52 protein-coding genes and 4 tRNA genes (2 of these 56 running past the window's edge) are annotated in these 57,277 nt (G+C 69.5%); 20 read left to right on the forward strand and 36 right to left on the reverse strand.

The genetic code is table 11. The features are described 5' to 3' along the window. The 13 genes from tuf to ACFY8O_RS04960 all read right to left on the reverse strand — a co-directional run. Window positions 1–949: the 5' portion of an elongation factor Tu gene (tuf, locus tag ACFY8O_RS04900; protein ID WP_145804064.1), read on the reverse strand. 245 nt of this gene lie to the left of the window's left edge; the window shows 949 of its 1,194 coding nt (coding positions 1–949); the start codon lies at window positions 947–949; its stop codon lies beyond the left edge, outside the window. 158 nt (window positions 950–1,107) lie between these two features. After that, window positions 1,108–3,237 (reverse strand): elongation factor G, encoded by a 2,130-nt coding sequence (gene fusA, locus ACFY8O_RS04905; protein ID WP_145804066.1) that lies wholly within the window; start codon window positions 3,235–3,237, stop codon window positions 1,108–1,110. 38 nt (window positions 3,238–3,275) lie between these two features. After that, window positions 3,276–3,746, reverse strand: coding sequence for a 30S ribosomal protein S7 (gene rpsG / locus ACFY8O_RS04910; protein ID WP_018101248.1), 471 nt, complete (start codon window positions 3,744–3,746; stop codon window positions 3,276–3,278). A 2-nt stretch (window positions 3,747–3,748) separates the two neighbouring features. Further along, the gene (gene rpsL / locus ACFY8O_RS04915; protein WP_003948652.1) at window positions 3,749–4,120 is read right to left on the reverse strand and encodes a 30S ribosomal protein S12; all 372 of its coding nucleotides are present in this window, start codon (window positions 4,118–4,120) and stop codon (window positions 3,749–3,751) included. A 489-nt stretch (window positions 4,121–4,609) separates the two neighbouring features. Beyond that, a complete protein-coding gene (locus ACFY8O_RS04920) occupies window positions 4,610–8,509 on the reverse strand; it encodes a DNA-directed RNA polymerase subunit beta' (protein WP_145804068.1) in 3,900 nt (1,299 codons plus the stop codon). Window positions 8,510–8,638: 129 nt separating this feature from the next. Then, window positions 8,639–12,124 (reverse strand): DNA-directed RNA polymerase subunit beta, encoded by a 3,486-nt coding sequence (rpoB, locus tag ACFY8O_RS04925; protein ID WP_145804069.1) that lies wholly within the window; start codon window positions 12,122–12,124, stop codon window positions 8,639–8,641. A 612-nt stretch (window positions 12,125–12,736) separates the two neighbouring features. Continuing rightward, window positions 12,737–13,120, reverse strand: a complete 384-nt coding sequence (gene rplL / locus ACFY8O_RS04930) for a 50S ribosomal protein L7/L12 (protein WP_145804071.1) — start codon at window positions 13,118–13,120, stop codon at window positions 12,737–12,739. Window positions 13,121–13,205: 85 nt separating this feature from the next. Next, window positions 13,206–13,769 carry a 50S ribosomal protein L10 gene (gene rplJ / locus ACFY8O_RS04935; protein ID WP_145804073.1) on the reverse strand — a complete coding sequence of 188 codons (564 nt, stop codon included), beginning with the start codon at window positions 13,767–13,769 and terminating at the stop codon, window positions 13,206–13,208. Between the two features lie 413 nt (window positions 13,770–14,182). Then, window positions 14,183–14,905, reverse strand: a complete 723-nt coding sequence (gene rplA / locus ACFY8O_RS04940; RefSeq protein WP_145804075.1) for a 50S ribosomal protein L1 — start codon at window positions 14,903–14,905, stop codon at window positions 14,183–14,185. Between the two features lie 82 nt (window positions 14,906–14,987). Beyond that, a complete protein-coding gene (rplK, locus tag ACFY8O_RS04945; RefSeq protein ID WP_010058817.1) occupies window positions 14,988–15,422 on the reverse strand; it encodes a 50S ribosomal protein L11 in 435 nt (144 codons plus the stop codon). 178 nt (window positions 15,423–15,600) lie between these two features. Further along, window positions 15,601–16,491 (reverse strand): transcription termination/antitermination protein NusG, encoded by an 891-nt coding sequence (gene nusG, locus ACFY8O_RS04950; protein WP_387898865.1) that lies wholly within the window; start codon window positions 16,489–16,491, stop codon window positions 15,601–15,603. Between the two features lie 74 nt (window positions 16,492–16,565). Beyond that, window positions 16,566–16,853, reverse strand: a complete 288-nt coding sequence (secE, locus tag ACFY8O_RS04955) for a preprotein translocase subunit SecE (protein WP_031096325.1) — start codon at window positions 16,851–16,853, stop codon at window positions 16,566–16,568. A gap of 106 nt (window positions 16,854–16,959) precedes the next feature. Beyond that, window positions 16,960–17,032: transfer RNA gene (locus ACFY8O_RS04960), tRNA-Trp, on the reverse strand. Window positions 17,033–17,245: 213 nt separating this feature from the next. Here ACFY8O_RS04960 and ACFY8O_RS04965 point away from each other — a divergent pair. After that, a complete protein-coding gene (locus tag ACFY8O_RS04965; RefSeq protein WP_145804079.1) occupies window positions 17,246–18,472 on the forward strand; it encodes a pyridoxal phosphate-dependent aminotransferase in 1,227 nt (408 codons plus the stop codon). A 119-nt stretch (window positions 18,473–18,591) separates the two neighbouring features. Continuing rightward, window positions 18,592–19,605: an adenosine deaminase gene (locus tag ACFY8O_RS04970; protein WP_145804081.1), complete on the forward strand. Its 1,014-nt coding sequence runs from the start codon at window positions 18,592–18,594 to the stop codon at window positions 19,603–19,605. Here the strand turns inward: ACFY8O_RS04970 and ACFY8O_RS04975 are convergent. Then, on the reverse strand, window positions 19,598–20,179 hold the full coding sequence (locus ACFY8O_RS04975) for a TetR/AcrR family transcriptional regulator (RefSeq protein ID WP_145804083.1): 582 nt from the start codon (window positions 20,177–20,179) through the stop codon (window positions 19,598–19,600). The two genes, ACFY8O_RS04970 and ACFY8O_RS04975, sit on opposite strands and share 8 nt — an antisense overlap. Window positions 20,180–20,269: 90 nt before the next feature. On the opposite strand from ACFY8O_RS04975, the gene ACFY8O_RS04980 reads away from it, so the two are divergent. Beyond that, window positions 20,270–20,905 carry an NAD(P)-dependent oxidoreductase gene (locus ACFY8O_RS04980; RefSeq protein WP_387898871.1) on the forward strand — a complete coding sequence of 212 codons (636 nt, stop codon included), beginning with the start codon at window positions 20,270–20,272 and terminating at the stop codon, window positions 20,903–20,905. 175 nt (window positions 20,906–21,080) lie between these two features. On the opposite strand, the gene ACFY8O_RS04985 is transcribed toward ACFY8O_RS04980, so the two are convergent. The 6 genes from ACFY8O_RS04985 to ACFY8O_RS05010 all read right to left on the reverse strand — a co-directional run bounded on the left by ACFY8O_RS04985 (window position 21,081) and on the right by ACFY8O_RS05010 (window position 23,723). Further along, window positions 21,081–22,136, reverse strand: a complete 1,056-nt coding sequence (locus ACFY8O_RS04985; protein ID WP_387898874.1) for a UDP-N-acetylmuramate dehydrogenase — start codon at window positions 22,134–22,136, stop codon at window positions 21,081–21,083. Window positions 22,137–22,286: 150 nt separating this feature from the next. Next, window positions 22,287–22,715, reverse strand: a complete 429-nt coding sequence (locus ACFY8O_RS04990; protein WP_387898877.1) for a MaoC family dehydratase — start codon at window positions 22,713–22,715, stop codon at window positions 22,287–22,289. Continuing rightward, window positions 22,715–23,167: an FAS1-like dehydratase domain-containing protein gene (locus tag ACFY8O_RS04995; protein WP_387898880.1), complete on the reverse strand. Its 453-nt coding sequence runs from the start codon at window positions 23,165–23,167 to the stop codon at window positions 22,715–22,717. The genes ACFY8O_RS04990 and ACFY8O_RS04995 overlap by 1 nt, the downstream gene beginning before the upstream one ends. 111 nt (window positions 23,168–23,278) lie before the next feature. Next, on the reverse strand, window positions 23,279–23,443 hold the full coding sequence (rpmG, locus tag ACFY8O_RS05000; protein WP_003956487.1) for a 50S ribosomal protein L33: 165 nt from the start codon (window positions 23,441–23,443) through the stop codon (window positions 23,279–23,281). An 89-nt stretch (window positions 23,444–23,532) separates the two neighbouring features. Next, a tRNA-Met gene (locus ACFY8O_RS05005) sits at window positions 23,533–23,605 on the reverse strand. Window positions 23,606–23,650: 45 nt separating this feature from the next. After that, window positions 23,651–23,723, reverse strand: a tRNA-Thr gene (locus tag ACFY8O_RS05010). 298 nt (window positions 23,724–24,021) lie between these two features. On the opposite strand from ACFY8O_RS05010, the gene ACFY8O_RS05015 reads away from it, so the two are divergent. The 6 genes from ACFY8O_RS05015 to ACFY8O_RS05040 all read left to right on the forward strand — a co-directional run bounded on the left by ACFY8O_RS05015 (window position 24,022) and on the right by ACFY8O_RS05040 (window position 30,450). Continuing rightward, the gene (locus ACFY8O_RS05015) at window positions 24,022–25,242 is read left to right on the forward strand and encodes an amidohydrolase family protein (RefSeq protein WP_387898883.1); all 1,221 of its coding nucleotides are present in this window, start codon (window positions 24,022–24,024) and stop codon (window positions 25,240–25,242) included. A gap of 34 nt (window positions 25,243–25,276) precedes the next feature. Then, the gene (locus tag ACFY8O_RS05020; RefSeq protein WP_145804095.1) at window positions 25,277–25,933 is read left to right on the forward strand and encodes an SDR family oxidoreductase; all 657 of its coding nucleotides are present in this window, start codon (window positions 25,277–25,279) and stop codon (window positions 25,931–25,933) included. 188 nt (window positions 25,934–26,121) lie between these two features. Next, entirely contained in the window at window positions 26,122–26,784 is a 663-nt protein-coding gene (locus tag ACFY8O_RS05025) for a DedA family protein (protein ID WP_145804099.1), read from the forward strand. A gap of 141 nt (window positions 26,785–26,925) precedes the next feature. Further along, the gene (locus ACFY8O_RS05030; protein WP_387898886.1) at window positions 26,926–28,122 is read left to right on the forward strand and encodes an MFS transporter; all 1,197 of its coding nucleotides are present in this window, start codon (window positions 26,926–26,928) and stop codon (window positions 28,120–28,122) included. Between the two features lie 928 nt (window positions 28,123–29,050). Then, window positions 29,051–29,740 (forward strand): hypothetical protein, encoded by a 690-nt coding sequence (locus tag ACFY8O_RS05035; RefSeq protein ID WP_145804103.1) that lies wholly within the window; start codon window positions 29,051–29,053, stop codon window positions 29,738–29,740. Between the two features lie 215 nt (window positions 29,741–29,955). Beyond that, the gene (locus ACFY8O_RS05040; protein ID WP_387898889.1) at window positions 29,956–30,450 is read left to right on the forward strand and encodes a hypothetical protein; all 495 of its coding nucleotides are present in this window, start codon (window positions 29,956–29,958) and stop codon (window positions 30,448–30,450) included. Between the two features lie 591 nt (window positions 30,451–31,041). Here the strand turns inward: ACFY8O_RS05040 and ACFY8O_RS05045 are convergent. Next, window positions 31,042–31,123, reverse strand: a tRNA-Tyr gene (locus ACFY8O_RS05045). Between the two features lie 164 nt (window positions 31,124–31,287). On the opposite strand from ACFY8O_RS05045, the gene ACFY8O_RS05050 reads away from it, so the two are divergent. Next, a complete protein-coding gene (locus ACFY8O_RS05050; protein WP_073744205.1) occupies window positions 31,288–31,776 on the forward strand; it encodes a YajQ family cyclic di-GMP-binding protein in 489 nt (162 codons plus the stop codon). Between the two features lie 99 nt (window positions 31,777–31,875). Here the strand turns inward: ACFY8O_RS05050 and ACFY8O_RS05055 are convergent, their stop codons facing one another. The 14 genes from ACFY8O_RS05055 to ACFY8O_RS05120 all read right to left on the reverse strand — a co-directional run bounded on the left by ACFY8O_RS05055 (window position 31,876) and on the right by ACFY8O_RS05120 (window position 44,931). Beyond that, window positions 31,876–32,148, reverse strand: a complete 273-nt coding sequence (locus ACFY8O_RS05055) for a GlsB/YeaQ/YmgE family stress response membrane protein (RefSeq protein WP_145804105.1) — start codon at window positions 32,146–32,148, stop codon at window positions 31,876–31,878. An 80-nt stretch (window positions 32,149–32,228) separates the two neighbouring features. Continuing rightward, a complete protein-coding gene (locus ACFY8O_RS05060) occupies window positions 32,229–32,621 on the reverse strand; it encodes a YccF domain-containing protein (RefSeq protein WP_387898894.1) in 393 nt (130 codons plus the stop codon). Next, window positions 32,618–33,481: a zinc metalloprotease HtpX gene (gene htpX / locus ACFY8O_RS05065; protein ID WP_145804109.1), complete on the reverse strand. Its 864-nt coding sequence runs from the start codon at window positions 33,479–33,481 to the stop codon at window positions 32,618–32,620. The genes ACFY8O_RS05060 and htpX overlap by 4 nt, the downstream gene beginning before the upstream one ends. Window positions 33,482–33,691: 210 nt before the next feature. Beyond that, complete coding sequence (mscL, locus tag ACFY8O_RS05070; protein WP_145804111.1) at window positions 33,692–34,156, reverse strand: large conductance mechanosensitive channel protein MscL; 465 nt, start codon at window positions 34,154–34,156, stop codon at window positions 33,692–33,694. A 238-nt stretch (window positions 34,157–34,394) separates the two neighbouring features. Then, window positions 34,395–35,930, reverse strand: coding sequence for an NADH-quinone oxidoreductase subunit N (locus ACFY8O_RS05075; RefSeq protein ID WP_387898898.1), 1,536 nt, complete (start codon window positions 35,928–35,930; stop codon window positions 34,395–34,397). Next, window positions 35,927–37,477, reverse strand: a complete 1,551-nt coding sequence (locus ACFY8O_RS05080; RefSeq protein ID WP_387899586.1) for a complex I subunit 4 family protein — start codon at window positions 37,475–37,477, stop codon at window positions 35,927–35,929. The genes ACFY8O_RS05075 and ACFY8O_RS05080 overlap by 4 nt, the downstream gene beginning before the upstream one ends. Window positions 37,478–37,504: 27 nt before the next feature. Then, window positions 37,505–39,505, reverse strand: a complete 2,001-nt coding sequence (locus ACFY8O_RS05085) for an NADH-quinone oxidoreductase subunit 5 family protein (protein WP_387898901.1) — start codon at window positions 39,503–39,505, stop codon at window positions 37,505–37,507. Next, a complete protein-coding gene (gene nuoK, locus ACFY8O_RS05090) occupies window positions 39,502–39,915 on the reverse strand; it encodes an NADH-quinone oxidoreductase subunit NuoK (RefSeq protein WP_387898904.1) in 414 nt (137 codons plus the stop codon). The genes ACFY8O_RS05085 and nuoK overlap by 4 nt, the downstream gene beginning before the upstream one ends. Next, on the reverse strand, window positions 39,915–40,607 hold the full coding sequence (locus ACFY8O_RS05095) for an NADH-quinone oxidoreductase subunit J family protein (RefSeq protein WP_387898907.1): 693 nt from the start codon (window positions 40,605–40,607) through the stop codon (window positions 39,915–39,917). The genes nuoK and ACFY8O_RS05095 overlap by 1 nt, the downstream gene beginning before the upstream one ends. Next, window positions 40,604–41,245, reverse strand: coding sequence for a NuoI/complex I 23 kDa subunit family protein (locus tag ACFY8O_RS05100; protein ID WP_387898910.1), 642 nt, complete (start codon window positions 41,243–41,245; stop codon window positions 40,604–40,606). Before ACFY8O_RS05100 ends, ACFY8O_RS05095 begins: the two co-directional genes overlap by 4 nt. Next, the gene (locus ACFY8O_RS05105; protein WP_387898913.1) at window positions 41,245–42,213 is read right to left on the reverse strand and encodes a complex I subunit 1/NuoH family protein; all 969 of its coding nucleotides are present in this window, start codon (window positions 42,211–42,213) and stop codon (window positions 41,245–41,247) included. The genes ACFY8O_RS05100 and ACFY8O_RS05105 overlap by 1 nt, the downstream gene beginning before the upstream one ends. After that, window positions 42,210–43,907, reverse strand: a complete 1,698-nt coding sequence (locus ACFY8O_RS05110; RefSeq protein WP_387898916.1) for an NADH-quinone oxidoreductase subunit C — start codon at window positions 43,905–43,907, stop codon at window positions 42,210–42,212. Before ACFY8O_RS05110 ends, ACFY8O_RS05105 begins: the two co-directional genes overlap by 4 nt. After that, window positions 43,904–44,539: an NADH-quinone oxidoreductase subunit B gene (locus ACFY8O_RS05115; protein WP_145804128.1), complete on the reverse strand. Its 636-nt coding sequence runs from the start codon at window positions 44,537–44,539 to the stop codon at window positions 43,904–43,906. Before ACFY8O_RS05115 ends, ACFY8O_RS05110 begins: the two co-directional genes overlap by 4 nt. Beyond that, window positions 44,530–44,931, reverse strand: coding sequence for an NADH-quinone oxidoreductase subunit A (locus tag ACFY8O_RS05120; RefSeq protein ID WP_033297557.1), 402 nt, complete (start codon window positions 44,929–44,931; stop codon window positions 44,530–44,532). The genes ACFY8O_RS05115 and ACFY8O_RS05120 overlap by 10 nt, the downstream gene beginning before the upstream one ends. Window positions 44,932–45,133: 202 nt before the next feature. Here ACFY8O_RS05120 and ACFY8O_RS05125 point away from each other — a divergent pair, with 202 nt between their 5' ends. The 5 genes from ACFY8O_RS05125 to ACFY8O_RS05145 all read left to right on the forward strand — a co-directional run bounded on the left by ACFY8O_RS05125 (window position 45,134) and on the right by ACFY8O_RS05145 (window position 52,310). Beyond that, on the forward strand, window positions 45,134–46,333 hold the full coding sequence (locus ACFY8O_RS05125) for a sensor histidine kinase (RefSeq protein WP_145804130.1): 1,200 nt from the start codon (window positions 45,134–45,136) through the stop codon (window positions 46,331–46,333). 394 nt (window positions 46,334–46,727) lie between these two features. Next, a complete protein-coding gene (locus ACFY8O_RS05130) occupies window positions 46,728–48,083 on the forward strand; it encodes a sensor histidine kinase (RefSeq protein ID WP_145804132.1) in 1,356 nt (451 codons plus the stop codon). Window positions 48,084–48,362: 279 nt separating this feature from the next. Next, window positions 48,363–49,022, forward strand: coding sequence for a response regulator (locus ACFY8O_RS05135; protein ID WP_145804833.1), 660 nt, complete (start codon window positions 48,363–48,365; stop codon window positions 49,020–49,022). Between the two features lie 275 nt (window positions 49,023–49,297). Next, on the forward strand, window positions 49,298–51,253 hold the full coding sequence (locus ACFY8O_RS05140; RefSeq protein WP_387898920.1) for a 2-oxoacid:acceptor oxidoreductase subunit alpha: 1,956 nt from the start codon (window positions 49,298–49,300) through the stop codon (window positions 51,251–51,253). A 55-nt stretch (window positions 51,254–51,308) separates the two neighbouring features. After that, a complete protein-coding gene (locus ACFY8O_RS05145; protein WP_387899590.1) occupies window positions 51,309–52,310 on the forward strand; it encodes a 2-oxoacid:ferredoxin oxidoreductase subunit beta in 1,002 nt (333 codons plus the stop codon). Window positions 52,311–52,317: 7 nt separating this feature from the next. Here ACFY8O_RS05145 and ACFY8O_RS05150 read toward each other — a convergent pair whose 3' ends face one another. Further along, window positions 52,318–52,713 (reverse strand): winged helix-turn-helix transcriptional regulator, encoded by a 396-nt coding sequence (locus ACFY8O_RS05150; protein ID WP_387899593.1) that lies wholly within the window; start codon window positions 52,711–52,713, stop codon window positions 52,318–52,320. A 117-nt stretch (window positions 52,714–52,830) separates the two neighbouring features. On the opposite strand from ACFY8O_RS05150, the gene ACFY8O_RS05155 reads away from it, so the two are divergent. From ACFY8O_RS05155 to ACFY8O_RS05175, 5 genes are all read left to right on the forward strand, one after another. Continuing rightward, a complete protein-coding gene (locus tag ACFY8O_RS05155) occupies window positions 52,831–53,691 on the forward strand; it encodes an SDR family oxidoreductase (protein ID WP_387898923.1) in 861 nt (286 codons plus the stop codon). A 115-nt stretch (window positions 53,692–53,806) separates the two neighbouring features. Continuing rightward, window positions 53,807–54,796: an EamA family transporter RarD gene (gene rarD, locus ACFY8O_RS05160; RefSeq protein ID WP_387898926.1), complete on the forward strand. Its 990-nt coding sequence runs from the start codon at window positions 53,807–53,809 to the stop codon at window positions 54,794–54,796. Window positions 54,797–54,867: 71 nt separating this feature from the next. Further along, window positions 54,868–56,445, forward strand: a complete 1,578-nt coding sequence (locus tag ACFY8O_RS05165; RefSeq protein ID WP_387898929.1) for an FAD-dependent monooxygenase — start codon at window positions 54,868–54,870, stop codon at window positions 56,443–56,445. Window positions 56,446–56,495: 50 nt separating this feature from the next. Then, entirely contained in the window at window positions 56,496–56,939 is a 444-nt protein-coding gene (locus ACFY8O_RS05170; protein WP_387898932.1) for a hypothetical protein, read from the forward strand. Window positions 56,940–57,017: 78 nt separating this feature from the next. Next, on the forward strand, window positions 57,018–57,277 hold the 5' portion of the coding sequence (locus ACFY8O_RS05175; protein WP_145804148.1) for a VOC family protein. Its footprint extends 190 nt past the window's final position; 260 of the gene's 450 nt are visible here — the first part of the coding sequence; the start codon lies at window positions 57,018–57,020; the stop codon falls past the right edge of the window.

Consider the following 57,277-nt stretch of genomic DNA (forward strand, 5'->3'; position numbering starts at 1 on the left):
TCGACAGGATGTAGGCCTGGGCCTGGAACTCGGTGTGCGGCGTGACCGAACCCGGCTTGATGATGACCTGGCCGCGCTCGACGTCCTCGCGCTTGATGCCACGGAGGAGCAGACCGACGTTCTCACCGGCCTGGCCCTCGTCGAGCAGCTTGCGGAACATCTCGATGCCGGTGACCGTGGTGGTGGTCTTCTCGGTCTTGATACCGACGATGTCGACGGTCTCGTTGACCTTCAGGACACCACGCTCGATGCGGCCGGTGACGACCGTACCGCGACCGGTGATCGTGAAGACGTCCTCGATGGGCATGAGGAACGGCTTCTCGACGTCACGCTCGGGCTGCGGGATGGCCTCGTCGACGGCGGCCATCAGGTTCAGGACCGACTGGCCCCACTCCTTGTCGCCCTCGAGAGCCTTGAGCGCCGAGACCTTGACGACGGGAACGTCGTCGCCCGGGAACTCGTACTCGGAGAGGAGCTCACGAACCTCGAGCTCGACGAGCTCCAGGATCTCCTCGTCGTCCACCATGTCGGCCTTGTTCAGCGCGACAACGATGTACGGCACGCCTACCTGGCGGGCCAGGAGCACGTGCTCCTTGGTCTGCGGCATCGGGCCGTCGGTGGCCGCGACCACGAGGATGGCGCCGTCCATCTGCGCCGCACCCGTGATCATGTTCTTGATGTAGTCGGCGTGACCCGGGCAGTCGACGTGCGCGTAGTGACGCGACTCCGTCTGGTACTCGACGTGCGCGATCGAGATCGTGATACCGCGCTGGCGCTCCTCAGGAGCCTTGTCGATCTGGTCGAAGGCCGAGGCCTCGTTCAGGTCCGGGTACGCGTCGTGCAGCACCTTGGTAATGGCGGCCGTGAGGGTCGTCTTACCGTGGTCGATGTGACCGATGGTGCCGATGTTGACGTGCGGCTTAGTCCGCTCGAACTTTGCCTTCGCCACTGGGGTCCTCCTGAGTGGTTCTGTACGCCTTGCTTCATCGGCGCCAGGTGATCTTTGCTGGAATGCCGGTGCCGGGGGCATTCGCCACGCTGCTTACGCGCTGCGACGAATGCCCGACCGGGCTCCGGTGACAAGCCTAAAGCGTGAGCTCGGAAGAGTTACTCGCCCTTGGCCTTCGCGATGATCTCCTCGGCGACGTTCCGCGGAACCTCGGCGTAGGAGTCGAACTGCATCGAGTAGCTTGCGCGACCCGAGGTCTTGCTGCGGAGGTCTCCGACGTAGCCGAACATCTCCGAGAGAGGCACGAGGCCCTTCACGACGCGAGCGCCGCTGCGCTCCTCCATGGCCTGGATCTGGCCACGGCGGGAGTTGAGGTCGCCGATGACATCGCCCATGTAGTCCTCGGGCGTGGTGACCTCGACGGCCATCATCGGCTCGAGGAGCACGGGGGACGCCTTGCGGGCACCCTCCTTGAACGCCTGCGAACCGGCGATCTTGAAGGCGAGCTCCGAGGAGTCGACCTCGTGGTAACCACCGTCGAGAAGGGTGACGCGGACGCCGACCATCTCGTAACCGGCCAGGATGCCGAACTGCATGGCTTCCTGAGCACCCGCGTCCACCGAGGGAATGTACTCACGGGGGATGCGGCCACCGGTGACCTTGTTGACGAACTCGTAGGAGGCGTCGCCACCCTCGATGGGCTCGAGGGCGATCTGCACCTTCGCGAACTGGCCGGTACCACCAGTCTGCTTCTTGTGCGTGTAGTCGATGCGCTCGACGGTCTTGCGGATCGTCTCGCGGTAAGCGACCTGGGGCTTGCCGACGTTCGCCTCGACGCGGAATTCGCGCTTCATGCGGTCGACGAGCACCTCGAGGTGAAGCTCGCCCATACCACCGATGATGGTCTGGCCGGTCTCCTCGTCCGAGTGCACCTGGAAGGAGGGGTCCTCCTCCGAGAGGCGCTGGATGGCGACACCCAGCTTCTCCTGGTCACCCTTGGACTTGGGCTCGATGGCGACCTGAATGACCGGCGCCGGGAAGTCCATGGACTCCAGGATCACCGGGTTCTTGTCGTCGGACAGCGTCTCACCCGTGGTGGTCTGCTTCAGGCCCATGACGGCGACGATGTCACCGGCGCCCACCGACGCGATCTCCTCACGCTTGTTCGCGTGCATGCGGTAGATCTTGCCGATGCGCTCCTTCTTGCCCTTGACCGAGTTCAGCACCGCGGTGCCGGCCTCGAGGCGACCGGAGTAGATCCGGACGAAGGTGAGCTTGCCGAGGTGCGGGTCACTCGCGATCTTGAACGCGAGGCCGGAGAACGGCTCGTCGTCCGAAGGCTTGCGCTTGATGACCAGCTCCGGGTCCTTGACGTCGTGGCCCTCGATGGCCTCGACGTCCAGGGGGGAAGGCAGGTAGCGGACGACCGCGTCGAGCAGGGGCTGGACGCCCTTGTTCTTGAACGCGGTGCCACAGAAGACGGGGGTCACGGTGACGGAGTCGGCCGAGCCCTTCGACGCGAGGGTGATCCGGCGGATCGCCTCGTGCAGCTGCTCCTCGGTGGGCTCGTTGCCCTCGAGGTACAGCTCCATCATCTCCTCGTCGTTCTCGGCCACGGCCTCAAGGAGCTTGCCGCGCCATTCCTCGGCGGCCTCCTTGTGCGTGTCCGGGATCTCGACGGTGTTGTACATCTCGCCCTTGGCAGCCTCTTCGGGCCACACGAAGGCCTTCATCGACACGAGGTCGACGACGCCCTTGAAGTCGGCTTCGGCACCGATGGGGAGCTGCATGACGAGCGGAACCGCACCGAGGCGGTCGACGATCATGTCGACACAACGGTGGAACTCGGCGCCCGTACGGTCGAGCTTGTTGACGAAGCAGATGCGCGGAACGCCGTAGCGGTCCGCCTGACGCCACACGGTCTCGGACTGGGGCTCGACGCCGGCCACACCGTCGAACACGGTGACGGCGCCGTCGAGGACGCGGAGCGAACGCTCCACCTCGACGGTGAAGTCCACGTGGCCCGGGGTGTCGATGATGTTGATGGTGTGGTCAACATCATTGAGCGGCCAGTGACAGGTCGTCGCGGCGGACGTGATCGTGATGCCGCGCTCCTGCTCCTGCTCCATCCAGTCCATCGTGGCAGCGCCGTCGTGGACTTCACCGATCTTGTACGAAACGCCGGTGTAGAAGAGGATCCGCTCGGTGGTGGTCGTCTTGCCCGCGTCGATGTGGGCCATGATCCCGATGTTGCGGACCTTGGCCAGGTCAAGCGAAGTGGTGGCCATAAGGCTCAATCTTCTCTCGGTCTCGATGGGGTGAGCGACTACCAGCGGTAGTGCGCGAAGGCCTTGTTGGACTCGGCCATCTTGTGGGTGTCCTCGCGCTTCTTGACGGCAGCGCCAAGACCGTTGGAGGCGTCGAGCAGCTCGTTCATGAGGCGCTCGGTCATGGTCTTCTCGCGGCGGGCGCGGGAGTAACCGACGACCCAGCGCAGAGCGAGGGTGGCGGCGCGACCGGGCTTGACCTCGATCGGCACCTGGTAGGTGGCGCCACCGACACGGCGGGACTTGACCTCGAGCGAGGGCTTGACGTTCTCAAGCGCGCGCTTCAGCGTGATGACCGGGTCAGCGCCGGTCTTCTCGCGGAGGCCTTCCATGGCGCCGTACACGATCCGCTCGGCGGTGGAACGCTTGCCGTCGAGCAGGATCTTGTTGATCAGCGAGGTGACAAGAGGAGAGCTGTAGACCGGGTCGATGATGACCGGGCGCTTCGGGGCGGGGCCCTTACGAGGCATTCTTACTTCTCCTTCTTGGCGCCGTAGCGGCTGCGGGCCTGCTTGCGGTTCTTGACACCCTGGGTGTCGAGCGAGCCGCGGATGATCTTGTAACGAACACCCGGCAGGTCCTTCACACGGCCACCACGCACGAGCACGATGGAGTGCTCCTGCAGGTTGTGCCCCTCACCCGGGATGTAGGCCGTGACCTCGATACCGGAGGTCAGACGCACACGCGCGACCTTACGGAGCGCCGAGTTCGGCTTCTTCGGGGTGGTCGTGAACACACGCGTGCAGACACCACGACGCTGGGGCGAACCCTCGAGCGCGGGCGTCTTGTTCTTCTCGACCTTGTCCTGCCGGCCCTTCCGGACCAGCTGCTGGATCGTAGGCACTACTTCTCCGGTTTCTGTGTGCCGTTCGTGAAACTAACCTGGAACACTCTCCGACCCACGCGGTCGGGTGTGTCGAATACTGCACGCCCCTGCGATGAGGCAGGAAGAACACAGATTGCGGTGGCCACTTACGGACTCGCCGTGCGGCAGAGGACACGCACGCGAGCCCAGGCACACCCCAGGCACAAGGCTTGAGCGTACCTACCTCACGGAGCTGGGTCAAAACAAATGCCGTCCACCCCGGGCCCGTACCACCCGTCGCCCCGCGCGACCGGACGCGACACACCCGGGCCACGCCGCCTCCGGAACCGGCACTGTGCCTCCCACCAGCATAAACGACCCGGCGGTGGCCGGGCGGGCGGCCGCGCCCCGGAAGCGGCCGGCCCGGGACCGGTCACCCCGGGTGACCGACCTCACGAACCGGCCCCCGGGCACGCAGAAGGGCGCCCACCCCGTTGCACACGGGGTGGGCGCCCTTCTCACGCGCTTCTACTGGTTGTACGGACCGTAGTCGTAGTCCTCCAGCGGAACGGCCTGGCCGGAGCCCGTGCCGAACGGCGAGTAGTCGATGTCGTCGTAGCCGACGGCCGAGTACATCGCGGCCTTGGCCTCCTCGGTCGGCTCGACCCGGATGTTGCGGTAGCGGGACAGACCCGTACCGGCCGGGATGAGCTTACCGATGATGACGTTCTCCTTGAGGCCGATCAGGGAGTCCGACTTGGCGTTGATCGCCGCGTCGGTCAGGACCCTGGTCGTCTCCTGGAAGGACGCCGCCGACAGCCACGACTCGGTGGCGAGCGAGGCCTTGGTGATACCCATCAGCTGCGGACGGCCGGAGGCGGGGTGACCGCCCTCGGTGACCACACGACGGTTCTCGGTCTCGAACTTCGAGCGCTCGACGAGCTCGCCCGGCAGCAGTTCCGCGTCGCCGGACTCGATGATCGTCACACGGCGCAGCATCTGCCGGATGATGATCTCGATGTGCTTGTCGTGGATCGACACACCCTGCGAGTTGTAGACCTTCTGGACCTCGCCGACCAGGTGGACCTGGACCGCGCGCTGACCGAGGATCCGCAGCACGTCGTGCGGGTTCGTGGCACCGACGGTGAGCTTCTGGCCCACCTCGACCGCGTCGCCCTCGCCGACCAGGAGACGGGCACGCTTGGAGATCGGGAACGCCGTCTCCTCGCTGCCGTCGTCCGGGGTGACGACGAGCTTCTTGGTCTTCTCGGTCTCCTCGATGCGGACCCGGCCCTTGGCCTCCGAGATCGGGGCGACACCCTTGGGGGTACGCGCCTCGAAGAGCTCGACGACACGGGGCAGACCCTGCGTGATGTCGTCACCGGCCACACCACCGGTGTGGAAGGTACGCATCGTCAGCTGGGTACCGGGCTCACCGATGGACTGGGCGGCGATGATGCCGACCGCCTCACCGATGTCGACCAGCTTGCCGGTGGCGAGCGAGCGTCCGTAGCAGAAGGCACAGGTGCCGACCGCGGACTCACAGGTCAGGACCGAGCGGGTCTTGACCTCCTCGACGCCGGCGCCCACCAGGGCGTCGATCAGGACGTCACCGAGGTCGACGTTGGCCGGCGCGATGACCTTGCCGTCGACGACGACGTCCTCGGCGAGCATGCGGGCGTAGACCGAGGTCTCGACGTCGTCCGTCTTGCGCAGGACACCGTCCGCACCCTTGACGGCGATCTTCAGCTTGAGGCCGCGGTCGGTGCCACAGTCCTCCTCGCGGATGATCACGTCCTGCGAGACGTCCACCAGACGACGGGTCAGGTAACCCGAGTCGGCGGTACGCAGGGCGGTGTCCGCCAGACCCTTACGGGCACCGTGCGTGGAGATGAAGTACTCCAGAACGGTGAGGCCCTCGCGGAAGGACGCCTTGATGGGACGAGGGATCGTCTCGTTCTTGGCGTTCGACACCAGACCACGCATACCCGCGATCTGACGCATCTGCATCATGTTTCCTCGGGCACCCGAGTCGACCATCATGAAGATGGGGTTCGTCTTCGGGAAGTTCGCGTTCATCGCCTCGGCAACCTCGTTGGTCGCCTTGGTCCAGATCGCGATGAGCTCCTGCGTGCGCTCGTCCTTGGTGATGAGACCGCGCTCGTACTGCTTCTGGACCTTCTCGTCCTGCTCCTCGTAGCCCTTGACGATGGCCTTCTTGGCCTCGGGCACGACGACGTCGGAGATGGCCACGGTCACACCGGAGCGGGTCGCCCAGTGGAAACCGGCCGCCTTCAGGTTGTCGAGCGTCGCCGCCACGATGACCTTGGGGTAGCGCTCGGCCAGGTCGTTGACGATCTCGGAGAGCTGCTTCTTGCCCACCGAGTAGTCGACGAACGGGTAGTCCTCGGGCAGCAGCTCGTTGAAGAGCGCGCGGCCCAGGCTCGTACGCAGACGGAAGGTGTCACCCGGCTGGTACTCGGGCTCGCCCTCCTCGGCAACCGGCGGCACCCAGCCACGCGGGGGCATGGTGCCCACCGGGAAGCGGATGTCGACCTTCGCCTGGAGCGACAGCTCGCGGGCGTCGAAGGCCATGGTGGCCTCGGCCGTGGAGCCGAACGCGCGGTCCGTGCCCTTGACGTTGCGGCCCTCTTCGTCCGTGGTGAGGAAGAAGAGGCCCAGCACCATGTCCTGGGTCGGCATGGTGACGGGACGACCGTCGGCCGGCTTCAGGATGTTGTTCGAGGACAGCATCAGGATGCGGGCCTCGGCCTGCGCCTCCGCGGAGAGCGGCAGGTGCACGGCCATCTGGTCACCGTCGAAGTCCGCGTTGAACGCGGTGCAGACGAGCGGGTGGATCTGGATGGCCTTGCCCTCGACCAGCTGCGGCTCGAAGGCCTGGATGCCGAGGCGGTGCAGGGTGGGCGCACGGTTCAGCAGCACCGGGTGCTCGGCGATGACCTCTTCGAGGACGTCGTACACGACGGTGCGGCCACGCTCGACCATGCGCTTGGCCGACTTGATGTTCTGCGCGTGGTTCAGGTCCACCAGGCGCTTCATCACGAACGGCTTGAAGAGCTCCAGTGCCATCGCCTTCGGCAGACCGCACTGGTGCAGCTTGAGCTGCGGACCGACGACGATCACGGAACGCGCCGAGTAGTCCACGCGCTTGCCGAGGAGGTTCTGACGGAAACGACCCTGCTTGCCCTTCAGCATGTCGCTGAGGGACTTCAGGGGCCGGTTACCGGGACCGGTGACCGGGCGACCACGACGACCGTTGTCGAAGAGGGCGTCCACGGCCTCCTGGAGCATGCGCTTCTCGTTGTTCACGATGATCTCGGGCGCGCCGAGGTCGAGAAGCCGCTTCAGGCGGTTGTTGCGGTTGATCACGCGGCGGTACAGGTCGTTCAGGTCGGAGGTCGCGAAGCGGCCACCGTCCAGCTGCACCATCGGACGCAGGTCCGGCGGGATGACCGGCACGCAGTCGAGCACCATGCCCTTGGGCTTGTTGCTGGTCTGCAGGAACGCGGAGACGACCTTGAGGCGCTTGAGCGCACGGGTCTTCTTCTGGCCCTTGCCGGTGCGGATGATCTCGCGGAGGCGCTCGGCCTCCTCGTCGAGGTCGAAGGACTCCAGGCGCTTCTGCAGCGCGGCGGCGCCCATGCAGCCGTCGAAGTACGTGCCGAAGCGGTCACGCAGCTCGCGGTAGAGCAGCTCGTCGCCCTCGAGGTCCTGGACCTTGAGGTTCTTGAAGCGGCTCCACACCTCGTCGAGACGGTCGATCTCGCGCTGCGCACGGTCGCGCAGCTGCTTCATCTCACGCTCGGCACCTTCGCGCACCTTGCGGCGCACGTCGGCCTTGGCACCCTCGGCCTCGAGCTCGGCCAGGTCGGTCTCGAGCTTCTTGGCGCGGTTCTCGAGGTCCGAGTCGCGGCGGTTCTCGATCTGCTGGCGCTCGACGGAGACGTGCGCCTCCAGCGACGGGAGGTCGCGGGTACGGCGCTCCTCGTCGACGAACGTGATCATGTACGCGGCGAAGTAGATGACCTTCTCGAGGTCCTTCGGCGCGAGGTCCAGCAGGTATCCGAGGCGCGACGGGACGCCCTTGAAGTACCAGATGTGGGTGACGGGAGCGGCAAGCTCGATGTGTCCCATGCGCTCACGGCGCACCTTGGCGCGCGTGACCTCGACGCCACAGCGCTCACAGATGATGCCCTTGAAGCGGACACGCTTGTACTTGCCGCAGTAGCACTCCCAGTCCCGGGTCGGACCGAAGATCTTCTCGCAGAAGAGTCCGTCCTTTTCGGGCTTGAGCGTGCGGTAGTTGATGGTCTCCGGCTTCTTCACTTCGCCGTGGGACCAGGTCCGGATGTCGTCCGCGGTGGCAAGGCCGATCCGCAGCTCGTCGAAGAAGTTGACGTCGAGCACTTGTCGTCAATCCCTCTTTCGGGGGTTCGAGCCCCCTCGCTTCACGCGAGAAATCGGGGCACTTCAGCAATGGTCTGAACGGGTCCGGGGAGAGCCGGCCGGATCACGGGGATCCGGCCGGGCAACCCGTCAGACCTCTTCGACGCTGCTCGGCTCGCGCCGGGACAGGTCGATACCGAGCTCCTCCGCCGCGCGGAAGACGTCCTCGTCCGTGTCGCGCATCTCGATGGACATGCCGTCCGAGGACAGCACCTCCACGTTGAGGCAGAGCGACTGCATTTCCTTGATGAGCACCTTGAAGGACTCGGGAATGCCCGGCTCGGGGATGTTCTCGCCCTTGACGATCGCCTCGTAGACCTTCACGCGGCCGGTGACGTCGTCGGACTTGATCGTCAGCAGTTCCTGGAGGGCGTATGCGGCGCCGTAAGCCTCAAGGGCCCACACCTCCATCTCACCGAATCGCTGCCCACCGAACTGCGCCTTACCACCCAGCGGCTGCTGCGTGATCATGGAGTACGGGCCGGTCGAGCGCGCGTGGAGCTTGTCGTCGACCAGGTGGTGCAGCTTGAGGATGTACATGAACCCGACCGAGACCGGGTCCGGGAACGGCTCGCCGGAGCGGCCGTCGAACAGCTGGGCCTTGCCGGAGGGCTGGACCAGCCGGTCGCCGTCGCGGTTCGGGATCGTGGCTCCGAAGAGACCGGAGATCTCGTCCTCGCGCGCACCGTCGAAGACGGGGGTGGCGACGTTGGTGCCGGGCGCGACCTGGTCTGCGCCGATGGCCTGCAGGCGCTGGGCCCACTCGTCACCGAGGCCGGAGACGTCCCATCCGCGGCTGGCGAGCCAGCCGAGGTGGATCTCCAGGACCTGTCCCGGGTTCATTCGGGACGGGACACCCAGCGGGTTGAGGATGATGTCGACCGGGGTGCCGTCCTCCAGGAACGGCATGTCCTCGATCGGGAGGATCTTCGAGATGACGCCCTTGTTGCCGTGACGGCCGGCGAGCTTGTCACCATCGGTGATCTTGCGCTTCTGCGCGACGTAGACGCGGACCAGCTGGTTCACGCCCGGCGGCAGCTCGTCGCCCTCTTCGCGGTCGAAGACGCGGACGCCGATGACCTTGCCGATCTCGCCGTGCGGGACCTTCAGCGAGGTGTCACGCACCTCGCGCGCCTTCTCACCGAAGATCGCGCGGAGCAGGCGCTCCTCCGGGGTCAGCTCGGTCTCACCCTTGGGCGTGACCTTGCCGACGAGGATGTCGCCGGCGACGACCTCGGCACCGATGCGGATGATGCCGCGCTCGTCGAGGTCGGCGAGGACCTCTTCGGAGACGTTCGGGATGTCCCGGGTGATCTCCTCCGGGCCGAGCTTGGTGTCACGGGCGTCGACCTCGTGCTCCTCGATGTGGATCGAGGAGAGGACGTCGTCCTGCACGAGGCGCTGCGACAGGATGATCGCGTCCTCGTAGTTGTGACCCTCCCACGGCATGAACGCCACGAGCAGGTTCTTGCCGAGCGCCATCTCACCGTTCTCGGTGGCCGGCCCGTCGGCGAGGACCTGGCCCTCGATGACCCGGTCGCCCTCGGAGACGACGACCTTCTGGTTGACCGAGGTGCCCTGGTTGGAGCGCGAGAACTTGGCGATGCGGTACGTGGTGTACGTGCCGTCGTCGTTGGTGACGGTGACGTAGTCCGCGGAGACCTCCTGGACCACACCGTCCTTCTCGGCCTTCAGGACGTCACCGGCGTCGGTGGCGCAGCGGTACTCCATGCCGGTGCCGACGAGCGGCGCCTCGCTCTTGATGAGCGGGACGGCCTGGCGCATCATGTTCGCGCCCATGAGGGCACGGTTGGCGTCGTCGTGCTCCAGGAACGGGATCATCGCGGTGGCGACGGACACCATCTGGCGCGGCGAGACGTCCATGTAGTCGACGTCGTCACCGGGGATGTAGTCGACCTCTCCGCCACGACGGCGGACCAGGACGCGCGGCTCCGTGAAGCGCATGTCCTCGGAGAGCGTCGCGTTCGCCTGGGCGATCACGAAGCGGTCTTCCTCGTCGGCGGTGATGTAGTCGACCTCGTCGGTGACCTGGCCGTCGACGACCTTGCGGTACGGCGTCTCGATGAAGCCGAACGCGTTGACGCGGCCGTACGAGGCGAGCGAACCGATCAGACCGATGTTCGGGCCTTCAGGGGTCTCGATCGGGCACATGCGTCCGTAGTGGGACGGGTGCACGTCACGGACCTCGAAGCCGGCGCGCTCACGGGACAGACCACCCGGGCCCAGCGCCGACAGACGGCGCTTGTGGGTCAGACCCGACAGCGGGTTGTTCTGGTCCATGAACTGCGACAGCTGGCTGGTGCCGAAGAACTCCTTGATGGAGGCGACGACCGGCCGGATGTTGATCAGGGTCTGCGGCGTGATCGCCTCGACGTCCTGGGTGGTCATGCGCTCACGCACGACACGCTCCATACGGGCGAGACCCGTACGGACCTGGTTCTGGATGAGCTCGCCGACGTTACGCAGGCGACGGTTGCCGAAGTGGTCGATGTCGTCGGTCTCGACGACGATCGTCCGGCCGGACTCACCGACGGTCTCGAGCTCACCGGCGTGCAGCTTCACCAGGTACTTGATGGTCGCGATGATGTCGTCGCTGGTGAGGACACCGGCGTCGAGCGGCTCGTCGGCGCCGAGCTTCTTGTTCACCTTGTAGCGGCCGACCTTCGCGAGGTCGTAGCGCTTCGGGTTGAAGTAGAGGTTCTCGAGCAGCGTCTGAGCGGCCTCGCGCGTGGGCGGCTCGCCCGGGCGCAGCTTGCGGTAGATGTCGAGCAGCGCGTCGTCCTGGCCCTGGGTGTGGTCCTTCTCCAGGGTGGCGCGCATGGACTCGTACTCGCCGAACTCCTCGAGGATCTGCTCGGTGGTCCAGCCGAGAGCCTTCAGGAGGACGGTGACGGACTGCTTGCGCTTGCGGTCGATACGGACACCGACCATGTCGCGCTTGTCGATCTCCATCTCCAGCCAGGCACCCCGGGACGGGATGATCTTGGCGGAGAAGATGTCCTTGTCGGACGTCTTGTCGATGGAGGAGTCGAAGTAGACGCCCGGCGAGCGGACGAGCTGCGACACGACGACACGCTCGGTGCCGTTGATGACGAAGGTGCCCTTGTTGGTCATGAGCGGGAAGTCGCCCATGAAGACCGTCTGGGACTTGATCTCGCCGGTCTCGTTGTTGGTGAACTCGGCCGTGACGAAGAGCGGCGCGGCGAACGTGAAGTCGCGCTCCTTGCACTCGTCGATCGAGTTCTTCGGGGGCTCGAAGCGGTGGTCGCGGAACGTCAGCGACATCGACCCGGAGAAGTCCTCGATCGGCGAGATCTCCTCGAAGATCTCCTCCAGGCCGGACTTGGTGGGAACGTCTTGTCCACTGTCCAGAGCAGCCTCGACGCGAGCCTTCCAGGCGGCATTGCCGAGGAGCCAGTCAAAGCTCTCGGTCTGCAGCGCGAGGAGGTTCGGAACCTCGAGGGGCTCCTTGATCTTTGCAAAAGAGATGCGCAGCGGGGCGGTGCTGGCACCGTTGTTCGTATTCGAGGTCGAGGCGTTGCGCGAGGCGGCCAAGAGGGGGTCCTTCCGAGGGCTCGGACTCACTACGCGCGTACCGGCCCCATGCCGCACACAGAGACAGAAAACCCAAGGTCAGGGAATATTCGGTCATCGGTGCTGGGCGTGGGCATGCCCCTGGTGACGGGCAGGAGGCAGCTAACAGGCAGCGCAAAGGGTCAGTGTAGCCAAACGCCACACTGATGTCCAGTCGGGGTTCTCAGAGACCCACGTTGCTCTCAACAGCTGTTCTCAACACCTATGGATAGCCCTCGCGCGGTGTGCGCTCTTCTTTACTGCCCTCTTCGCTCTCGATCCATGCCTCGGATGCGGATCGAGATGATGACGCGTCCTGAGAATTGCGCGCCTCGTGCGGTTCGTCAAGGCCCCGAGGTCCCGGTGGACGCCCCGGCGATCTTCACCTGCGTCCGGAGGACGCTTGTTGACTGCCCTCTGCGCGCCCCGGAGAAACGCACGGCGAAGATCACCCTACTCGCCGCGGACGGAAGTTCAAGGCAGCCCTGGGGGGCACGCCAAAGGGCGACCACCCGGATGGGTGATCGCCCTTTGCGATGTGACATCCCCGCCTCACGGCAGGGAGGGTCCTGAGGAGTCAGAGGACTCGCAGGGTCACTTGACCTCGACGGAGGCGCCGGCGCCCTTGAGGGACTCGGCGGCCTTGTCGGCGGCGTCCTTGGCGACCTTCTCGAGGACGGGCTTCGGGGCGCCGTCCACGAGGTCCTTGGCCTCCTTGAGGCCCAGGGAGGTCAGCTCACGCACGACCTTGATGACCTGGATCTTCTTGTCACCGGCGGCGGTGAGGATGACGTCGAACTCGTCCTGCTCGGCCTCGGCCTCGGCCGGGGCGCCCGGGCCCGCGGGACCGGCAACGGCGACCGCGGCGGCGGCGGTGACGTCGAACTTCTCCTCGAAGGCCTTCACGAACTCGGAGAGCTCGATGAGGGTGAGCTCCTCGAACTGAGCGAGCAGGTCTTCCTGGCTGAGCTTCGCCATGATGGCGTCCTTCCACTAATTCGGCAGGTGCCGGATGTATATGTCGGCGGGCGTACGGGCCCGCTGCGAGCCGTGGGGCGGAGTGTTACTCCGCCACCTCGGCGTCGGCGGGAGCCGGCGTACCGGCACCGCCCTGCTCGGCCCTCTTGGCGCGAAGCGCTTCCGCGGTGCGGACGAACTTCGACGGCAGAGCCTGGAAGAGCTGCGCAGCCTGAGTCTGCTTGCCCTTCATGGCGCCGGCCAGCTTGGCGAGCAGAACCTCGCGGGACTCGAGGTCCGCGAGCTTCTTGATCTCATCGGCGGACAGCGCCTTACCGTCAAGGACACCGCCCTTGATGATGAGGTTGGGGTTGTCCTTGGCGAAGTCACGAAGACCCTTCGCCGACTCCACCGGGTCACCGGTGACGAAGGCAACCGCCGTCGGACCCGAGAACAGGTCGTCCAGCGTGTCGATCCCGGCCTCGTTGGCCGCAATCTTGGTCAGCGTGTTCTTCACCACGGCGTACTGGGCGTTCTCACCGAGCGAACGGCGCAGCTCCTTGAGCTGTGCCACGGTGAGACCCCGGTACTCGGTCAGCACGGCGGCGTTCGAGCTGCGGAACTGGTCCGTCAGCTCGGCTACCGCGGCAGCCTTGTCGGGCCTTGCCATGAGCGTCGGCCTCCTTCCGGGTGATGAGGACCGCTCAGAAGGGGCCGGTAAAGACGAAACGCCCCGGCGCAGGCGCCAGGGCGTAGCTCGACCGAATGAGATCCGGGAGCTTTCCACAGTCACCTGCGCAGGTCGCCCGTTCTCGACGGATCCTTCGGTCACCGCTTCCTCTGACGAGGGCACGGCAACGACCAGCGGTCTTTGGCTTCTTCAGGAGAGTACGCGACCGGGGCCGTTCGGAGCAAATCCGTCCCGGTTCGACCGGTGCGAGAGGTTTAGGGGCCGCTCACGCCGCTCGGCCCGCACACGAGGGCGGTCGCTGCGGAACGTACGAGGACGGGCCCCGCTGCCTCCCAAGAGGCTGCGGGGCCCGTCCCATGCCGTGACGTCGGCTACCGGGTGAGCACGGGGGCTCAGACGGCGGCCGGGTCCTCCTCGACGAGGAGGTTGCGCACGCGGTTGGCGTCCAGCGGGATGCCGGGGCCCATCGTCGTGCTCATGGTCGCCTTCTTGATGAAGCGACCCTTCGCGGCGGACGGCTTCAGACGGAGGATCTCCTCCAGCGCCGCGCCGTAGTTCTCGACCAGCTTGGTGTCATCGAAAGAGGTCTTGCCGATGATGAAGTGCAGGTTCGAGTGCTTGTCGACGCGGAACTCGATCTTTCCGCCCTTGATGTCGTTGACAGCCTTGACGACATCGGGGGTGACGGTGCCGGTCTTCGGGTTCGGCATCAGACCACGCGGACCGAGCACGCGGCCCAGGCGGCCGACCTTGCCCATGAGGTCCGGCGTGGCGACGACGGCGTCGAAGTCCAGACGGCCCTTCGCCACCTCGTCGATGAGCTCGTCGGCGCCGACGATGTCGGCGCCCGCGGCTTCCGCGGCCGCAGCACGGTCACCGGTCGCGAAGACCAGGACCCGGGCGGTCTTGCCGGTGCCGTGCGGGAGGTTCACGGTGCCACGGACCATCTGGTCGGCCTTGCGAGGGTCGACACCCAGGCAGAAGGCGACCTCAACGGTGCCGTCGAACTTCGTGGTGGCGGTGTCCTTGGCGAGACGGACGGCCTCGAGGGGGGCGTACGTACGCTCCCGGTCGACCTTGGCGTCCGCAGCGCGGAGGTTCTTGCTGCGCTTCACATCTACTCCTGTGGTGTTCAGAGTGTGGAGTCGTGGTGCGGACCAGCGCTTGGTCCTACCACTGAGGGGCTACGGGGCTGACTCAGCCTTCGACCGTGATGCCCATGGAACGGGCGGTGCCAGCGATGATCTTCGACGCGGCGTCGAGGTCGTTGGCGTTCAGGTCGGGCAGCTTGGTCGTGGCGATCTCGCGGACCTGGGCAGCCGTCAGCTTGGCGACCTTGGTCTTGTGCGGCTCGCCGGAGCCCTTGTCCACACCCGCGGCCTTGAGGATCAGCTTGGCGGCCGGCGGAGTCTTCGTGATGAAGGTGAAGGAGCGGTCCTCGTAGACCGTGATCTCCACCGGCACGACCATGCCACGCTGCGACTCGGTCGCGGCGTTGTAGGCCTTGCAGAACTCCATGATGTTGACGCCGTGCTGGCCCAGTGCGGGACCGACCGGCGGCGCCGGGTTGGCCGCACCGGCGTTGATCTGGAGCTTGATAAGCCCCGTGACCTTCTTCTTCTTGGGAGGCATTGCTCTCTCCGGGTCCTAGTGAGAGTGTTTCGCCGCCATTCCGGTCATCCGGATGGAGGCATACCGCACAACGATAACGGGTATAGCTGCGCGACCAAAAACCGAGCAGGTCAGACCAGCTGCGAAGCCGGTCTGACCTGCTCGGTAGGCATGTGTCCAGAAGCTGGCGGTGAGCCCGTCAGTTCTTCTGGATCTGGTCGAAGCTGAGCTCGACCGGGGTCTCGCGACCGAAGATCTCGACGAGGCCCTTGACCTTCTTCGAGTCGGCGTTGATCTCGTTGATCGTCGCCTGAAGGGTCGCGAACGGGCCGTCGGTGACGGTGACCGAGTCGCCCACCTCGAAGTCCAGCACCTGGACCTCGACCTTGCGGGCGGGAGCCGGCTTGCCCTCGGCCTCGGCCGCCTCGCGGGCCGCCTTCTCCTCGGCCTCGGGAGCGAGCATCTTGACGATCTCGTCCAGGGTCAGCGGGTACGGATCGTAGGCGTTGCCCACGAAGCCGGTGACGCCGGGCGTGTTGCGGACGACGCCCCAGGACTCGTTCGTCAGGTCCATGCGCACCAGGACGTAACCCGGGAGCTTGTTCTGACGGACGTTCTTCCGCTCGCCGTTCTTGATCTGGACGATCTCTTCCTCGGGCACCTCGGCCTGGTAGATGAAGTCCTCGACGTTGAGCGAGACGGCGCGCTGCTCCAGGTTGGCCTTCACACGCTTCTCGTAACCGGCGTACGTGTGGATGACGTACCACTCGCCGGGAAGGCCACGCAGTTCCTCGCGCAGGGCGGCGACGGCGTCCACGGGGGCGGCCGGCTCGGCAGCCTCCTCGGCGTCCTCGTCGTCCTCCTCGGACGCGTCCTCGTCGCGGTCGGCGGCCTCTTCGGCCTCTTCGGTCTCGTCCGACTCGACGTTCACGGCGTCCTGCTCGGCGGGCTCGCCGGCGGCGGCGTCAGCAGCTTCGACCTGGTCCGGGTCCACGCCATCCGACGCCTCGACGATGTCGAGCTCGTCCTCGGCGGACTCGACGGCGCTCGCCGTGGGCTCGGCGTCGTCGTTCAGGTTCGGGTCAGACACGATGGCTGCTTCTTCCTGGATACATATGGGTGGAACATGCGAAAGGGGCGCCGATGAGGCGCCCTCCGCGGGGATCAGCCGAAGACGTACTTGATGACCCGCGCAAATCCGAAGTCAATCACGGTGACGAGACCGATCATGACGACCACGAACACGATCACCACGGCCGTGTAGGTCGACAGCTGGCTGCGCGTGGGCCATACGACCTTGCGGAGCTCGGCGACGATCTGGCGGTAGAAAAGCGCGAGACGGCCCAGAGGGCCCTTCTTTCCGCGCTTGCCGCCCTTCCGGGTCTTCTTCTTCGACTCGGGGGCTTCGTCCTCGGCATCAGGCATGTCGATGGAGCCCACGGCGTCCGTCACGCTACTCACCTGATTCCGGGTCGTGGCCGTGCCGCGCCCGGTGGAGCCGCACGGCGGTGCATTGAAGTACGTACATGCGCACACATCCTGGCGAAGGAGTGTGTAGCAGGGCCGGAGGGACTTGAACCCCCAACCGCTGGTTTTGGAGACCAGTGCTCTACCAATTGAGCTACGACCCTTTGTGGTTTCCACCAACCTACCGCATCTTCTCCGGTGGGCCGGATGGAAAACGGTGCGGCTGATGAAGGCCAACGACAGGTGAGTGTACGTGTTCAGCGGCGCCGCGTCGAACAGACAACAACCGACCGGTCCTGTCCGCATGCTGTCCGAGTGCTGTCCGGTCCCTGAAACCCCTGTGCCGACGGCTTTTCCGGTCTGCGAGCATGGGGGGCATGAGCGCTGCAACTTCTCCGTCCGAGCGCCGGGTCTCGGCCCGCATCGGTGCGATCTCCGAGTCCGCCACCCTCGCCGTCGACGCCAAGGCCAAGGCCCTGAAGGCCGCCGGGCGTCCGGTGATCGGCTTCGGCGCCGGCGAGCCCGACTTCCCGACCCCTGGTTACATCGTGGAGGCCGCCGTCGAGGCGTGCCGAAACCCGAAGTACCACCGCTACACCCCGGCGGGCGGGCTTCCCGAGCTCAAGTCCGCCATCGTGGCGAAGACGCTGCGCGACTCGGGCTACGAGATCGACGCCTCCCAGGTCCTGGTGACCAACGGCGGCAAGCAGGCCATCTACGAGGCGTTCGCGGCGATCCTCGACCCGGGCGACGAGGTCATCGTCCCGGCCCCCTACTGGACGACCTACCCGGAGTCGATCCGTCTCGCCGGCGGGGTCCCGGTCGAGGTCGTGGCTGACGAGACCACGGGCTACCGGGTCTCGGTCGAGCAGCTGGAGGCGGCGCGCACCGAGCGCACGAAGGTCGTCCTGTTCGTGTCGCCGTCCAACCCGACCGGCGCCGTGTACAGCGAGGCCGAGACCGAGGCGATCGGCCGCTGGGCCGTCGAGCACGGTCTCTGGGTGATGACGGACGAGATCTACGAGCACCTGGTCTACGGCGGCGCGGCGGCTGCCTCGCTCCCGGCCGTGGTGCCCGAGCTGCGTGACAAGTGCATCGTCGTCAACGGCGTCGCCAAGACCTACGCCATGACCGGCTGGCGCGTGGGCTGGATCATCGGCCCGAAGGACGTCGTGAAGGCCGCGACCAACCTGCAGTCGCACGCCACCTCCAACGTCAGCAACGTCGCGCAGGCCGCCGCGCTGGCCGCCGTCTCCGGTTCGCTGGACGCGGTGGCCGAGATGCGGACCGCCTTCGACCGGCGCCGCAAGACCATCGTGCACATGCTCAACGAGATCAACGGCGTGTTCTGCCCCGAGCCGGAGGGGGCCTTCTACGCGTACCCGTCGGTGAAGGGTCTGCTCGGCAAGGAGATCCGTGGCAGGCGCCCGGCGGACTCCGTCGAGCTGGCCGCCCTCATCCTGGACGAGGCCGAGGTCGCCGTCGTGCCCGGCGAGGCCTTCGGTACGCCCGGCTACCTGCGGCTCTCCTACGCCCTGGGCGACGACGACCTCGTCGAGGGTGTCTCCCGCATCCAGAAGCTGCTGGGCGAGGCCCGCGACTGATCCGCTCGATGGATCGAGGTGGCTCCCGGCTCCGGCCGGGGGCCACTTTTCTGTTCGAGGGGTAACTCACAAGGGGATCCGGGTACCGCCGCACCCCCCGGGTGCGGCAAGATCCTTCAATGGAGCGTGACGTACGGCTGTTGCCCAAGGCCCATCTGCATCTGCACTTCACCGGGTCGATGCGGCCCACGACCCTGCTCGAACTGGCGGACAAGTACGGCGTGCGCCTGCCCGAGGCGCTGACCGGCGGTGAACCGCCCAAGCTGCGGGCCACCGACGAGCGCGGCTGGTTCCGCTTCCAGCGCCTCTACGACATCGCCCGGTCCTGCCTCCGCGCCCCCGAGGACATCCAGCGCCTGGTGCGCGAGACGGCCATGGAGGACGTCGCGGACGGCTCGGGGTGGCTGGAGATCCAGGTCGACCCGACCTCGTACGCCCCGCTGCTCGGCGGGCTCATCCCGGCCATCGAGATCATCCTGGACGCCGTGAACAGCGCGGCCCGCGACACCGGTCTGGGGATACGGGTGGTGATCGCGGCGAACCGCATGAAGCACCCGCTGGACGCCCGCACCCTGGCCCGGCTCGCCGTGCGCTACGCCGACCAGGGCGTCATCGGTTTCGGGCTCTCCAACGACGAGCGCCGGGGGATGGCCCGCGACTTCGACCGGGCCTTCGCCATCGCCCGTGAGGGCGGCCTGATCGCCGCACCGCACGGCGGGGAGCTCGCCGGCCCCTCCAGCGTCCGGGACTGCCTGGACGACCTCGACGCGTCCCGTGTCGGGCACGGCGTACGGGCGGCCGAGGACCCGCGGCTGCTGCGCAGGCTGGCGGAGCGGGGCGTGACGTGCGAGGTCTGCCCGGCGTCCAACGTGGCGCTCGGCGTCTACGAGAAGCCCGCCGACGTGCCCCTGCGCACGCTGTTCGACGCGGGCGTGCCGATGGCTCTGGGCGCGGACGACCCGCTGCTCTTCGGTTCCCGCCTCGCCGCGCAGTACGACCTCGTACGCCGTCATCACGGCTTCACCGACGAGGAACTGGCCGAGCTGGCCCGGCAGTCCGTGCGCGGGTCGGTGGCGCCGGCCGAGGTGCGGGAGAAGCTGCTGGCCGGGGTCGACGCCTGGCTCGCTAGCTGATCCCGCCCAGCAGGGTGCGCGCGAGGGAAGCCGCGAAGTCGTCCGGCGACCGGGGCTCACCGCCCGCCTCGTAGGCGAACGCGCGCTGGGAGCAGGCTCCCAGGAGCAGCGAGGCGGCGGCGTGGGTGTCGGCGTCGGCCCTGACCCTGCCCGCCCGCTGTTCGGCGCGCAGATAGGCGTCGAGGCCCTCGATCGGCTTGTGGGGGCCGGTGCCCATCTCGCGCATGGCCTCGTCGTGGCGGCGCTTGAGCCGGGGCTCGGCGTACAGGGAGGCGAGCACCGGGAACGTCTGCTGGTAGAAGAGCGTCGCCTGGCGCGCGACCTCGGTGAGATTCCGCTCCAGGTCCCCCTCCCCCGGTACGAGATCGCCGAGGAGCGGCCCCAGCCTGGGCATCCGCTCGCCGAGCACCGTCACGAAGAGCTCCTCCTTGCTCCTGAAGTACTTGTAGAGCGCCGCCTCCGAACACCCGGCGGCCCTCGCGATCTCCTTCGTCGTCACCCGCGCGAGGCCGATGCCGAGCATGAGCTCGTGGGCCGCGTCGACGATGCGGACGCGGGCCGGCTTCTTTTCCATGCATGCTCCAACAAGCCTTGACGCCTTGGTGAGTACCCACTCACCCTAGTGGTAAGTGAACACTCACCCACCCGTGAAGGGGCATGCGCCATGAGACTCACCGTGTTCGGAGCGACCGGGGCCGTCGGCCAGGAGATCGTGCGGCAGGCACGCACGTCGGGACACCAGGTAACGGCGGTGGTGCGCGATCCCGCGCGGCTCCCCGAGGGCCTCCGGTCCGCCGCGCCCGACGGGGTCGTGCGGCTGGACGACGAAGCGGCCGTGCGGGCGGCGGTCGCGGGCCGGGACGCCGTGCTCTCCGGCCTCGGAACCCGGGGCCGGAAGGCCGGTGACGTGGCGGAGCGGCTCACCAGGCGGGTACAGGCGGCGATGGAGGCGGAGGGGACCCGGCGGCTGCTGGTGGTGAGCGCCGCCCCGGTCGGTCCGGTACCGGCGGACGAGCCCCTGCTGGACCGGGCGGTCCGCTCGGTGATCGGCGCGGTCCTCAAGGAGGTGTACGCCGATCTGACCCGGATGGAGGCGGCGCTGGCGGCCGGCGCGACGGACTGGACGTCGGTGCGCCCCCCGAAGCTGACCGACGGCCCCCTGACAGGGCGGTACCGGACGGTCGTGGGCGGCACCCCGCGCAGCGGCCGGTCCATCGCGCGGGCGGACGTGGCGCACGCGATGCTGGCGCTGATCGACGAGCCGGCCGCGGTGAAACAGGGCGTGGGCGTCGCCTACTGAAGGCCCCGGGTGCCGCCGCCCGCCGGGGACCGGGCCCTCCTCGCCGCGCCGGGCGGGGCGCCGGGGGACTCGGCCGCGGGCGGCCGGGTCGTGCCGGCCGGGCAGGCCCGGCTCACGGGCGGCCTGCCGTTCGGCCGGAGAGGCCCGGCCGGCTGTATCGGCCGGACAGGCTCCGCTACAGGCTGACGCCGACCGTCACCGGCTCGTTGACGAGCGTGACGCCGAAGGCCTCGTGGACCCCGGCCACGACCTCACGGGCCAGGGCGAGCAGGTCCTCGGTGGTCGCGTCGCCCCTGTTGGTGAGGGCGAGCGTGTGCTTGGTGGAGATGCGGGCGGGGCCCGTGCCGTACCCCTTGGTGAAACCGGCCTTGTCGATGAGCCATGCGGCCGAGGTCTTGACCGCGCCCTCGCCTGCGGGGAAGGCCGGGGGCGTGACGTCCGCGCCCAGCCGTTCCCTGGCACGGGCGAGGAAGGCGGCGTGCGCGGCCTCGTCGAGGATCGGGTTGGTGAAGAAGGAGCCGGCCGACCAGGTGTCGTGGTCCTCCGGGTCGAGCACCATGCCCTTGCCGGCCCGCAGGCGCAGCACCGTCTCACGGGCCGCCGCGGCCGGCACCCGGTCACCCTGCTCGACGCCCATGGCGCGGGCTGTCTCCGGATAGCGCAGGGGCGCGGACTGCCCGCCGGCGTCCTCCAGCGCGAACCGGACACGGAGCACCACGAAGCGGTCGGGTTCGGCCTTGAAACGGCTGTGGCGGTACGAGAACGCGCAGGCCTCGTTCGAGAGGGTGACCGTCTCCCGGGTGTGACGGTCGTAGGCGACCACCTCGGTGATGACGGAGGAGACCTCCTGGCCGTACGCGCCGACGTTCTGGATCGGGGTGGCCCCGGCGGACCCGGGAATCCCGGCCAGGCACTCGATGCCGGCCAGCCCCGCCTCGACCGTACGCGCCACGGCGTCGGTCCAGACCTCGCCTGCGGCCAGTTCGAGCGTCGTACCGGCCAGGTCGAAACCCTCGGTCGCGATGCGCAGGGCGGTGCCGTCGAAGCCCTTGTCGCCGATGACCAGGTTGGAGCCGCCGCCGATGACCAGGAGCGGGGTGCCGCTGTCGTCGGCCTCGCGTACGGCGGCGACCACCTCGGCGTCCGTGGTGGCCGTCAGGAGGCGGTTGGCCGGGCCGCCGAGCCGGAAGGTGGTCAGGGGGGCGAGGGGGGCGTCGTGGAGTTCCTGCACGGGGACAAGAGTACGGTCCGTGGCCCTTCCCGGTCGGCGGGGCCACGGACGGCGCGAAGGGCGCCCTCCCGGGAAGTGCCCGGGAGAACGCCCTTCGCGCCGTCCTGTACGTGCGTGGCCGCCGCCCTGTACGCGGCGCGCCCGCGCGCCTCAGGCCAGGCGCACGACGGCGCGGGACATGCCCAGCACCTTCTTGCCGTCGCTCATCGCCGTGAGGTCGACCCGCACGAGGTTGTCGTCCAGCTTGGCGGCGACCTTGCCGCCGACCTCGATCAGCGCGCCGGTGTTGTCGTTCGGCACGACGACCGGCTTGGTGAAGCGCACGCCGTACTCGACGACCGCGCCCGGGTCGCCGGCCCAGTCCGTGACCACGCGGATCGCCTCGGCCATCGTGAACATGCCGTGCGCGATCACGTCCGGCAGACCGACCTCGCGCGCGAACTTCTCGTTCCAGTGGATCGGGTTGAAGTCCCCGGAAGCACCCGCGTACTGCACCAGCGCCGCCCGGCTCACCGGGAACGACTGCGCAGGCAGCTCCGTACCGACCTCGACCGCGTCGTAAGCAATGCCCGCCGTCATCACGCCTCCTCGGCGGCCCGCGCCACCAGCTTCATCCACGTGGTCACCACGTGCTCACCGGACTCGTCGTGCACCTCACCGCGGATGTCCACGATGTCGTTGCCCGCCAGCGACTTGATCGCGTCGATGGTCACCGTGACCGCGAGCCGGTCACCCGCGCGCACCGGGCGGGTGTAGGCGAACTTCTGGTCACCGTGGACCACGCGGCTGTAGTCCAGGCCCAGCTGCGGGTCCTCCACCACCTGGCCACCGGCCTTGAAGGTGATGGCGAACACGAACGTGGGCGGAGCGATCACATCCGGATACCCGAGGGCCTTGGCGGCCTCCTGGTCCACGTACGCGGGATTGGTGTCACCCACCGCTTCCGCGAACTCCCGGATCTTCTCCCGGCCGACCTCGTACGCCGGGGTGGGCGGATAGGTCCGCCCCACGAAGGACTGGTCGAGCGCCATGGGCCCGCTACCTCCTGATCAAGAGTCGAATAGGGCGGGTAATCACCCCGGCCCCCATACAACGACACGAGGCCGCCCCCAGTGGGGACGGCCTCGTGTACGAGCCTGTTTTCAGCGCGTTTCGCGGTGCGCAGTGTGCGAGTTGCAGCGCGGGCAGTGCTTCTTCATCTCAAGACGGTCCGGGTTGTTACGCCGGTTCTTCTTGGTGATGTAGTTCCGCTCCTTGCACTCCACGCAGGCCAGCGTGATCTTCGGGCGGACGTCGGTGGCAGCCACGTGAGTGCTCCTTGGACGGACGGATGGACGGATGAACGCAAAAAAGAGTAGCCGATCGAAGGACCGACCCCACAATCGGCTACCGTTAGTAGCGGTGACCGGACTTGAACCGGTGACACAGCGATTATGAGCCGCTTGCTCTACCGACTGAGCTACACCGCTTTGATGCCGAGTTTCCCCGCCGAAGCGGGGTCACCCGATCACCAGAGCCCCAATGCGGAATCGAACCGCAGACCTTCTCCTTACCATGGAGACGCTCTACCGACTGAGCTATTGGGGCGAGCGAGGAAGACATTACACGGTCTCTCGCCGATCGCCCAAATCCGTTTCCCGGGCCCTCACGCGGCCCCTCCCCCGGCCCTCCGCCACGCCGGTGGACGACCCCCTGATCAGGCCCTTGATCAGCCCGTTCGCCGCCCGGGCCGCGCGCCTCCCGGCCCTCCCGCGACCCCCTCCCCGCGCGGGTTCCGGCGGGGCCACTTTCGTACGACTAATCCGCCCTCCTCGGATCCGTCCGGTGCCCCGCCTAGGCTCGGCCCTCTCTCACGTGATCTTGAATTCCTCACAGGAGCGGCGTTATGCCAGACAGCCCCGGCGGCCCGGACGCGCTCCTGCTCCACGGGGCCCGGCTGGCGGACGGGCGCTCCGTCGACGTGCGGATCGACGGCCCGCTGATCGAGGCCGTCGGCACGGCCGGCAGCCTCACCACCCGGGGCACCCGCCTGGACCTGCGGGGCCACCTGCTGCTGCCCGCCCCCGCCGAGCCCCACGCCCACGCCGGCACGGCGCTCACCGGAGCCGAGGGGCACCCGGCGTCCCACCGGCCCGAGGAGGTACGGCGCCGCACCATGGAGGCCGCGCTGCTCCAGCTGAGCCAGGGCGCGACCGCGCTGCGCACCCACGTGGGCGTGGGCGGGGTGCGGGGCCTCGGCTCCCTCGAAGCCGTCCTGGAGGCCCGCGGTTCCCTGCGGGGCCTCACCGAGCTGTCCACCGTCGCCGCCGTGCCCGGCCCTCTGACCGGTGCCGCGGGCGCCGAAGGTCTCGCCGCCCTCCGCGACGCGGTGGACATGGGCGCGGACGCGATCGGAGGCCGCCCCGATCCGGACCCCGACCCCGCCGGCTGCGCCGAAGCCGTCCTGGAGCTCGCCGCGGCCCGAGGCCTGCCCGTCGATCTCCACACGGACGGTGACGACCCCGCCCTCCTCGTGCGGCTCGCCACCATGGCCCGGGACGCCGGCGCCGCCGTCCGTCTCGGCCCCTGCGCGGGCCTCTCACGGCTTCCGGAGGACGAGGCGGCCCGCATCGCCGACCGGCTCGCCGCGGCCTCGGTGACCCTGGTCTGCCTTCCTCAGGGCCGCTGTCGTGGTGCCCGGCTCCGGGGCACCCCGCCGGTGCGTCTGCTGCGCGCCTCCGGGGTGCGGGTGGCGGCGGGCAGTGGGGCCCTGCGGGACGAGGCCAACCCGGTCGGCCGCGGCGACCCGCTGGAGGCCGCCTATCTGCTCGCCTCGCAGCAGGGCCTCTCCCCGCAGGAGGCCTACGAGGCCGTCTCCGCCACCGCCAGGGCCGCCCTGGACCTGCCCGAGGTGCGCATCGAGGCCGGCTTCCCCGCCGAGCTGCTCGCGGTGCGGGGTGAGCGGCTGGCCGGGGCGCTCTCGCTCGCCTACAGCAGGATCGTGCTGCACCGGGGCAGGGTCGTCGCGCGGACCAGCGCCGTGCGCGAGTACTGCGACTCGGGCACCGACGCCCTGGAGCTCCCCCGCCAGGGCCGAGCCGACTGCGGTCCCGGCGGCGGGCCTTGAGCACGAGCGCGCCGTCCGGCGTACGGTCGGAAGCATGCGCATTGTCATTGCAGGTGGACATGGTCAGATCGCGCTGCGGCTGGAGCGGTTGCTCGCCGCACGCGGTGACGAAGCGGTGGGCGTCATCCGCAACCCGCAGCAGGTCGACGACCTCCGGGCCGCCGGCGCCGAACCCGCCGTCCTCGACCTCGAATCGGCGTCCGTCGACGAGGTCGCGGAGCTGCTGCGAGGGGCGGACGCGGCGGTCTTCGCGGCGGGCGCGGGCCCGAACAGCGGTTCGGCGCGCAAGGACACGGTGGACCGCGGGGCGGCCGTCCTCTTCGCGGACGCGGCGGAGCGGGCCGGAGTGCGGCGCTACGTCGTGGTGTCCTCGATGGGCGCCGACCCCGACCACCGGGGCGACGAGGTCTTCGACGTCTACCAGCGGGCCAAGGGCGAGGCGGACGCGGACGTACGTTCCCGGAGCGGCCTGGACTGGACGATCCTGCGCCCCGGCATGCTCACGAACGACGCCGGTACCGGCCAGGTCCTGCTGGCCGCGTCGACGGGCCGCGGCCCGGTCCCCCGGGACGACGTGGCGGCGACCCTCGTGGAGCTGCTGGACACCCCGGCGACGGCGGGTCTCACCCTGGAGCTGATCAGCGGGAGCAAGCCGGTGGCGGTGGCGGTGAAGGACATCGCGGGGAACTGAGGCCGGGCGCCGCCCGTTGTCCGCTGTCGACGTCCCGAGACGTGGGGACGGGGCGGGCGCGGACGGCGGTGCCGGGCTCGGCGCGGGCGGCGGTGCCGTCCCCTCATGCGCTGCGGCGCTGCGATTTCCTGGCCTGAAGGTGATCGGGGCGCCGGCCCGACGACCGACCGCCGGCTTGGAGACCCCCTATGCAGCTCACGTACTCGGCTCAGTCGCAGGAAGCGCCCACAGGCGGCATAGCCGGCTGGGCGACCGGTCTCGTGGAGACCTTGGGCGGCCCCGGCGCCGGCCTGGCCATCGCGCTGGAGAACCTCTTCCCGCCCCTGCCGAGCGAAGTGATCCTGCCGCTGACCGGGTTCGCCGCCGGGCAGGGCGTGCTCAGCCTGCCCTCGGCGCTCTTCTGGACCACGCTGGGCTCGGTCGTGGGCGCCCTGGCCCTCTACTGGATCGGGGTGATGTTCGGCCGCGACCGGATGCACGCCCTCTGGGGGAAGCTGCCGCTGGTGAAGGCCTCCGATCTCGTGCGTACGGAGGAGTGGTTCGCCAAGCACGGCACCAAGGCGGTCTTCTTCGGCCGCATGGTGCCGGTCTTCCGCAGCCTCATCTCCGTCCCCGCCGGGGTGGAACGCATGCCCCTGCACGTCTTCGTCACGCTGACCACGCTCGGCAGCCTGATCTGGAACTCGGTGCTGGTGATGGCCGGTTACTGGCTCGGCGACCGGTGGGAGACGGTGGGGACCTACGTCGGGCTCGCCTCCAAAGCCGTGCTCGCGCTCGCGGCCGTCGCCCTCGTGACGTACGTGGTCCTGCGCGTGCGCGGCGGCAAGCGGGCACGGCACCGCCGCAGTTGACGGCCCGTTCCCCGGGCGCCCTGGGGCGGCGTACTCCCTGGCCGCGCGACGGGGTGGCCCGACGCGGCTCCGGCCACCTCAAGCACTCGCGGTGCGAGGCGTTCCGGTCTCCCGGGGCATCCGCGGGATAGCGTCGGCGGCATGGACGGTGGCCTTGCACGCCGAGGTTGGCTCCCCTGCTACGTCAGCGGGGCGGTGTTCGCGGTGTGCATGGCCGGGACCACCCTTCCGACCCCGCTCTACAGCCTCTACCAGGACGAACTCGGCTTCTCCGAGCTGACGGTGACCGTCGTGTACGCCGTCTACGCCTTCGGGGTCATCGGGGTGCTGCTCCTGGCGGGCAACGCGTCCGACGCCGTGGGCAGACGGCCCGTGCTTCTCGTGGGCCTGGGGTGCGCGGCGGCGAGCGCGGTCTGCTTCCTCGGTGCCACCGCACTGGGCTGGCTCTTCGCGGGACGGCTGCTCTCGGGCCTGTCCGCCGGGCTGTTCACCGGGGCGGCCACCGCGTACGTGATGGAACTGGCCCCGGGAAAGGGCTCGCCCAGGGCCTCGCTCGTGGCGACGGCGGCCAACATGGGCGGGCTCGGTTGCGGGCCGCTGCTCGCCGGGCTCCTCGCGCAGTACGCCCCCTGGCCACTGCGTCTGCCGTTCGTCGGGCACCTCGTGCTGCTGGCCGCTTCGGCGGCCCTCCTCCTCGGGTTGCCGGAGACCGTGTCCAGGAGGCGGCCCCTGAGCACCGTGCGGCCCCAGCGGCCGGGGCTGCCGCCCAAGGTCCGGGCGGTGTTCGGGCCGGCGGCCCTCGCCTCCTTCGTGGGGTTCGCCCTGTTCGGGGTGTTCACGTCGGTCAGCCCGGCCTTCCTGGCCCAGTTCCTGGACGTGGACAACCACGCCGTGAGCGGGCTGATCGTCGCGCTGGCCTTCTTCGCCTCGATCGCCGGGCAGGCGGCCGTCGGCCGGATGGGCGAGGCGCGCTCACTGCCCCTGGGGTGCGCAGGTCTCCTCGGCGGGCTGACGCTGCTCGCCTGCGCGCTGTGGTGGCACCTGCTGCCCCTGGTGGTGCTGAGCGCGCTCCTGGGAGGCGCGGGCCAGGGCCTGGCGTTCCGGGCCGCCTTGGCCCAGGTCGCCGCGGCGTCACCGGCGGACCACCGGGCCGCGGTCATCTCCTCGCTGTTCGTGGTGGCCTACACGGGCATCTCGCTGCCGGTGATCGGCGTGGGCATCCTGTCGGGCCACATCGGCCTCCAGGACGCCGGGCTGGTCTTCATCGCCTGCATGGCGGTCCTGGTCGCGTGCGCGGGTGTCTACCTGCTGCGGCGTCCGGGCGGGGTGCGCGTGTGACCGGTCCGCGCCGGCGCCGGGCGGTCCTCGCGAAGGGCCCTGAGGCCTCGCGCTCCTGGGGATGCCGTTCCGTTCGTCGTCGTCGCGTTCCCGGTGTCGAGACGAGACCTGTGGTGCGGACCGGTACGGACCGTGAGCCCGAACGGCGCTTCACGGCCTCTGCCGGTCCGGTAGCCCGTCGCGCTGCGTCTTCTCGCTCTTGCCCTTGGCCTGGTCGGGGTCCTGACGCCTTCGCTCGGGGCCGTCCGGCGGCACGTTTTCCCTGTTTCCCTGGTCGTACGGTTCGACGGCTGACCGCACGCACCTACGCGAAAACCCCGCCCGACCTGTGGTTTAAGCAGGTCGGACGGGGTTTCCCGTCCTGTGGCGGCGCCAGGGTTCGAATCTGGGGAGGCTGAGCCGGCAGATTTGCAGGTGGCTCCGTTGACCATCCGCGACCTGCGGAGTTCCGCTCGCGGTCCTCTGCCGGGGGCACTCGGTGGACACCTCCGTCTACTCGCTGGCCGCCTCACGAGTCCCCTTCGGTGGATGCAGGAGATGGCGATGGCGGTCTCCTCGTCGGTGCTCCACGGCTAGGTGCAGTTCTAGGCCCCACCTCTATCGGGCAAGTTCTACAAACCGATCCAGTTCAGTGGAGGAGCTGCTCACCCGCAGGCTTCAAACACCTGGCCCTCGAGTACCAACCCGCCGCAATCCCCGGCTCCGACACTCCGAACCAGAGTCTGCTCTCGATGGCGCGACTCCCGGGCAGGACTCAGGCTCATGGGTTGCCTGCGAGTTCTTCTGACTCTGTCCCCGTAGAGGCGTAGGCATGGGATGCTCGTGCCCGATATAGCTAGCATCCAGACAAGGGTAAATTTTGCGCACCGAAATCAGAAGAAGCCGGGTTCCTTTTTCGGCCCCGAGACCGAATAGACTCGCCACAGCCATGACCGCACTCCAAGCTAATTTCCCTAACATGACGATGAGCTTTGTCGGCCATTCGCGCTCTGGGTCCGTTCGGGTTACCGCATCCACTGTGGCGGACCTGACAACCCAGGCACCCGACCTAAAGGAACTTCATTACCTTCAAGTAAAGCTTGAAACGCAGACCAGCGCACAACCGGATATAGTCACAGTGGAATTCGGAACCCCTCATGGCATCGGCCGACTACAATCTTTCGAGGGATGGTTCCGCCGAATCAAAAATTGGGACGTTCATGTGACGGCCCAGAGTGCCAACGCTCAAGATGCAGACAGGATCCTCACCTCGACGCTGTCCGTCCTGCGAGGGCACAAGATTTCCGCAACGCGCGTTCTAGCGATTTCGATCATGCCAGCCCTTTCTGAGATACTTGGGCTTGCCACACTTGTGGGACTCGCATTCTTCGGCTTCGACGAGGGCGGCAAAATTACCGGCTTGGCGTTACTTTCTCTATTTTATTGGCGACTCGCATTCTTCGTGAAGCCGCCCCGCGCGTACATCTTTCTACAAGCACCCCGCTCTTGGCGATCGAGCGGCCTGTTGAGATGGAGCCCATCGCCACGCGCGCAGGCTCTATGGACGGTGGTCGGTGGGCTCGCCGGACTCATTGCACTTGTCGTCGCGATTCTCGCGTGGCTCGCCCCGAAGAGCTAGCCAAGGCCTCTCACCGGTTCGATCCCTAGCCGCTATTCAGCCAGGGTGCGATGGCGGCCGTCGAATGACAACCAGAACCGTCAACCATCCTTGGTCGAGGGTGGCGGGATTATCTCTAAACCCGTGAACCCGTCGGGGCCGGTCCTACGATGAGCGAGCCAGCCGGAAGACGCGTGGTCCGCCGTCTACTGCCACCCCCTCAAGACGGTGCGGACGTGGTCGAATCCGTGACGCAGGTAATAGCGATGAAGGGCTACGTTCGCCGTCCAGACATCCAGGCGGAGCCAAAAAGCGCGCGCCTTGCCTGCCCGCCCTCCGGCCCAATCGAGCAGTCGACCGCCGATGTCACGGTCAGCGCCCGGCACAAGCGGGCCTGCCTGAGTGATGTGCCGGGGCTCGCCGTGGAGGAGCGCTACTTCACCACCCCCGTGAACCCGCTCACCCCAGTGAAGTGGGTCGCTCCGAAGTCCGGGGAGGAACTTGATCCGAAGAGTGTGGCCAACCCACGTCAGGTGCGAGCGCTTCTCAAGGGTGTCCGGGAGCAGGGGACGCTAGGCGCGCACCCTGAGGCGTTCTTTGAGGGCCTCTACTACGCAGCCATGCGCCCGGCTGAGGCAACGGCGCTCCGTCGGGCGCAGTGCCACCTTCCCGAGACGGGGTGGGGCGTTCTCACGCCGAGGCACGGTTCCGTCCGCGCCGGTAAGGGCTGAGGAACGATGGGCGGGCGCACGAGGATCGCCACCTAAAGGCACGGGCGGTCCGGGACTCCCGCCCCGTACCCATCCCCCACACCTTGTGCGGCTGCTCAGGGAGCGCATCACCTCACAGGGGACCGCGCCTGACGGACGGCTGTTCCGTACGAGCAGGGGTGGGCCCTTCAGGAAATGGGATACGGCGAAGTTTGGGCCAAGGCCCGGCACGACGTCCTCAGCGAAGATGAGGCATCCTCCCCCACTTGTCCGCCGTCCCTTTGACCTGCGTCACGCTGAGGTTTCCATGGAGTGCGCGCGGCGGGCCGACCACACCATCGCCGTCCTCTTCCGGGTCTACGTGAAGGTGCTCGCACAGACACAGCAGGGGGCCAACGACCGGATCGACCCGGCGCTGCGGGAGTGGAACGAGCCGGAGCGAGTGCGTCCCCCGGGGGACGGCTGGGGGGCGCACCCTGGTCAGGGGCGGATTCGGGTGAGACCACATGGGATGCGGGGGTCGATCGGCGCACTTCACAGCGACACTTACACACACGAAAAAACCCCGCCCGACCTGGTGTTTAAGCAGGTCGGACGGGGTTTCACTTCCAGTGGCGGCGCCAGGGTTCGAACCTGGGTAGGCTGAGCCGGCAGATTTACAGTCTGCTCCCTTTGGCCACTCGGGCACACCGCCTGGAACGACGCCTCGGGTCCCGGTGAGGGCTCCTTGGCGACGACGTAAACGATACCTGATGCCCAGGGGTGCTCCGCCACCTGGTTGATCAGCGCCGGGGGCGGGTGTGGGTGGCTAGGCTTTGTGCCGTACCCCAACGCATACGACGCAAGGAGCCACACGTCATGGCCGACTCCAGTTTCGACATCGTCTCGAAGGTCGAGCGGCAGGAGGTCGACAACGCCCTCAACCAGGCCGCCAAGGAGATCTCCCAGCGCTACGACTTCAAGGGAACGGGCGCGTCGATCTCCTGGTCCGGCGAGAAGATCCTGATGGAGGCGAACGGCGAGGAGCGGGTCAAGGCGATCCTCGACATCTTCCAGTCCAAGCTGATCAAGCGCGGGATCTCCCTGAAGTCGCTGGACGCGGGCGAGCCGCAGCTCTCCGGCAAGGAGTACAAGATCTTCGCCACCATCGAGGAGGGCATCTCCCAGGAGAACGCCAAGAAGGTGGCGAAGATCATTCGCGACGAGGGTCCGAAGGGCGTCAAGGCGCAGGTCCAGGGCGACGAGCTGCGCGTCAGCTCCAAGAGCCGGGACGACCTCCAGGCGGTGCAGGCGCTGATCAAGGGCAAGGACCTCGACTTCGCGGTGCAGTTCGCCAACTACCGGTAGGCGGTTCGCTGCCGTGTGCAGCGGGTCGCGGGCGGGGCGGTGTGTGCCGGTCGGCACGGGCCGCCCCGTTGCCGTGTGCGCGGAGCTGGGCCGTGGGGATCAGCGGCGGTCGCGGGAGTGGCCGAAGAGCAGGCGGTAGGCGATGAGCAGGACCAGCGATCCGGCGACGGCGGCGACCCAGGTGGCCGTGTCGTAGAAATCCGTGCTGATGGGGCGGTCGAGGAAGCGTGACGACAGCCAGCCGCCGAGGAAGGCGCCCACGATCCCGATGAGGGTGGTGCCGACGATGCCACCGGGGTCGCGCCCCGGCAGCAGGAGTTTGGCTATCGCGCCGGCCAGCAGGCCGAGAATGATCCAGCTGATGATGCTCATGTCGGCGAACCTACCCGTCAGTTGTCCCTACAGGCCAGGACGCCGGGCGGGCGGGAGCGGTTGCGCGACGGGCCCCAGGGCTAGCGGGTGGCGAACGGCTGGTCGGTGCGGACGATCTCCTTGCCGAAGGGCATCAGCGAGACCGGGATGAGCTTGAAGTTGGCGATGCCCAGGGGGATGCCGATGATCGTGACGCACAGGGCGATGCCGGTGAAGATGTGGCCGAGCGCGAGCCACCAGCCGGCCAGGACCACCCACAGGACGTTCCCGACGAGGGAGCCGCCCCCGGCGTCGTGACGGTCCACGACCGTGTATCCGAAGGGCCAGAGGGCGTAGACGCCTATGCGGAACGCGGCCACGCCGAAGGGGATGCCGATGATCGTGATGCAGAGCAGGAGCCCTGCGGCCATGTAGCCGAGGAACATCCAGAGTCCGCACAGGACCAGCCATATGACGTTCAGGATTGTCTTCACGGTCGATACCCTGCCATCTGCTCGAGCCTGGCGATTCGTTCAGCCATGGGCGGGTGGGTGGAGAACATCTTGGACATGCCCTGACCGGGCCGGAACGGATTCGCGATCATCATGTGACTCGCGGTCTCCAGCCGAGGCTCGGGCGGGAGGGGAAGCTGTTTGGTGCCGGCGTCGAGCTTGCGCAGGGCGCCTGCGAGGGCGAGCGGGTCGCCGGTGAGCTGCGCTCCTGAGGCGTCGGCCTCGTACTCGCGGGAGCGGCTGACGGCGAGCTGGATCACCGAGGCGGCGAGCGGCCCGAGGATCATGACCAGGAGCATCCCGAGGAGGCCGGGACCGTCGTCGTCGTCGGAGCGTCCTACGGGGATGAGCCAGGCGAAGTTGACCAGGAACATCACGACGGAGGCCAGGGCGCCCGCGACGGACGAGATGAGGATGTCGCGGTTGTAGACGTGACTGAGCTCGTGCCCGAGGACTCCGCGCAGCTCGCGCTCGTCCAGGATCTGGAGGATGCCCTCGGTGCAGCACACGGCGGCGTTGCGTGGGTTGCGGCCGGTGGCGAAGGCGTTCGGGGCCTGCGTCGGGGAGATGTAGAGCCGGGGCATGGGCTGGCGGGCCGCGGTCGAGAGCTCGCGCACGATGCGGTAGAGCTGCGGGGCCTCGAATTCGCTGACGGGACGGGCCCTCATGGCACGCAGAGCGAGCTTGTCGCTGTTCCAGTACGCGTAGGCGTTGGTGGCGAGCGCGACGAGAAGGGCCACGATCAGGCCGGTACGCCCGAAGAAGCTGCCGATGACGATGATGAGGGCCGAGAGGCCCCCGAGGAGTACAGCGGTTTTCAGCCCGTTGTGCCGGCGGTGCACGGTACGCCCTCCAAGTGGTGCAGCAGGGGAACCCTTGCTCTGTGGTGCTCCACTTCCAGTGGAGCCTCCCGTTCTGGTCAACGCGAGGCGAGGGGAGCTAGTTCCCTTGTGCGAGGAGGCCGGGGGCACGGACAGCAGGGGCGGATCCTGTCGGATCCGCCCCTGGGCCGTACGGGTGGGTCTGGCCGCGCGGGCGGCTCAGGCCCCGGGTCAGCGCTGGGCGGGGAGCCCGGCGAGTGCGCGGGCCTCGGCGTCCGGCTCGACGTCGCTGGTGCAGTGGGCGCAGCGGGTGGCGATGGCGGGGATCTCGGTGAAGCAGCGCGGGCAGTCGCGGAGGGCGGCCTTGATGTCGGCCTTCTTCTCCTCCTCCTTGGCGGTGAAACGGTTCTGGACCTTCGCCATGGGGACGACGACCAGGAAGTAGAGGACCGCGGCGGTGATGATGAAGGCGATGGCGGCGCTGATGAAGAGGCCGTAGGGGAACTTCACGCCGTCGACGGTGTAGGCGGCCTTGCTGAAGTCGCCCGTGCCCCGGGTGAAGAGGCCGATCAGCGGCACGATGAACGCGTTGCTGAAGCCGGTGACCACCGCGGTGAAGGCGGCTCCGACGGCCAGGCCGATGGCCATGGAGATGACGTTCCCGCGAAGGATGAAGTCCTTGAACCCGTTCAGCACCGCTCTGGCTCCTCTGTGCTCTTCTTGTGTGCTCGTCGTGCGGCGCGTCGTGCGTGCCCCGTGTGTCCGCCGGTCACTCGGCCGGTTGCGGCCCGGTCACTCGGCCGGGCCGCGCGCCCGGACACTCGCCCGGCCCGCGCGCCCGCTCGGCGGAGCGGTCCGCCTGCTCTGCCGGGTGACGCGTGCACGCAAGACCATGCCCTGTGGACGGGTCCACGGGCAAGCCGGTCGAAGCGGGTCAGAAGAGGCTGCCGGTGGCGAAGCGGAGGATTAGCTGGGGCGCCCCGGAGAGTGTGATTCCGGTTACCGCGGTCAGAACGATCGCCAAGGTGAGAGGGGCCGGGACCCGGTGCCCGTGCGACACCGGCGCCTCCTGGGGGTCCGTGGCCGTCACCGGAGCCCTGAAGAGCGCGGCGGTCCACCGAAGGTAGTAGTACAGCGCGATCACCACGTTGACGGCCATGACGACGGCGAGCCAGCCGAGCCCGGCGTCCACGGCCGAGGAGAAGACGGTGACCTTGGCGAAGAGGCCGATGATGCCGGGCGGCAGACCCGCTAGGCAGAGCAGGAAGAAGCCGAGGGTGAGCGCCGCCAGGGGCCGGGTCGCGTACAGCCCCTGGTAGTCGCCGAGCCGGTTGCCCGGGTGGCTGCGGGCGACGACCGCGGCCACGGCGAAGGCTCCGAGGTTCACCACGGCGTACATCAGGGCGTAGGCGACGGTGGAGCCGATCTGCTCGTCGCCCGCGTACGCGGCGGCGGCGATCGGCACGAGCAGGTAACCGGCCTGGCCGACGGAGGACCAGGCGAGGAGGCGTACGGCGCTGCGGGCGCGGGTGGCGTCCTGCCGGAGCGCGGCGACGTTGCCGATGGTCATGGTGAGCGCGGCGAGGACGGCCAGGGCGGGGCCCCAGACGTCGGCGTAGGACGGGAAGCCGATCACCGTGACGAGGACGAGGCCGGAGAAGCCGACCGCCTTGCCGACGACCGAGAGGTAGGCGGCGATGGGGAGCGGAGCCCCTACATAGGTGTCGGGGACCCAGAAGTGGAACGGCGCGGCGGCCGTCTTGAAGGCGAAACCGACGAGCGTGAGGACGACGCCGGCCTCGGCGAGGGTCTGGAGTCCGCCGGGCACGTCGTCGAGGCGTGCGGCGATCTCCGTCAGGTGCATGGTGCCCGTGGCCGCGTAGACGAAGCTGACGCCGAGGAGCATGACGGCGGTGGCCACGACCGAGGAGAGGAAGAACTTCAGGGCTGCTTCGGACGACCGCCGGTCGCCGCGCTTGATGCCGACGAGGGCGAACGCCGGGAGCGAGGCGACCTCCAGGGCGACGACGAGGGTCGCGAGGTCCCTGGAGGCGGGCAGGAGCGTGGCGCCGGCCGCGGAGGACAGCAGCAGGAACCAGAATTCGCCCGCGGGGAGCTTTCGGGTGTCGCCGATCGAGAGCAGCGCGGTGAGCAGGGCTCCGCCCAGCACGAGGGCCTGGATGACGAGTGCGAAGTGGTCCGCGGTGTAGCTGCAGGCCTGGGCGGCGTCGGTGAGGCAGAAGGTGGAGCGGTCCCCGGCGCGCAGCGGGACGAGCAGGGCGAGAGCCGCGACGAGCCCGGCGAGGGCTCCCCAGCCGAGCAGCGGCTTGTGCCGTTCGGCGACGAAGAGGTCCGCGACGAGGACGAGCAGCGCCACGGACGCTGTGATGACGGGGGGAGCGACGGCGAGCCAGTCGACGGACTGGACGAGGCTTGCCGCCCCGGTTGCGCTCTCGGCTGCCACGGTCACGACTTGCCTCCTGCGAGGAGCTTCTGCACGGCCGGGTCGGTGAGGCCGAGGAGGACGGCGGGCCAGAGTCCGGCGAGGACGGTCAGGGCGGCGAGCGGGGTCCAGGCGGCGAACTCGTAGCGCTGGATGTCGGCGACGGGATGCGGCTGCTCACGGTTCTCGCCCATGCAGACGCGGCGTACGACGATCAGCATGTACGCGGCCGTCAGCAGGGTGCCGAACGCGCCGATGGCCATGAAGGTGAGGAAGGCGGGCCGGCTGAGGCCCTCGGCGGGGTCGAAGGCGCCGAACAGGGTGAGCATCTCGCCCCAGAACCCGGCGAGACCGGGGAGTCCGAGGGAGGCGACCGCGGCGAAGGCGAGGAGACCGCCGAGCCTGGGCGCCCGGCCGTAGAGGGCGGCTCCGGTGGCGCCGGAGAGGGTGTCGAGGTCGGCCGTGCCGTAGCGGTCCTTGACGGCACCGACCAGGAAGAACAGCAGGCCGGTGATGAGGCCGTGGGCGATGTTGGCGAACAGCGCGCCGTTCACCCCCGTGGGCGTCATGGTGGCGATGCCGAGGAGGACGAAGCCCATGTGCCCCACGGAGGAGTAGGCGATCAGGCGCTTGAGGTCGCCCTTGGCGCCCGGGCGGGCGAGGGCGAGGCAGGCGAGGGAGCCGTAGATGATCCCGACGACCGCGAAGGCCGCGAGGTACGGCGCGAAGGTCCGCATCCCGTCGGGGGTGACGGGGAGCAGGATGCGGACGAACCCGTACGTGCCCATCTTGAGCAGCACGCCGGCGAGGAGGACCGAGCCGACGGTCGGAGCAGCCGTGTGGGCGTCCGGCAGCCAGCTGTGCAGAGGCCACATCGGGGTCTTCACGGCGAGGCCGATCCCGATGGCCAGAACCGCGATGACCTGCACGGACGTGGTCAGGCCCCGGCCGTTGTCAGTGGCGAGTGCCACCATGTCGAAGGTGCCGCTCTCCAGTCCGACGAGGAGCAGCCCCAACAGCATGACCACGGATCCGAGCAGCGTGTAGAGGATGAACTTCCAGGCGGCGGGCTGCTTCCGGTCGCCGCCCCAGCGGGCGATGAGGAAGTACATCGGGATGAGGACCATCTCGAAGGCCAGGAAGAACAGCAGCAGGTCGAGGACGGCGAAGGTCGCGAGGGTGCCGGACTCGAGGACGAGTACGAGCGCGACGAAGGCCTTCGGGGAGGGGCCTGCGGGGAGCTTGAAGTAGCTGAAGAGCGCGCAGAGGAAGGTCAGCAGCGCGGTCAGTACGAGGAGGGGGAGCGAGATGCCGTCGGTGCCGAGGTGGATCCGCACGTCGAGTGCGGGGATCCAGCTGATGTCCGTGGTGGCCTGCATCGTCGACGGGTGGTCGTGGTCGAATCCCGCGGCCAGGACGAGCGCGGCGACGAGGACGGCGCCGGTCACGGTCACGCCGTGGCGCAGCACTGCCTGGTCGGGGTTCCTGCCCTTGAGCCCCGGCGGGGCGGGCAGGAGCGCGGCGACCGCGCCGAGGAGCGGGGCCACGACGATGAACGCCAGAAGGAACTGCATCACGGATGCGCTGATATCGAACACGGCTCACGCCCCGGCGTAGACGTTGGCAAAGACGACGGCGGCGATCGCCAGGACAAGGGTTCCGGCGAGCAGCGCGCCGAGGTAGGTCTGCACGTTGCCGGTCTGGGCGCGGCGGACGGCTGTGCCGAGCCCACGGGCGATACCGCCCGCGCCGCGTACGTACGTGTCGACGACCTCGCGGTCCAGGAAGCGGACGAGCCGGGCGGCGGCGCCGACGGGGCGTACGAAGAGCACCGTGTACAGGGCGTCCAGGTGGAAGCCGGTGACCGCGTGCCGGTGGAGCGGGCCGAGCAGCAGCCGGCCGGGGTCGGACGGGTCCGGGGCGCCCGCGATGGTGCCGTACGCCGCGGTGTGCGAGGTGATCGCCTCGACCTCCACCAGGGCGGGTTCGGCGTCGGGATGGGCGGCGACCGCACCGACCGGGGGGCGGTCCGCGAGCGCGGTGGTGTGGCGCCACGTCCCGTAGGTGACGAGTCCGCCGACGAGGCCGACGCCCGTGGAGAGGACGGCCGTCGTGAGGGAGGGGGTGAGGCTGTGGCCGTCGAACCAGTCGGTGAGGGTGCCGGCGGCGAGACCGAAGGCGATCGTGGGGACGGCGAGGACCCAGAGGACGGAGGTCATCGCGATGGGCTGCTTGCCGTGGTCGGGAACCTCGGGACCACGCCCGCGGAAGGCGAGGAGCCACAGCCGGGTGGCGTAGGCGGCGGTGAGGACCGCGGCGGCGAGACCCGCGACGAGGATCGTCCAGCCGGCCGCCGCGGGGGCGACGTCGCGGTCTCCGAAGGCGGTGTGCTCGGCGGCGACGAGGACGGCTTCCTTGGAGAAGAAGCCGGCGAACGGAGGAATGGCGGCCAGCGCGAGGAGCGCGACGGTCATCGTCCAGTAGGCGTCGGGGATGCGCTTGGCCAGGTCGCCCATGCGGGACATGGCGGCCAGTGAGTTGGTGCCCGCCGCGTGGATGACGACGCCGGCCGCCAGGAAGAGGACGGCTTTGAACGCACCATGCGAGATGAGGTGGAAGACGGCGGCACCACGGTCGCCGACGGCCAGGGCGCCGGACATGTAACCGAGCTGGCCGATGGTCGAGTAGGCGAGTACGCGCTTGATGTCGTCCTGCGCGAGGGCGGCGAGACCTGAGCCGATCATCGTGACGGCCGCCATCACGGCGAGGACGACGAGGGCCGCGCCCGAGGCGGCGAAGACGGGGAGGAGCCGGGCCACGAAGTAGATACCGGCGGCGACCATCGTCGCGGCGTGGATGAGCGCCGAGACGGGGGTGGGGCCCGCCATCGCGTCCGGCAGCCAGGTGTGGAGGGGGAACTGCGCGGACTTACCGGCGACGCCGGCGAGGAGCAGCAGGGCGATGAGGGTGGGGTGGTCGAGGCCGCCGTTGTTCACGGCGGCCAGGATCCCGGTGATGCGGAACGTGCCGGTGTCCGCGGCGAGCGCGAACAGGCCGATGAGGAAGGGCACGTCGCCGAGCTTGGTGACGAGGAAGGCCTTGAGCGAGGCGGCGCGGGCCTCGGGGGTCTCCCAGTAGTGGCCGACCAGGAAGTACGAGCAGATGCCCATGACCTCCCAGCCGACCAGGAGCACCATCAGGTCGCCGGAGTAGACGACGAGCAGCATCGCGGAGGTGAAGAGGGAGACGAGGGCCGCGTACGAGGGGTAGCGGACGTCGTCCTTGAGATACGCCGTCGAGTAGACCTGCACACAGGTGGCGACGAGCCCCACGAGGACCGCGACGAGGACGGCGAAGCCGTCCAGGTGCAGGGCCAGGTCGATCGGGACCGACCCGGTCGGGGTGAGCTGTGTCGCGGCGTCGATGGCGCGGCCACCGCCCTGGCGTGCGGCGACGACGGCAGCGAGCACGGCCGCGGCGAGGGTCGGGAGCACGGCGAGGGGGCGGACGAAGCCGGGCGCGGTCCGGCCCAGGAGCAGTCCTGCCGCGGCGCCCAGGAAGGGAAGGAGGGGGACGAGGACGGCGAGGGTCGTGGTGGTCACGCGGTGGCCTCTGCCTTCTTTGCCTTCCCTGCCGGAGCAGTGGCCTGGTCTGCGGTGGTGTCGCCGTCGGCGTCCCACTCGTCGGGGAGGGCCTCGGCGGCGTCGGTCTCCGCGGTGTCACGGAGGCGGTCGACGTCCGAGCTGCCGCGGTTGCGGTACACGGCCAGGACGATCGCCAGGCCGATGCCGATCTCGGCCGCGGCGATGGCGATCGTGAAGAGGGTGAGGGCCTGACCGCCGTGGAGGGCGTCGCGGAGCCAGACGTCGAAGGCGACCAGGTTGAGGTTGACGGCGTTGAGCATGAGCTCGACGGACATCAGGACGAGGATCGCGTTGCGGCGGGCGAGCACGCCGTACAGCCCGGTGCAGAAGAGGAGGACGGCCAGGACGGCTGGATAGGCGAGGTGCATCAGCTCCGGTCCTCCCGGTTCGCGACGGATCGGTCCGCTCGGGCACCGGGCCGGGGCGTCGGGTCACCCGGGCGGGGCCCTCGTCCGTCCCGCGGGTTCGCTCGGAGGGCCGGGCCGGTCACGCCGCCCGGCCGGTCCGCTGCGCCGTCCTGCCGGTTCTTGCGGGACAGGACGATCGCGCCCACGAGAGCGGCGAGCAGCAGGACGGAGAGCGCCTCGAAGGGCAGGACCCAGTGCCTGAAGAGGAATTCGCCGGAGGCCTTGGTGGAGCCCTGGGCGGGGCCGTCCAGGTCGATCCAGGTCGTACGGAAGGCGTCCACGACCACCCACACGAGGGCTCCGGCGGCGGCCAGGGAGGCGGCGAGCGCTATCCAGCGGTTGCCGGAGTCGGCGTCCGGGGAGCGGCCGATGGGGGCTCTGGTGAGCATCAGCCCGAAGAGGAGGAGGACGACGACAGAACCGACGTAGATCAGGACCTGGACCCATGCGATGAACTCGGCCGTCAGGAGCAGATACTCCACGGCGATGCCGCCGAGCGCCACGACGAGCCAGAGGGCCGCGTGCACGAGCTGCTTGGTCGTGACGGTGACGAGGGCCGCGCCGAAGGTGGCGAGACCGACGAGGAGGAAGGCGATCTCGACGCCGGTCGGAGAGAGGAAGCCGGGGTGCCCGGCGGTGGCCGCGAGGCTCACTCCTGCCCCTCCTGTCCGTCCGTCCGGCCCGGCTGTTCCGCCGCCCCGCCCGGGCGGGGCCCCTCAGCCTGCTGGGCTGCCTGGGCCTCTCGGGCTTTCTCGGCCTGCTGGGCTTCCTGGGCCTGGAGCTTGTCGGCCGTCTTGCGGGCGGCGGCGATCTCCTTGGGCTCCTCGGCCCCAGGGTCGAGCGCGGGCGGTTCCGGGACGGTCCACATCCAGTCGCGGAGCTTGTCGCGCTCGTGGGTGAGTTCGTGGATGTCCGTCTCCGCATACTCGAACTCGGGCGACCAGAACAGCGCGTCGAAAGGACACACCTCGATGCAGATACCGCAGTACATGCAGAGGGCGAAGTCGATCGCGAAGCGGTCCAGGACGTTGCGGCTGCGCTCACGGCCACCGGGGGCGGCCGAGGGCACCGTCTCCTTGTGGGAGTCGATGTAGATGCACCAGTCGGGACATTCACGGGCGCAGAGCATGCAGACGGTGCAGTTCTCCTCGAACAGCCCGATGACCCCGCGGGTGCGGGGCGGCAGTTCGGGCTGGACGTCGGGGTACTGCGCCGTGACCGTGCGCTTCGTCATCGTCCGCAGGGTGACGGCGAGGCCTTTGGCCAGACCTGAGCCGGGGATCGGGGGCACTAGTTGATCGCCACCTTCACGATGCCGGTGAGCGCGATCTGCGCGAGAGCGAGGGGAATGAGCGTGGTCCAGGCGAGCTTCTGCAGCTGGTCCTCGCGGAGCCGGGGGTAGGTGACCCGGAGCCAGATGACCACGAACGCGAGGACGCCCGTCTTGAGCAGGGTCCAGACCCAGCCGAGCCCGTCCTCACCGAACGGCCCGTGCCATCCGCCGAGGAACAGGACGGTGGTCAGACCGCACAGCACGACGATCCCGGCGTACTCGGCGAGCAGGAACAGGGCGAAGCGGAGACCCGTGTACTCGGTGTACGCACCGAAGATGATCTCGGAGTCGGCAACCGGCATGTCGAAGGGCGGGCGTTGCAGTTCGGCGAGCCCGGCCACGAAGAAGACCAGGGCGCCGACGATCTGCCAGGGCAGCCACCACCACTCGAAGGCGTCGAGGATGCCGGGGAGCGAGACGGTGCCGGCCGCCATCGCCACGGAGGCGGCAGCGAGCAGCATCGGCAGTTCGTACGCGAGCAGCTGCGCGGCGGTGCGGAGGCCGCCCAGGAGCGAGAACTTGTTGGCCGAGGCCCAGCCCGCCATCAGCGAACCGAGCACGCCGATGCCCATGACGGCGAGCACGAAGAAGATGCCCGCGTCGACGACCTGTCCGACCGCCCCTTCACCGGGGCCGATCGGGATGGCGACGATGACGAGGAGGTACGGGAGCAACGCGACGGCCGGGGCCAGCTGGAAGATGCGGCGGTCCGCGTCGGCGGGCACGACGTCTTCCTTCTGCGCGAACTTCACCCCGTCCGCGACGAGCTGGGCCCAGCCGTGGAAGCCGCCCGCGTACATGGGGCCGAGGCGGCCCTGCATGTGGGCCATCACCTTGTGCTCGGCCTGTCCCACGACCAGCGGGACGACCATGAACACGGCAAAGACGATGACGAGGCGGAAGGCGACGTCGAGTACGTCGTTCACGCGGTATCGCCTCCGGCGGGGTGGTCAGGGTGCTCGGGCTGCTTTGGCTGCTCCGGCTGCTCGGAACGGTGGGCCGGGCCGGTGGGGCCTCCGGTACCGGTCGGAGCCTCGGTGGCGCCCGCGCCGTCGGATTCGCTGGTTTCGCCGGACTCCTCCGTGCTGCCGGGACGGGCAGGGCTCTTGGGCGTCGGCTCACCCACCGGCGCCGCCTCGGACTCGGGCTTCGGGGCGACCGTCTCCGAGGGCTCGGATTCCGGCGCGGCCCCGGGTGCCGGAGCGGCCTCGGGGCCCGTTGCCACCTCGGGCTTCGCCTGAGCTTCCGGCTTCGCCTCGGCCTCGGGCTCCGTTGTCGGCGCGTCCTCGGGCTTCGTAGCCGCCTCGGCCTCCGATGCCTGCGGGATCGTCTCCGAGGGCTCGGATTCCGGTGCGGCCTCGCGCTTCGCCTGGCCGTCGGGCTTCGCCTGAGCTTCCGGCTTCGCCTCGGCCTCGGGCTCCGTTGTCGGCGCACCCTTGGGCTCCGTCGCCGCCTCGCGCTTCGCCTGGCCGTCGGGCTTCGCCTCGACCTCGGGCTCCGTCGCCACCTCCGGCTTCGGCGCCACCTCAGGCTCGGGCGCAGCCTCCGGCTCGGGCGCAGCCTCCGGCTTCAACGCCACTTCCCGCTCGGGCGCCGCCTCCGGTGCCTCCGCCACGGGTTCCGGAGCCGACTCCGCCTTCGGCGGCGTCCGAGGCTCCTCCGCCTCCGGCTTCCGCTCCTGCTCCTGACCGGCCGTCGCTTCGAAGGCCGGCCGGGCATCGTGCCAGGGGGCGTCCGTACGGCCGGCCGCTCCCCGCGCGCGTGCCGCGCCTGTCCCGCCGGCCGCGGCCTCCGGGCCGGCGGGCGCGGTCGGGCTGGTGGTCTGGCTTGCCGAGCCCTGGGAGGCGCTGCGGTGACGGCGCGGTGCTGCCGTCCGGGGCGTCTCCGCGCTCTCCGGCGCACCCGGGGCACTCGGGGCGTCCGGGGCCGCGGCGGGCCGCGGCGCGGCCGAACCCTCGCTCACGCTGCGAGTCCGGCGCGCCGGACGGTCGCCCGCCGCGCGCGCTCCCCGGGCCGGCCGGGCAGGAGCGGGCGGAAGCTGCCCCTTGAGCGGGCCCCACTCGTTCGGGTCGGGCACGCCCGGCGGCAGCATCGTGCGCCGCTTGGGCCCGCCGTGTTCGGACTCGCCCGGCTCCTTCGCACCCGGCCAGGCCTTGGCGACCCGCGCCGCCAGGACGAAGTCCTTGCGCAGGGGGTGCCCTTCGAAGCTCTCGGGCAGCAGCAGCGGCACCAGATGGGGGTGGCCCTCGAAGCCGATGCCGAACATCTCGTGCGTCTCGCGCTCGTGCCACGCCGCGCCCGCGTACACGCCGACGGCGCTGGGCAGGACCGGCGCTTCGTGCGGAACGGTCGTACGGACCAGCAGGCGCCGCACCCGGCCCTCGCCGAGAGCGGCGACGTGGGCGCAGACCCGGAAGCCGGTGCCGGGTTCGTCCACCGCGCTCAGCCAGTCGAAGTAGGTGCAGCCCAGCTCGTCGCGCGCCGTTTCGAGGGCGGCGGTCCAGGAGGCGGCCGGGACGTCGACGGTCAGGAGGTCGTAGGCGTGCGCCGCCGTGGCGTCCGCGCCGAAGACCTCGGTGACGGCGTCGGGCAGCCGGTCGTAGGTGTCGGCGGCGGTCATGTCCGCTCCTCCCCCGGCGCCTTCGGGGCGGCGACGAGGCCGCTGCGCAGGGCTGCGGCCGAGGGGCGGGCGGGGTCCTGCGCGCCGTACCGCTCGGCGAGCGATTCGCCGGCGATCTTCTCCTGGAGCTTGAGGATTCCCTGGAGGAGCGCCTCGGGCCGTGGCGGGCACCCGGGCACGTACACGTCGACGGGGATGATCTGGTCGACGCCCTTGGTCACGGAGTACGAGTCCCAGTACGGCCCGCCGCAGTTGGAGCAGGCTCCGAAGGAGATGACGTACTTCGGCTCGGGCATCTGCTCGTACAGTCGCTTCACCGCAGGGGCCATCTTGTCCGTGACCGTGCCGGAGACGACCATCAGGTCTGCCTGCCGGGGGCCCGGTGCGAAGGGGATGACGCCGAGGCGGATGAAGTCGTGCCGGGCCATGGACGCGGCGATGAATTCGATGGCGCAGCAGGCGAGTCCGAAGTTGAAGACCCAGAGGCTGTAGCGGCGGCCCCAGTTGAGGACCACCTTCATCGGTTCGGGCGCGAGCCGGGACAGCACGCCGAGCTTCTTCGGCTCGGGCAGTGTCGTCGGATCGGGCAGCGACACGGGGGGTTCGGGGTTCGGCCGGCTCGTCACGCCCATTCGAGGACGCCCTTCTTCCATGCGTAGAGCAGTCCCACGGCCAGGAAACCGAGGAAGATGAACATCTCCACCAGCGTCGTCGCACCGTATCCGGGGGCCGCGAAGACGGTCGCCCACGGGAACAGGAAGATCGAGTCGACGGCGAAGATCACGTACAGGAAGGCGTACACGTAATAGCGAACCTGGGTGTGGGCCCAGCCCTCCCCCACGGGGTCCACGCCGCATTCGTACGTGAGGAGTTTCTCCGGCGTCGGGACCACGGGCCTCAGCAGACGGCCGGCCCCGAAGGCGACGGCGACGAACAGCACGCCCACCACGGCGAGCAGTCCGACCACTGAGTAGCTCTGGAAGTAGTCCGACGCGAGAACGGTCGGTCCCGGCACGTCCGCCACGTCCGCCCCTCGCTCCCTAGCCTGTTCGACGGTCTGTACGCACGGGAGTCTAGGCCCTGTTAAAGAGACGGTAAGCAGCCCCGTCGCACAACGGGTGGTGCGAGTGGGACGCGAACGGTGGCACGGGAGGTGGGGTTATCCCCACTCCGCCTCACCCACGAACCCCATGGCGTCGGCGCGTCCCGCCCGGCACGCTGGTCGTATGACCATGAGCCCGTCCCTGCCGGACAACGACCGGCCGCCGCCCGCGCGCTTCGCCTTCGACCGGTGGACCTGGAAGGAGATCGCGCATCTCCTGGCCAACCTGCCGATGGGGATCGCCGGGTTCGTCTACACCGTGTTCCTGATCGGCGTCGGCGCCGGACTCTCGATCACCGTGGTGGGTCTGCCGCTGCTTGCCCTCGGGCTCCAGGGCGCGCGGGGCTTCGGCCGGGCGGAGCGCCTGCGGGCGCGCGCACTGCTCGGCGTGCGGATCGAGGAACCGAGCCCGATGCCGCGCGGCCTCGGGAACGGGGGCTTCTTCAGCTGGCTGTGGTCGGGGCTGAAGGACCCGGTGGGCTGGAGGACGTTGCTGTATTCGTTCATGCGGCTGCCGTGGGGCGTGGTGACGTTCGCCGTGACGATGGTGAGCCTGTTCGTCCTGTGGCCGGTGCTCCCGTTCATCGCGCGTGGCCTGACGAACGCGGACCGGGCGATGGCGCGCGCCCTCCTCTCGCCCTCGGACGAGCTGGAACGCCGGATCGCCGAGCTGGAGTCGGACCGTGGGGTGGTCGTGGACACGGCCGCCGCGGACCTGCGCCGCATCGAACGCGACCTCCACGACGGCGCACAGGCCCGCCTCGTCGCCCTCGCCATGGGCCTCGGTCTGGCGAAGGAGAAGCTCACCGACGACCCGGAGGCCGCCGCCCGCATGGTCGAGGAGGCACACGGCGAGGTCAAGGTCGCCCTCCAGGAACTCCGCGACCTCGCCCGGGGCATCCACCCCGCCGTCCTCACCGACCGCGGACTGGACGCGGCACTCTCCGCGATCGCCTCCCGCTGCACCGTCCCCGTGACCGTGTCCGTCCAGCTGTCGGGCCGGCCTGCGGAGGCCATCGAGGGCATCGCCTATTTCACGGTCTCCGAACTGCTCCAGAACGTCAGCAAGCACAGCCGGGCCCGTTCGGCGTCGGTCGATGTGTGGCGGTCGGGCGACCGGCTGTTGCTCCGGGTCCAGGACGACGGGACCGGTGGCGCCCGGCTCGACGGCGGTACGGGCATGTCGGGGCTGGCGGAGAGGCTGGGGGCGGTCGACGGGCTGTTCGTCCTGGACTCCCCGGAGGGTGGCCCCACCACGGTCACCGCGGAGCTGCCCTGGCGCGACCGCACCGCCACGACGGCCAAACACGTCGAACCCGCGTGATGCCCGCGTCGCCGTGGTGACCCCGTACGCCCCGCCCGGCCCGGGATGCGGACAAGCGCCCCACGCGGAGCCCCACCGGCCCGAACGCCCCGCCCGGCCCGGGATGCAGCCCCGCGCCCCACGCGGAGCCCCGCCGGCCCGAACGCCGGGCGTAACCGTGGTGACCCCGTACGTCCCGCCACGAGCCCTCGCCGTTCCCCTCGCGGCGCCCCCTCGGCAGCCCCGGCGCGGGCACCGCGGCACACGCGCCGGCGCCATGGTGGGGAAAACCCCCTGCCGGATACGGAGACCGTCCTCATGGTGCGAGATCCCCCGGCACAGCAGTCTTGAGACATCAGCCGGCATATCGGCCCGCGGGGCAATCCCGCTCATCAGAAACGGACGGACGCCACTCATGACCACGGCATACGGACCGGACGCGCGGGACCGCCACAGGCCCGGCAGCACCGGGCCGGGGAGCCACCCCCCGGCGAAGCACCTCATCCCCGCGGGTCTGCGCGCGCCCTTCGAGGGGCGTACATGGCGTGAGCTGGGCTATGTGCTCCTGAGCCTGCCGATCAGCGTGGTGCTGTTCAGCTTCGCGATCACCATGGTGTCGCTGGGGCTGGGCATGCTGATCACCTTCCTCGGCATTCCGATCCTCGCCGCCGGCCTGGCGATGTGCCGCGGGTTCGGTGCGATGGAACGGGGCAGGGCGCGCGCCCTGCTGCGGCTCGACGTCGCGGATCCCGCCCCCGTGCGCGGGAAGGGCGGCCTGATGTCCTGGGTCGGCACGGTGCTGAAGAGCGGGGTGTCCTGGAGGCATCTGCTCTACTGCGTCCTGCACATGCCGTGGGCGGTCTTCGCGTTCAACGTCGCGGTGGTCTTCTGGGCGTACGGTCTGGCGGCCCTGACCTATCCGCTGTGGCGCTGGGTCTTCCCGGCGTACGCGGGGACCGACGGCATCCAGCTCTACGGGGACAGGACCCATCAGGTCTACCTCGACTCCCCCGCCGAGATGGCGGCCACCAGCGCGATCGGCCTCGCTCTCGTCCTGGTGTCGCCGTGGATCGTCCGGGGCCTGGTCTCCGTGGACCGGGCGATGGTGCGAGGGCTGCTCGGCCCCTCCCGGCTGGCCAGCAGGGTCTCGGAGCTGGAGTCGGACCGTGGGGTGGTCGTGGACACGGCCGCCGCGGACCTGCGCCGCATCGAACGCGACCTCCACGACGGCGCACAGGCCCGCCTCGTCGCCCTCGCCATGGACCTGGGCCTGGCGAAGGAGAAGCTGAACGAGGACCCGGAGGCCGCCGCCCGCATGGTCGAGGAGGCACACGGCGAGGTCAAGGTCGCCCTCCAGGAACTCCGCGACCTCGCCCGGGGCATCCACCCCGCCGTCCTCACCGACCGCGGACTGGACGCGGCACTCTCCGCGATCGCCTCCCGCTGCACCGTCCCCGTGACCGTGGTGGTGGACCTTGAGTCGCGGCCGGCGCAGGCGATCGAGGGCATCGCGTACTTCACCGTCTCCGAACTGCTCCAGAACGTCAGCAAGCACGCCCGGGCCACCCGTGCCTCGGTCGACGTGTGGCGCGCGGGCGAGCGGCTGATGCTCCAGATCACCGACAACGGGCGGGGTGGGGCGGATGTCTCCGGGGGCAGTGGCCTGGCCGGGCTGGCGGAGCGGCTGGACGCGGTCGACGGCGTCCTCGTCGTCGACTCCCCCGCCGGCGGCCCGACGACGGTCACGGCGGAGCTGCCCTGGCGTGGCTGACACCGGCCCGAGACGGCCACCGTCCGGCCCGGCACGGCAGCGATGCCGGGCCGGGCCCCGTGCGGACCGTCACCTCACCGCAGTGCCCCGGCCGCCCTCACGGCGGCCGGGGCACTGCGGCGCGTCCGGTGGCACCGGAGCAGGTCCGTACACCGCGGGAACAGCCGTGTACGGCTCGTCCGGGCACGGATGCTGGAATGCTGGGCACACAAGACGGCACGCCAGGCGGCGTGCGCACGAAGTACCGACAGTGGGGGACACAGCGTCGTGGAGGAAAGAGTGCGGGTCGTCATCGCCGAGGACTCGGTGCTGCTGCGGGAGGGGCTCACCAGGCTGCTGACCGATCTGGGGCACGACGTCGTCGCGGGGGTGGGGGACGCCGAGGCGCTGATCAAGACGGTGGCCGACCTCGCGGCGCAGGACGCGCTGCCCGACGTGGTCGTCGCCGACGTCCGGATGCCCCCGACGCACACCGACGAGGGGGTGCGGGCCGCGGTGCGGCTGCGGAAGGACTACCCCCACATCGGGGTCCTGGTGCTCTCGCAGTACGTCGAGGAGGAGTACGCCACCGAGCTGCTGGCCGGCAGCAGCCGTGGGGTGGGCTATCTGCTCAAGGACCGGGTGGCCGAGGTCAGGGAGTTCGTGGACGCCGTGGTCCGGGTGGCGCAGGGCGGCACCGCGCTGGACCCCGAGGTGGTGGCACAGCTCCTGGGCCGCAGCCGCAAGCAGGACGTGCTGGCGGGGCTCACGCCGCGCGAGCGGGAGGTCCTCGGCCTGATGGCGGAGGGGCGTACGAATTCGGCCGTCGCCCGGCAGCTCGTGGTGAGCGACGGAGCCGTCGAGAAGCACGTCAGCAACATCTTCCTGAAACTCGGCCTGTCACCCAGCGACGGAGACCATCGGCGCGTTCTCGCCGTTCTGACCTACTTGAAGTCCTAGCGACGAGATGATCTGTCGGCGATGATCTGAATGCTCCACCCCCGGTCGACCGAAACTCCGGGCCCAGGACGAAAGGACGAGTACTGCCGCCCGCCGGGATGTCAGCCCCCGGTCACCGGGGTCCGGGAATATGGCCGCGTGAAGTATTCGTGCCCGGAAACGCGTCCACCATATGACCGGTCCGAGGAAGGCGACCCTTACAGAAGTAGGGTGGTGCCTGGACCGCCGGCGGGCCGGCCGGTCCTCGAGCCGCCGCCCCAGGGAGGTCCAGTTCAGTGACCAGCCAGGTCAGTAGCCCAGCCGGTAAGTCCGATGAGGCCAGCGAGGCTGTCGTCGGGGAGCAACGAGCCCCGCACTTTGATCGTACGGGCGCCACCGAGAAGGAAGTCCGTCGTCTCGACCGGGTGATCATCCGTTTCGCGGGTGACTCGGGTGACGGCATGCAGCTCACGGGCGACCGCTTCACGTCGGAGACGGCGTCGTTCGGGAACGACCTGTCGACCCTGCCGAACTTCCCGGCCGAGATCCGGGCGCCCGCAGGCACCCTGCCGGGTGTGTCGTCGTTCCAGCTGCATTTCGCGGACCACGACATCCTCACTCCGGGCGACGCGCCGAACGTGCTGGTCGCGATGAATCCCGCGGCGTTGAAGGCGAATATCGCCGATGTGCCGCGCGGGGCCGACATCATTGTGAACACGGACGAATTCACCAAGCGTCCGATGGCCAAGGTCGGATATGACGCGTCCCCTCTCGAGGACGGGTCGCTGGAGGCGTACAACGTCCACCCGGTGCCTTTGACCACATTGACGATCGAGGCGCTCAAGGAGTTCGGGCTTTCCCGCAAGGAGGCCGAGCGGTCGAAGAATATGTTCGCGCTCGGGCTGTTGTCCTGGATGTACAACCGTCCGACCGAGGGGACGGAGGCATTCCTCCGGTCGAAGTTCGCCAAGAAGCCGGACATCGCCGAGGCGAACGTGACGGCGTTCCGCGCGGGATGGAATTTCGGTGAGACGACGGAGGATTTCGCCGTCTCGTACGAGGTCGCGCCGGCCTCGCAGGCATTCCCCACGGGCACCTACCGCAACATCTCGGGGAATCTCGCCCTGTCGTACGGCCTGATCGCGGCGGGCCGGCAGGCCGAGCTGCCGGTCTATCTGGGGTCCTATCCGATCACCCCGGCGTCGGACATTCTGCATGAGCTCAGCAAGCACAAGAACTTCGGCGTGCGGACGTTCCAGGCGGAGGACGAGATCGCCGGGATCGGGGCGGCGCTCGGCGCCGCGTTCGGCGGGTCCCTGGGCGTGACGACCACGTCGGGTCCCGGTGTGGCGCTGAAGTCGGAGACGATCGGCCTGGCGGTCTCGCTGGAACTGCCGCTGCTGATCATCGACATCCAGCGCGGCGGCCCCTCCACCGGTCTGCCGACCAAGACCGAGCAGGCGGATCTGCTCCAGGCCATGTACGGGCGCAACGGCGAGGCACCGGTGCCGATCGTGGCGCCGAGGACCCCGGCGGACTGCTTCGACGCGGCCCTGGACGCCGCCCGCATCGCGCTGACCTACCGGACGCCGGTGTTCCTGCTCTCCGACGGCTATCTGGCGAACGGCTCCGAGCCGTGGCGGATTCCCGAGGCCGACAGCCTGCCGGACCTGCGGACGCGGTTCGCGAGCGGGCCGAACCACGAACTCGCCGACGGCACCGAGGTGTTCTGGCCGTACAAGCGGGACCCGGAGACCCTGGCCCGCCCCTGGGCCGTACCGGGCACCCCCGGGCTCGAACACCGGATCGGCGGGATCGAGAAGCAGGACGGCACGGGCAACATCTCCTATGATCCGGCCAACCACGACTTCATGGTCCGCACCCGTCAGGCGAAGGTCGACGGCATCGAGGTCCCCGACCTGGAGGTCGACGACCCGGCGGGCGCGAGGACCCTGGTCCTGGGCTGGGGTTCGACGTACGGCCCCATCACCGCGGCGGTACGGCGGCTCCGCGCGGCCGGGGAGACCATCGCACAGGCCCATCTGCGCCACCTCAACCCGTTCCCGCGGAATCTCGGCGAGGTCCTGAAGCGGTACGACAAGGTCGTCGTCCCGGAGATGAACCTCGGTCAGCTGGCCATGCTGATCAGGGCCAAGTACCTCGTGGACGCCCGGAGTTACAACCAGGTCAACGGAATGCCGTTCAAGGCCGAGCAGCTCGCCACAGTCCTCAAGGAGGCCATCGGTGCCTGACGCACACGCCAACGAGCTCCTCCAGCTGGTCCCCAAGGCCGAGGGCAAGCAGTCCATGAAGGACTTCAAGTCCGACCAGGAGGTGCGCTGGTGCCCGGGCTGCGGGGACTACGCGGTCCTCGCGGCCGTGCAGGGCTTCATGCCCGAACTGGGGCTGGCGAGGGAGAACATCACGTTCGTCTCCGGCATCGGCTGCTCGTCCCGCTTCCCGTACTACATGAACACCTACGGGATGCACTCCATCCACGGCCGCGCGCCCTCGATCGCGACGGGCCTGGCCACCTCCCGGCGCGACCTGTCCGTCTGGGTGGTCACCGGGGACGGCGACGCCCTGTCCATCGGCGGCAACCACCTCATCCACGCCCTGCGCCGCAACGTCAACCTCAAGATCCTGCTGTTCAACAACCGGATCTACGGCCTCACCAAGGGCCAGTACAGTCCCACCTCCGAGGTCGGCAAGATCACCAAGTCGACGCCGATGGGGTCGCTGGACGCCCCCTTCAACCCGGTCTCGCTGGCGCTGGGCGCGGAGGCGTCGTTCGTCGCCCGTACGGTCGACTCGGACCGCAAGCACCTCACCGGCGTGCTGCGCGCGGCGGCCGAGCACCCCGGCACCGCGCTGGTGGAGATCTACCAGAACTGCAACATCTTCAACGACGGCGCCTTCGAGGTCCTCAAGGACAAGGAGCGGGCCGAGGAGGCGGTCATCCGTCTCGAACACGGCAAGCCGATCCGCTTCGGGGCCGACGGCGCGAAGGGCGTGGTCCGCGACCCCCTGACGGGCGACCTGAGCGTCGTCGCGGTGACCGAGGAGAACCAGTCACGCGTCCTCGTGCACGACGCCCACAACCCGAGTCCCACGACCGCGTTCGCGCTGTCGCGGCTGGCCGACGCCGACACGCTGCACCACACCCCGATCGGCGTCCTGCGCAGTGTGGAGCGCCCCGTCTACGACGCCCTCATGTCCGACCAGCTCGACGCCGCGATCGAGCAGCACGGGAAGGGTGACCTGAGCGCCCTGCTGGCGGGCAACGACACCTGGACCGTGGTCGGCTGACCGGCCGTCACCCCTGCTCACCGAGGCCCGGAGCCGGTCGGCTCCGGGCCTCGTCGTATGCCTCGCGGGCGGTCTCGACCGCGTCGAGCCGGCGCTCCGCCCACCTGGCGAGCCCCCAGACCTGGTCCGCGGCCTCCCTGCCGAGCGGGGTGAGCGAGTAGTCCACCCTCGGCGGGATGACGGGCTTGGCGTCCCGGTGCACGAAGCCGTCGCGCTCCAGCGTCTGGAGCGTCTGGGTCAGCATCTTCTCGCTGACGCCGCCCACGGCCCGGCGCAGTTCACCGAAGCGGTGCGAGCGTTCGAGCAGCGCCGCCAGCACGAGGACGCCCCAGCGGCTGGTGACGTGTTCGAGCACCAGCCGGGAGGGGCACATCGGCTCGTTCACGCTCGGGGGCCTGATCATACGTACGTCCACGTCAGTATCTTACTTCAAAGTGGGTACTTTCGAATAGAAAGTACGCCCCTTACAGTGAGTGGCAAGAGTCCGTCCCAGGATCAGCGCACGCACCAGGAGAAACCCATGAGCATCGTCGTCACAGGAGCAACCGGACAGCTCGGACGTCTCGTCGTCGAGCGGCTGCTCGACCAGGTCCCTGCGGGATCGATCGCCGCGGTCGTCCGCAATGCGGAGAAGGCCGCGCCCCTCGCCGCCCGGGGTGTCGAGATCCGCGTCGCCGACTACGACCGGCCCGAGACGCTCGCCGGCGCCTTCCGCTCCGGTGACCGCGTGCTGCTGATCTCGGCCGACCAGGTGGGCCGGCGCATCCCCCAGCACACCGCGGTGATCGACGCCGCCAAGGCCGCCGGGGTGGCGCAGCTCGCGTACACGGGCGTCCTGGGCGGGCCGGACGCCGACTTCCGGCTGGCCGACGAGCACAAGGAGACCGAGCGGCTGATCCTCGACTCGGGGATCCCCCACACCTTCCTGCGCAACGGCTGGTACACGGAGAACTACACCGCGAACCTCGCGCCGGTCCTGGAGCACGGCGCGGTCGTCGCCAACGCGGGCGAGGGCCGCATCGCCTCCGCCACACGCGGAGACTACGCCGCCGCCGCAGCCGCCGTGCTGACCGGCGAGGGGCACCTCGGCGCGGTGTACGAGCTCAGCGGCGACACCGCCTGGTCGCTGGCCGAGTACGCCGCCGTGGTGGCGGAGGCGACGGGGCGGGAGATCGTCTACAGCAACGTCCCCGCCGCCACGCACCAGGAGATCCTCGTCGGGGCCGGACTGCCCGAGCCCTTCGCCGAGATCCTCGTCGACGTCGACGCGGCGATCGAGCGCGGCCTGCTGGCGGGGACGAGCGGGGACCTGGCCCGGCTGATCGGCCGGCCGACGACGCCGCTGGCCACGTCGGTCGCCGAGGCGCTGTCCGCCGCCTGAGCGGGCACCCCGAACCCTGTCACGACCGTTTCCGTGAGACGGCTATGACATGGAGCCCTCGCGGCGCTACCTTCGTGCAGTCGGACGTCGCCGACCAGGAGTGCCGGGAGGGCCCGTGGAGGGGAAGAACGAGCAGCGGGCAGGCCTGCTGTACGGAATAGGCGCGTACGGGATGTGGGGGCTCGTGCCCCTCTTCTGGCCGCTGCTGGAGCCGTCGGGCGCGGTGGAGATCCTCGCGCACCGCATGGTCTGGTCGCTGGGCGTCGTCGGGATCGCGCTGCTCCTCCTGCGCCGCTGGGCCTGGATCGGGGAGCTCGTGCGCCGCCCCCGGCAGCTGGGGCTGATCGCGATCGCCGCGACCGTCATATCGGTCAACTGGGGCCTGTACATCTGGGCCGTCAACAACGGCCACGTCGTCGAGGCGTCCCTCGGCTACTTCATCAACCCCCTGGTCACCATCGCCATGGGCGTCCTGCTGCTCGGCGAGCGGCTGCGTCCGGTCCAGTGGACCGCGGTGGCGACCGGCTTCGCGGCGGTGCTCGTCCTCGCCGTGGGCTACGGGCAGCCGCCCTGGATCTCGCTGGTGCTGGCCTTCTCGTTCGCCACGTACGGCCTGGTGAAGAAGAAGGTCGGCATGGGCGGGCTGGAGTCCCTGGCCGCCGAGACCGCCGTCCTCTTCCTGCCCGCGCTCGGCTTCCTGGTGTGGCTGGGGGCGAGCGGCGACGCGACGTTCCTCTACGGAGGCGCGGGACACGGCGCCCTGCTCGCCGCCACGGGGCTCGTCACCGCGATCCCGCTCGTCTGCTTCGGCGCCGCGGCGATCCGGGTGCCGCTGTCGGTGCTGGGCCTGCTCCAGTACCTCGCGCCGGTCTTCCAGTTCACCCTGGGCATCCTCTACTTCCACGAGGAGATGCCGCCCGAGCGGTGGGCCGGGTTCGCGCTCGTCTGGGTGGCGCTGACCATGCTGACCTGGGACGCGCTGCGGACGGCGCGGCGCACGAGGGCGGAGGCACTGCGCCTGGCGGTACGGGCGGCACAGGCGGCCACGCCGGCCGGCCCGGCTTCCGCCCGGCCCGCGGAGACCGACAGTCCGGCCATCAAATAGTTACTCAGTTGCTTTTTTTACTCGGTTGCGTTTTCCTGTCACGGCAGGAGACCGCGAACCGAGGAGCAGTCATGACCGACGTACTGATCGTGGGCGCCGGCCCGACCGGGCTGACGCTCGCCTGCGATCTCGCCCGGCGCGGGATCGCCCTGCGGATCGTGGACAGGTCGCCGGAGCATCCGCGCAGCTCCCGGTCCAAGGGACCCAACCCCCGCTCCCTGGAGGTGCTGGAGCACCTCGGCGTCCTCGAGCGGGTGAAGGCGGCGAGCGTGGCGCCCCTCCTGATGCGGAAGTACCGCGACGGCGAGCCCGTCGCCGACACCGACCCGTACGCGGGCTCCTCACCGACGCCGGACGCGCCGTACGACCGGGGGCGGCTGATCGCCCAGTGGCGGCTGGAGGAGATCCTGCGCGACCGCCTCGCCGAGTTCGGCGCGGCCGTGGAGACCGGCACCGAGGTCGTGGGGCTCACCGAGGACGGCGCCGCGGTGACCGTGACCTTCGCCGACGGCTCCCGCACCGAGGCGCGGTACGTGGTGGGCTGCGACGGCGCCCACAGCCGCGTACGCACCCTGCTGGGCATCCCGTTCGAGGGCGAGACGGACGAGGAACAGGTGATGGTCTGCGGCGACGTCGAGATCACGCACGGCGTCCTGGACCGGGACGTCTGGCACCAGTGGTTCGACGAGGACGGGGCCGTGATGCTCTGCCCGATCCCCGGCACCCGGACGGGCTGGTGGTTCCAGTCCGGCCCCGAGAGGGACGCGGACGGCCGTCCGCTCCCGCCGTCCCCCGAAGGCTTCGGGCGGCTCTTCGCCCGGCACACCCGGCTGCCCGCCGCCCACCTCACCGGGGCCACGCTGCTCTCGACGTACCGCGTCAACGTGCGCATGGTGGACCGCTACCGGGTGGGCCGGGTCCTGCTGGCGGGGGACGCCGCCCACGTGCACGCCATCGCGGGCGGCCTCGGCATGAACACCGGCATCCAGGACGCCTTCAACCTGGGCTGGAAGCTCGCCCAGGTGGTGGGCGGACGGGCCGGCGAGGGGCTGCTCGACACCTACGAGGAGGAGCGGCTGCCGGTGGCCGCCCGGACGCTGGACCTCACGTCGGAGCGGCTGCGGGCCACGCTGGAGGCGATCAGGCAACCGGGGGGCGGGCTCGACGCGGCCGTGACGCCCTCGATGTCGGGACTCGGCCAGGGCTACCGGTGGAGTTCGCTCGCCCGCCCCGGATGCGGGGGCGAGGTGCGGTCCGGCGACCGCGCGCCCGACGCCCCCTGCCACGAGGCGGCGACCGGCGCGCCCACCCGCCTCTTCCACACCTTCGCCGGGCCGCACATCACGCTGCTGGGCTTCGGCGCGGGCAGTGGACCCTCGCTGCGGGAGGCCGCCGCGGCCCACGGCGACGCGGTACGGACCTGCCGGGTCCTCGGCCCCGGAGCCACGGAGGCGGAGACGGCGGAGGCCGGCCCGCACGCCCTGCACGACCGGCGGGGCCTGGCCCGCGCGGCGTACGGCGTCGACGGGGACGCGGTCGTCGTGATCCGGCCGGACGGTCACGTGGCCCTGCACGCGAGGGCGGACGACCCGCACGCGGTACGGGACTGCCTGGCGGCGCTCGACGGGTCCGGGCCACGGTACCGGTGAGGGGGGCAGGCATGGTGGACGGCACACGCAAAGGCTGATTGAGTGCCCGGATGGGGACCGTCCTGCAGGGCATGAGGCACGTTCAGTGGCATGAGCTGCGCCATGCCCAGGGCTCCGCGTCCCAGGTGCCCGGGACGCTCTCGCGCATCGCCTGGGGCGACGCCGAGTCGGCCGAGGACGCGCTCAGCGATCTGCGCGCGTGGATAGCCGCCATGGCGGTGTTCGACGCGACGGTCGCCACCGTGCCGTTCCTCTGGGAGCTGGCCGCCGTGGAGACGGTCAGGGACCGGGCCGGTGTGCTCGGTCTGCTGCGGGCCGTCCTCGCCCACGCCCACCACCCGGAGTGGGCCGGGGACGCGCATCGAGCGGTGCTGGCGGGGAGGCAGACGGCCGAGAGGCTGGCCACGGACGGGGATCCGGCGGTGCGGAAGGCGGCCGGACAGCTGCTGGCCGCGCTCGGCGGGCACGTCTGCGAGACCTGCCCGCCGGAGTGAGGGACCGGACCCACGAACGGGGCGGCGCGCCCGGCGTGGCCGTTGCCGTCGCCTCCGCGCACCCAGTATGAACATCCCATGACCCTTCACTGGAAGCTCGTCATCGACGCCGGAGACCCGCACGCCCAGGCCGACTTCTGGGCCGAGGCTCTCGGCTACCTCCTCGAGGACAACAGCGCTCTGATCGAGCAACTGCTCGCCGCCGGGGCCGCGCCCGAGGCCGCCACGGTCCAGTCGCATGGGCGCCGGGCGTGGCGCGATCTCGCGGCGGTGCGGCACCCGGACGATCCGTACGACGTGAAGAGCGGGACCGGGCTCGGGCGCCGGCTGCTCTTCCA

This window comes from Streptomyces argenteolus, assembly GCF_042902585.1.
In the GTDB taxonomy this organism is placed as follows: Bacteria; Actinomycetota; Actinomycetes; order Streptomycetales; family Streptomycetaceae; genus Streptomyces; species Streptomyces argenteolus.

Bases quoted from the DNA above. Each gene is read 5' to 3' on its own strand.
- rpsG (WP_018101248.1), bottom strand. From the start codon at position 3,746: ATGCCTCGTAAGGGCCCCGCCCCGAAGCGCCCGGTCATCATCGACCCG.
- ACFY8O_RS05145 (WP_387899590.1), top strand. From the start codon at position 51,309: ATGAAGGACTTCAAGTCCGACCAGGAGGTGCGCTGGTGCCCGGGCTGC.
- ACFY8O_RS05170 (WP_387898932.1), top strand. From the start codon at position 56,496: ATGGGGACCGTCCTGCAGGGCATGAGGCACGTTCAGTGGCATGAGCTG.
- ACFY8O_RS04995 (WP_387898880.1), bottom strand. From the start codon at position 23,167: ATGGCGCTCGACCAGTCCTTCGTGGGGCGGACCTATCCGCCCACCCCG.
- ACFY8O_RS05025 (WP_145804099.1), top strand. From the start codon at position 26,122: ATGCAGCTCACGTACTCGGCTCAGTCGCAGGAAGCGCCCACAGGCGGC.
- ACFY8O_RS04990 (WP_387898877.1), bottom strand. From the start codon at position 22,715: ATGACGGCGGGCATTGCTTACGACGCGGTCGAGGTCGGTACGGAGCTG.
- ACFY8O_RS05155 (WP_387898923.1), top strand. From the start codon at position 52,831: ATGAGCATCGTCGTCACAGGAGCAACCGGACAGCTCGGACGTCTCGTC.
- ACFY8O_RS05080 (WP_387899586.1), bottom strand. From the start codon at position 37,477: ATGCAGTTCCTTCTGGCGTTCATCGTCGTGGCCCCGCTCCTCGGCGCG.
- rplJ (WP_145804073.1), bottom strand. From the start codon at position 13,769: ATGGCAAGGCCCGACAAGGCTGCCGCGGTAGCCGAGCTGACGGACCAG.
- ACFY8O_RS05115 (WP_145804128.1), bottom strand. From the start codon at position 44,539: ATGGGCGTGACGAGCCGGCCGAACCCCGAACCCCCCGTGTCGCTGCCC.
- ACFY8O_RS05165 (WP_387898929.1), top strand. From the start codon at position 54,868: ATGACCGACGTACTGATCGTGGGCGCCGGCCCGACCGGGCTGACGCTC.
- ACFY8O_RS05015 (WP_387898883.1), top strand. From the start codon at position 24,022: ATGCCAGACAGCCCCGGCGGCCCGGACGCGCTCCTGCTCCACGGGGCC.
- ACFY8O_RS04975 (WP_145804083.1), bottom strand. From the start codon at position 20,179: ATGGAAAAGAAGCCGGCCCGCGTCCGCATCGTCGACGCGGCCCACGAG.
- ACFY8O_RS05125 (WP_145804130.1), top strand. From the start codon at position 45,134: ATGACCATGAGCCCGTCCCTGCCGGACAACGACCGGCCGCCGCCCGCG.
- ACFY8O_RS05020 (WP_145804095.1), top strand. From the start codon at position 25,277: ATGCGCATTGTCATTGCAGGTGGACATGGTCAGATCGCGCTGCGGCTG.
- ACFY8O_RS05055 (WP_145804105.1), bottom strand. From the start codon at position 32,148: ATGAGCATCATCAGCTGGATCATTCTCGGCCTGCTGGCCGGCGCGATA.
- ACFY8O_RS05030 (WP_387898886.1), top strand. From the start codon at position 26,926: ATGGACGGTGGCCTTGCACGCCGAGGTTGGCTCCCCTGCTACGTCAGC.
- ACFY8O_RS05130 (WP_145804132.1), top strand. From the start codon at position 46,728: ATGACCACGGCATACGGACCGGACGCGCGGGACCGCCACAGGCCCGGC.
- ACFY8O_RS04980 (WP_387898871.1), top strand. From the start codon at position 20,270: ATGAGACTCACCGTGTTCGGAGCGACCGGGGCCGTCGGCCAGGAGATC.
- ACFY8O_RS05050 (WP_073744205.1), top strand. From the start codon at position 31,288: ATGGCCGACTCCAGTTTCGACATCGTCTCGAAGGTCGAGCGGCAGGAG.
- fusA (WP_145804066.1), bottom strand. From the start codon at position 3,237: ATGGCCACCACTTCGCTTGACCTGGCCAAGGTCCGCAACATCGGGATC.
- rplL (WP_145804071.1), bottom strand. From the start codon at position 13,120: ATGGCGAAGCTCAGCCAGGAAGACCTGCTCGCTCAGTTCGAGGAGCTC.
- ACFY8O_RS04965 (WP_145804079.1), top strand. From the start codon at position 17,246: ATGAGCGCTGCAACTTCTCCGTCCGAGCGCCGGGTCTCGGCCCGCATC.
- ACFY8O_RS05150 (WP_387899593.1), bottom strand. From the start codon at position 52,713: ATGATCAGGCCCCCGAGCGTGAACGAGCCGATGTGCCCCTCCCGGCTG.
- ACFY8O_RS05035 (WP_145804103.1), top strand. From the start codon at position 29,051: ATGACCGCACTCCAAGCTAATTTCCCTAACATGACGATGAGCTTTGTC.
- nuoK (WP_387898904.1), bottom strand. From the start codon at position 39,915: ATGCACCTCGCCTATCCAGCCGTCCTGGCCGTCCTCCTCTTCTGCACC.
- ACFY8O_RS05110 (WP_387898916.1), bottom strand. From the start codon at position 43,907: ATGACCGCCGCCGACACCTACGACCGGCTGCCCGACGCCGTCACCGAG.
- rplK (WP_010058817.1), bottom strand. From the start codon at position 15,422: ATGCCTCCCAAGAAGAAGAAGGTCACGGGGCTTATCAAGCTCCAGATC.
- ACFY8O_RS04970 (WP_145804081.1), top strand. From the start codon at position 18,592: ATGGAGCGTGACGTACGGCTGTTGCCCAAGGCCCATCTGCATCTGCAC.